Below are 57,671 nucleotides of genomic sequence, written 5' to 3' on the forward strand. Positions count from 1 at the left end.
GTGGACCGAACCGACGGCACCGAACAGGCTCGTGCCGCCGATCACCGACGAGGCGATCGCTTGCAGTTCCCAGCCTTCTGCCTGCGTGGCGTTGCCGATGCCGATGCGCGAGGCAAGCAGCAGGCCGACAAAGGCGGCGCAGGTCGATGACAGGATGTAGGCGAGATAGGTCGTCCGGTTGACGTTGACGCCGGAAAGGCGCGCCGCCTCGGCGTTCGAGCCGACGGCAAACAGATAGCGGCCGAAACGGCTCAAGTGCAGGAAGATATAGGCCGGCACGGCGACGACGATCACCATCCAGAACAGGCTCGGCACACCGAGGAAATCGGCCCGCGAGAAATTGGTGAAAGCCTCGTTGCTGATCGATATCGTCGAACCGTTGGTGATGAGCAGACCGATGCCGCGCAGTGAGGTCAGCGTCGCCAGCGTGATGATGAAGGCCGGCAGGCCCATGCGGACGATACCGAAGGCGTGAAAGGCGCCGATCAGGACGCCGATCGCCAAGGTCGCGATGAGGGCGAGCCATAGCGGAACGCCGGCGGCGAGCAGCCATGCCACGATGACGCTGGTGAAGCCGACCACCGCGCCAACCGAGAGATCGATGCCCGCGGTGATGATCACGAAGGTCTGGCCGACGGCGAGGATCGCCGTCATCGCGCCCTGGCGCAAGAGGTTGCTGATGTTGTTCGGCGTCCAGAAGCTGTTGGTCGCGAAGCCGAGGAGCAGCCAGAGGAAGAGCAGGAGCCCGAGCAGCGTCAGGCCGAACAGGATGCTGATCCCTTTCCTCGGCGTCGGCCCCGTGCTGCTTTCAACCGTTTCCACACTCATGTCGTTCCTCCCTGCAGTCCCTTATGCCTTGTTTCTTGCGGTCACGCGCCGATCGCCTGCGCCAGCACCTCTTCATGGCTGGCCGTGCGGTAGCCGTGGCTTCCCACAAGCCGCCCCTGCCGGAAGACGTGCAGCCGGTCCGACAGTTCGTAGACCTCCGGCAAGTAGGACGAAATCAGGATGATGCCCGCCCCCTTCTCCAGGAGCCGCGCGAAAAGCCGGTAGATTTCGGCCTTGGTGCCGACATCGACGCCGACGGTCGGTTCATCGAAGATGAACAGTTTCGCCCCGTGGCTCAGCCACTTTCCGATGACGATCTTCTGCTGGTTGCCGCCGGACATGGCGGACGCAAGCACCCGGCGCGACGGCGTCTTGATCTTCAGATCGCGGATCTGGCGGTCGGCGTTCGCCGCCTCCTCGGCACGGTTGATCGTCAGTCCGCGCGTCAGCTTGCGGAAAACCGGCAAGTTGATGTTAAGGCCGATCGGCAGGTTGAGGCAGAGCCCCTGATCGCGGCGGCTCTCCGGCGCAAGCGCGATCCCGAGCTCCATCGCCTTTCGCTCGCTGTCGATCTCGACCTTGCTCCCCTGCCAGAAGACCTCCCCGGCGCTCAGCCGATGGCGGCCGTAAAGGCCGAGTGCAAATTCGCTGCGGCCGGCGCCGATCAGGCCATAGAGGCCGACGATCTCGCCGGCCCGGACCGTCAGCGACACGTCGGCAAAGCCCGGACCGCTCAGCCCGCGCGTTTCAACGAGCGTCTCGCCGGCGGTAAAGTGCTCCTTGTGATAGATCTGTTCGATCGTGCGATTGATCATCAGCGCGATCAGCTCGGCCTCGTTCGTCTCGTCGATCGCGCGGGTGCCGACGTGGGTGCCGTCGCGCAGGACGGAGACCCGGTCGGCAAGCTCGAACACCTCCTCCAGGCGGTGGCTGATATAGACGATCGTGACGCCTTCGCCCTGCAGCCGGCGAATGAGGCGGAACAGTTGCTCGGATTCCTGGCGCGTGAGATAGGCCGTGGGCTCGTCGAAGATCAGGAACTGGGTGCCGCGCATCGCCGCCCGCGCCGTGGCGACCAGCTGCTGCTGGCCGATCGTCAGGCTTCCGAGCACCGCGCTTGCGGGCAGGTTGAAACCGAGATCGTCGAGCACGCCTTGCGCCGCATCGGTCATTGCGCGCTTGCGCATCAGGCCGCGCTTGTTCATCTCATCACCGAGGAACATGTTGGCCGCGACGGAAAGATGCGGGCAGAGCACGACTTCCTGATGGACGGCGTTGATGCCGCGCGAAATCGCCTCGTTGGGGGTCGCGAGCTGAACCGGCTCGCCGCACCAGAGGATATCGCCCGCGGTTCGGGTGATCACCCCCGTCAGCAATTTGATCAGCGTAGATTTGCCGGCGCCGTTTTCGCCGACGATTGCATGCACCTCGCCCGAGAGGAATGTCATGGTCGCGGGCTTCAGCGCTTCCACGGCGCCGTAGTTCTTCCGCAGACTGTGCAACTCGAGGATCGGCTCACCCTTGGGAACGGGGTGGCCGACGGGCGTTCTGAGCTCGTGTCTATGGCCGACCTCTTGAAGTCCAATCATGAGAATGCCCTCCTCAGGCAGCACCTTCGCGTCAAGGTCCGCGCTCCGCAGCAACGCCCATCCGCGCATAACCCCGAAAATCGCTTCCCGGGGTTATGCGCCAACCCGGACGGCGACGGCGCCCCTCGAACCCGCCGTCGCCTGCCCCGGGTCTAGTTTACCTTCGGGTTCAGGAGCGCATCGATTTTCGGCTCGGCCATGTTCGCCTTGGTGACGAGGTTCGCGCCGGTATCGACATTCGCTTCGACCTTCTCGCCCTTCGAGACCGCAAGCGCCGTCTTCACGCCATCATAACCCATGCGGTAGGGGTCCTGCACGACGAGCCCGGCCAAAACGCCTTCCTTGAGGAAGCCGACGGTCTTTTCGTCGCTGTCGAAGCCGATCACCTTGATCTTGTCGCCGAGCTTGTTTTCGGCAATCGCCTGGCCGACGCCCTGCGCCATGATCAGGTTGGAGGCGAAGACGCCGACGAGGTTCGGGTTGGCGGTGATGAGGTCAGTCATCATGTTGAGACCGGTGGTCGCCTGACCATCGGCATATTTGTCGGCAACGACCTTGAAGCCCGGATACTTGGTCTTGATCTGGTCAAGGAAGCCGTCACGGCGCTGGTCGAGCGAGCCGACGCCCGGCAGGCTGGTGATGATGGCGATTTCGCCTTCCTCCTTACCGGTCGCCTCCTTGATTGCGGCAGCAAGGCCATCAGCGGCAATGCGACCGCCCTGGACGTTGTCGGTCGTCAGGAACGAGGTGAAGGCCTTTGAGTCAGCGGCCGAGTCGATGCCGATGATCGGAACAGCTTTTGCGGCCTCGTCGATCGGCTTGCCGAGGGCTTTGAACTCCGTCGGCGAGATCACGACTGCAGCCGGCGAGCCGGCAACGGCATTTTCGAGAATGCTGATCTGGCCGTTGATGTCCGATTCAGACTGGGCGCCAAGCTCCGGCACATTCACGCCGAGGTCCTTACCGGCCGCGCGCGCACCCGCGAGAACGATCTGCCAATAGAAGGACGTGGTATCCTTGACGATGATCGGGATCGTGACGTCCTGCGCGAATGACGCGACGGGCGCCATCGTTGCAAGGAAAGCGGCACCGGCAAGTGCCGTAAAGGCACGGCGGGATAGAATGTGCTTTGTGATGCTCATTGGGTTTCTCCTCTCAAATACACCTGTTCCGTTATTGGATGCGATCCGCAAGGTGCCTACGGATCGATCTTTTATCTATAAAAAACAGATTGTACGCTAGCGCAGTGAATTTGAAATGGCAAGCCGTAACGCCGGGTTCCATTCATTGCGTTCCTCCCAGACGCAACAACATGTTTTCATAGGCATTCTTAGACGGGCCACCGGCGTGCCGCTGTCCCTTCTTGGCCGCCGCGCCGACATCCAGCCAACGCGGCGTCACACATCAGGCCCTCACCGCCTCGAGCCCGAGTTCGGGCGCGACGAGGGTGTAGGGTTCGAAAGCAGCAAAGTCTTCCGTAGCGATCTTCCGTCGGGTGAGTTCCATATTGCGCTCGAGGCTCGAAGGCTTCGCCGTACCGAGCAGGACCGAGGCAACCTGGCGGTTGGCAAGCGGGAACTGGAGCGCGGGAGCGGCAAGCGGCATCCCGCGGTCGCGCGCGATCTTTTCCATCGCCGCAACCCGCGTCCGCACGTCTTCGCTCGCCGGCATGTAGTCGAAATGGGCTCCCTCCACCGGGCCGGTGGCGAGAATGCCGGAATTGAACACGCCGCCAACGACGAGCGATGTCCCCTTCTTCTCGCAAAGGGGAAGTAACTCGGCGACCGCCGAGCGGTCGAGAAGCGTGTAGCGCCCGGCCAAGAGGATGCAGTCGATATCGGCCCGCCGCATGACCTCGAGGCAGACCGGCACTTCATTGATGCCGAGGCCGTAGGCCGAAATGACACCGGCCGTTTTCAGCTCCTCCAGCGCCTTCAGGCCGGAATCCATCAGTTGCCGCAAGAGCACGGCATTCTTCGCGGCACCGTGGGTGTAGACGCCGATGTCGTGGACATAAAGGATGTCGATGCGATTGAGGCCGAGCCGTGCGTAGCTGAATTCGACCGACCGCATGATCGCGTCATAGCTGTAGTCGAAGGTGACGTCGAAATTCAGCGGTTTGACATAGGAATAGTCGGGAACCGCGCCTTCCGGCACCGGGCGGAGCAGGCGGCCAACCTTTGTCGAGAGCACGAAGCTGTCGCGCGGCTTGTCCTGCAGGAAATCGCCGACGCGCCGCTCGGCCAGTCCCAACCCGTAATAGGGCGCCACGTCGAAATAGCGGATGCCTGCGGCCCAGGCAGCATCCAGCGTCCCCATTGCGGCTTCGCGCGTGCATTCGCGATAGAGGCCGCCAAGCGCGGCCGCGCCGAAGCTGTACTCGGTCACCGCAAGGTCGGTCCGACCGATCTTTCTGGTCTGCATTCCTTGTTTCCTCCTCCAAGGATGCGCGTTTCTAAACTCAGAGGGGTTTGCCCCTCACCTTGGCCCTCTCCCCGCTTGCGGGGAGAGGGGACTTTAGCGGCTGCGGCATCGTCCCTTCTCCCTGCATGCGGGAAGAAGGTGCCGGCAGGCGGATGAGGGTCTGTCCCTCTAAAGCGTAGCCCCCAGATGCCAGGGAACGAATTCATTGTCGCCGTACCCGAACAGTTCGCTCTTGGTCTTGCGACCGGAAGCGGTATCGATGATCAGGTCGAAGATTTCACGGCCAAGCCCTGCGATGGTCGCCTCTCCCGAAGCGATCACACCGCAATCGATGTCCATGTCTTCCTCCATGGCGCGATAAAGCGGCGTGTTGCTGGTGAGCTTGATCGATGGCGCGGGGCGACAGCCGAAGCAGCTGCCGCGCCCGGTGGTAAACGCGATGACGTTGGCGCCACCGGCGACCTGGCCGGTTGCCGAAACCGGGTCGTAGCCCGGCGTATCCATGAACACGAGCCCATGCTCGGTTACGCGTTCGGCGTAATTGTAGACAGCCGTCAACGGTGACCGTCCGCCCTTCGCGACTGCACCGAGCGACTTTTCGAGGATCGTCGTAAGGCCGCCGCGCTTGTTGCCCGGCGACGGATTGTTGTCGAGCGAGGCGCCGTGCAGCGCAACGTAGTTTTCCCACCAGGAAATCAGGCCATCGAGCTTTGCCGCGACGTCTTCGTTGACCGCGCGGCTGCGCAACAGATGTTCGGCCCCGTATATCTCCGAGGTTTCCGAGAGGATCGCGGTGCCGCCGGCACCGGCGAGAATGTCGACCGCGGCACCGAGTGCGGGATTCGCCGTGACCCCCGAAAGCCCGTCGGAGCCGCCGCATTGCAGACCGACGATGATCTCGCTGACCGGTATTGGCACGCGCCGCGCCGTTGCGACTTCCTGGGCGATTTCATCGAGCACGCCCAGCGCGCGCTCGACCGAGCGGCGGGACCCGCCCGCCTCTTGGATGTTGAAGTGGCGTTTTTCCGCGCCGGAGCCGCTCTGGCCGTAAAGCGTCAACTGGTTGACTTCGCAACCGAGCCCGACCATCAGCACGCCGCCGAAATTGACGTGGCGGGCATAGCCGGCAAGCGTCCGGTGCAGGTTCTTCATCCCATCGCCGGTGGACGACATGCCGCAGCCCTGGTCGTGCACGATCGGTACGAAGCCATCGATGCCCTCATATCGTGGCAGAATTCGCCGGTTGGCCTCGTCGGCGATGGCGCGACAGACCGTGGTGGAACAGTTCACGCTGGCGACGATGCCGATATAGTTGCGGGTGGCCGCCCGTCCGTCGGCCCGGCGATAGCCAAGGAAGGTCCGCGCCTTGTCGGCGGCGCTCGCGGATTCGGGCGCAACTGCGGCGCCGATCGCAAGACGGTCCTGGTCGAAGGCGAGATTGTGCGAATGCACGTGGTCCCCGGCGCCGATGTCGCTGGTCGCGCGGCCGATCGCCTGGGCGTATTTGATCACCGGCTCTCCGCTTCCAATCGCCTGCACCGCGACCTTGTGGCCGGGCTCGATCCGTACTTTGGCCGTGGCGCCGCCCGGAAGCGGCTGCCCTGCCTCGATCGGAAAGGTTGCTACGGCGACATTGTCCTCCGGCGAGAGAAGGATTGAAGACGGGGCGGACAAAGCGGCACTCCTGATTTCGTTTCATGTGCGAATGGTCGCACAAGCAATTTGTCTTTTATCCACAATAGACAGAAACACGTCAACAGGTATTATGATCGAAAAAGGCGTCGACGGTCGAAGCGGGCGCGCGGAAATTGGAGCGACCAGTGTCGAAATACCCCGCGACGGCCAAGACAAATCAGCGCTGCCGCGCTACAGCGTGATTCCTTCGGACGGTTACCGATGAAGGGATAACAGGGCAAATTCAAAGTGCTACAGCGCCTGCCTGGCAATAGGCACTGCGCGATGGAGCAGCAACGAATTCCGGGCCGACGCCCGCAGCAACAGAGGACCAGCCGGACCTTCCATGGCGAAGCAGAACACCGTTTTCAAGGATGCCTTCAATCGCTGCCTGAAGCTCTTGGCGGAGACCTCCACGCTGCCGTCCGAGCCCGAACTCGGACAGGTGCTCGGGGTGAGCCGCACGACCGTTCGCGCCATTCTCACCCGCTGCGAGGAGCTCAAGCTGATCATCTGGGACAAGCGCCGGAAAATCGTGCTGCGCCGCCCCGAACCATCGGATTATTTTCCGACGGAAGAGACCAGCTCACTTGCAGAAATCATCGAGCGCAGTTTCATGCGCCGGATTCTGGCCGGCGGTGCCGAGCCCGGCATGCAGATCAACGAGCTTGAACTCGCGCGCGAGATCGGTACCGGCACGACGAGCGTACGCGAATTCCTGATCCGCTTCAGCCGCTTCGGCCTGATCGAGAAGCGACCGAACAGCCATTGGGTGCTGAAAGGTTTTACCCGAGAATTCGCGCTTGAGCTGACGGAAGTGCGCGAAATGTTCGAGCTCCGCTCCGCGGCGAGTTTCGTCGGCCTGCCGAAGGACCATCCCGCCTGGGACGAGCTGAAAAAGATCGAGGCCGTGCACCGCGAGATCCTTGCCGACATCGACAACCGCTACAAGGAATTTTCCGAGCTTGACGAGCGCTTCCACCTGCTGGTGCATAAATCGTCAAGCAACCGCTTCATCATCGATTTCTACGACATCATCGCGATCGTCTTCCACTATCACTATCAGTGGAACAAGGCCAACTCCCGGGAACGCAATGCGCGCGCGCTTGAAGAGCATCTCGCCTATATCGCCGCACTCCGGTCGCGCGATCCAAAGCAGGTGGACCAGGCTTGCCGGCGGCATCTGAAATCGGCGCGGGAGACCTTGCTGCAGTCGATTCCGTAGCCGGCTATGAACTCTCCCGATTAGACCGCTCAGTAGCCGGATTCCGGCCTTGAGGTCTGCTTCTCACCTGTAAATTCCTGCCGCAAGCGTTGCGTCGCGCTGACGAGGAGCGTGACATCGGTGCCGATGGCCATGAAATCGGCGCCGAGATCGCGATAGTCGCGCGCCTGGGCGAGGTCGAGAGTCATGATCCCGCGCGCCTTCCCGGCACGGCCGATGCGCGCAAAGGCATCGACGATCACCGCACGCACCTCCGGATGGCCCGGCTTGCCGAGGTGGCCCATGTCGGCGGCCAGGTCCGACGGGCCTATGAACAGGCCGTCGACGCCATCGAGCGCAGCGATGTCATCGATCGCATCCAATCCCTTCCGGCTCTCGATCTGCAAGAGGAGGCAAATCTCGTCGTTGGCGGTCGTGAGATAGTCGCCGATCCGCCCGAAATTCGAGGCGCGGCCAAGCGTGGCGCCGACGCCGCGGACACCGTGCGGCGGGTAGCGAACGGCGCGCACCAATTGCTGCGCCTCTTCGACGCTATCGACCATCGGGATAAGCAGCGTCTGAACGCCGGTGTCGAGCGTCTGTTTGATAAGCGCCGTATCGCCGACAGGGAGACGAACGATCGGATGGCTGCCGCGCCCGGAGATCGCGCGGAACTGCGCCGAAAGAAGCGGCAGATCGTTCGGCGCGTGCTCACCGTCGATCAAAAGCCAGTCGTAACCGCTGTCGGCCACGACTTCGGCGGCGTAGGGGCTCGCCAGCGCCACCCACAGGCCAAGCTGGAACCGGTTTTCGCGGATCGCCGCTTTAAAGGGGTTTTTCGGGGCGGGCATCAATCGCTCTCCTCTCACTTCCGGATCTGTTCGCCGCAATCTGCCCCTCATACGGCTGCTCCCACCTTCTCCCCGCACGCGGGGAGAAGGGACAAGCGGCAGCGCCTTCGCCTCAAGACCCCTCTCCCCGCGCGCGGGGAGAGGGCCGGGGTGAGGGGCAGTTCGCATTCCTCTCATTAATGTCGAGTCGGTAAGTTATTACCCGCAAAAGAAAAAACCGGCCAGAACTTTCCGGCCGGTTCGATTGACAAGTGAGATCGCCGTCACCTCAGGCGATGCCGCCGAGGCAGACGTATTTGATCTCCATGAACTCCTCGATGCCATATTTCGAGCCCTCGCGGCCGAGGCCGGAAAGCTTGACGCCGCCGAAGGGGGCCTCCGCCGTGGAGATCAGGCCGGTATTGACGCCGACCATGCCGTATTCGAGTGCTTCCGCGACCCGGAAGACCCGGGCGAGGTCCTTGGCGTAGAAATAGGAGGCGAGACCGAACTCGGTATCGTTGGCCTGGGCGATCACATCGGCTTCGTCCTTGAAGCGGAAGAGCGGCGCCACCGGCCCAAAAGTCTCTTCGCGTGCGACCGACATGGACTGCGTGACATCGGCGAGCACCGTCGCCTCGTAGAACGTGCCGCCGAGCGCGTGGCGTCGGCCGCCGTGGACGACGCGGGCGCCCTTGGCAAGTGCATCGGCGACATGCTCCTCGACCTTGGCGAGCGCCGGCTGGTCGATCAGCGGGCCGAGAATGACGCCTTCCTCCATGCCGTTGCCGGTCTTCAGCTTGGCGACTGCGACGGCAAGCTTCTCGGAGAAGGCCTCGTAGACGCCATCCTGGACATAGATGCGGTTGGCGCAGACACAGGTCTGGCCGTTGTTGCGGAACTTGGCAATCAACGCCCCCTCGACGGCGGCATCAAGATCGGCGTCATCGAAAACGATGAAGGGCGCGTTGCCGCCAAGCTCAAGGCCGAGCTTCTTGATCGTGGTCGCGCTCTGGCGATAGAGCTCGGCGCCGACTTCCGTCGATCCGGTGAAGGTCAGCTTGCGCACGGTCGGGTTCGAGGTCATCTCGGCGCCGATCTCGCGGGCCGAGCCGGTGATGACGGAGAAGAGGCCCTTCGGCATGCCGGCGCGTTCCGCAAGCACCGCGATGGCAATCGCCGAGAACGGCGTCTGCCCGGCTGGCTTCAGCACCATGGCGCAACCGGCGGCAAAGGCGGGACCGGCCTTGCGGGTGATCATCGCGTTCGGGAAGTTCCAGGGCGTGATCGCGGCGACGACGCCGACCGGCTGCTTCATTACCAGGATGCGCTTGTCCTTCTGGTGTCCGGGCACGAGGTCGCCATAGACGCGGCGCGCCTCTTCCGCGAACCACTCGATGAAGCTTGCACCATAGACGATTTCGCCGGTTGCTTCCGCGAGCGGCTTGCCTTGCTCGATGGTCAGGATCTGGCCGAGGTCGTCCTTGTTCTCGATCATCAGTTCGAACCAGCGGCGCAGAACGCCCGCGCGCTCCTTGGCGGTCTTCGCCGCCCATTCCTTCTGCACCCGCGCCGCGGTCTCGATCGCGGCCCGTGTCTCGGCGGCACCGAGCTTCGGCACCCGGCCGATGATCTCGCCCGTCGCCGGGTTGTTCACCTCGATCGCGTTTTTCGGGTCGGCTTCGATCCAGTTTTCGCCCACGAGAGCGGCCTGGCGAAACAGCGACGGATCCTTCAAATTCATGGCGCGTCCTTCCTCGGATAAAATCTACAGAACTTATACAACTTTTTTCGCGAGCTCGACAATGGTCCTGAACGCCGTTTCTGCGTCCTCCTCGGCCATGCTGAATTGCCCCGCCTGGAACCGGATGGCGATGCGTCGGTCGACACGTGTCTGCGTCAGGTAGATGCGGCCGTCGTCGTTGATCGCCTTCACCAGAGCGAGGTTATGGGCGTCGGCATCGGAGCCGCCGGCATGTCGAAACGAAAAGAGAGACAGAACCGGTTCAGTAACGATTTCGAAGCCCGGTTCGTTCCGCAGCCGCTCGGCAAGTTCGCGCGACCAGCGGACATGATTGCGGATCATCTCCCTCAAGCCCGAAAGGCCGTGGAAGCGCAGCAGGAACCACAGCTTGAGAGCCCGAAAGCGCCGCCCGAGCGGCACGGACCATTCGGAGTAATTGATGATCCCGTCCTGCCCGTGCGTCTTCAGATATTCCGGCTGGATTGCCAGCGTGCGGACGAGATCGTCGGGGTTGCGAACGAAATGGGCAGAACAGTCGAACTGGGCGCCGAGCCATTTGTGCGGATTGAAGACGACTGAGTCGGCGCCCTCGACGCCCCGCCAGAGCTCACGGAATTCCTCGCAGATCATGGCAGCACCTGCCCAGGCGGCGTCGACATGGACGTATAGCCCATGCTCGCGGGCGACGCGGACGACTTCGGCAATGTCATCACAGGCGCCAGTGCTGGTGCCTCCGGTGCAGGCGACAATGCCTGCCGGGAGATGGCCCGCCTTGCGATCCGCCTTGATTGCACTGGCAAGAGCGGTGCAGTCCATCGCTCGACGCTCGCCGATGGTCGGTATCCGGACAAGATTCTCTTCCCCTATGCCGCTCACCCAGATCGCGCGGTCAATCGAGGTATGGACCTGGTTGGAGGAATAGATGCGGACACGGGGATTGCCGGCCAATCCTGCGCGATTGCCGTTCCAGTCGAGCGCCTTTTCGCGCATCACCAGCACCGCCGCGAGCGTGGCGGAGGACGCGGAATCCTGGATGACGCCGGAAAAGTCCGCCGGCAGGCCGATCGCCTGCCGCAGCCAGTCGAGCATCTTCGTCTCCAGTTCGGTCGCCGCCGGCGAGGTCTGCCAGAGCATGCATTGCGCCGCAACGGCGGTGACCAGATATTCGGCGATGACGGAGACGGGCGCGGCGTTGGCAGGGAAATAGGCAAAGAAACGGGGGTGCTGCCAATGGGTCATTGCCCGGCATGATGATTGTCTGGAAATCCTCGAAGATCCGCTCCATCGCTTCACCGGCTTCCGGAGGAGATAGAGCGATTTGGCCCGCTATCTCACCGGCAGCCGTCTGCGCCCGGACGGGCCGGTCCCGAAGTGACTGCCGGTAATCCACACCCCAATCCGCGGCCTTGGCCGACCAATGCCTGAACGTTGCTTCGTCCATCGCTCCCTCCCATACTCATGTTGCGGTTCCATCGATGCTGGAACTTTTGTAGCGTCGCCGAATCCGCTCTCCTGGCCGAGACGCTACAGCGCCGCGCGTCAAATCGGACGCGCAAAGGTCGCTGTAGCACTTTGATTTGCTGCATGATTTTGTCCTTAAATCGATTCCGATTTAAGGAATCATGCAGTAGGACCTCCCAAGAGGATTCACGCGCAAATAAGGATGTTCGTTCGTGACAGAAATCAACCATAGAAGAGCCGACCACCCGATCCACTCGATCTTCCTGGAGCGCTGGTCGCCGCGCGCCTTTACCGGCGACGAAATCAGCGAAAAGGATCTGCTCGCCCTTTTCGAGGCCGCGCGCTGGGCGCCTTCGGCGAGCAACAACCAGCCCTGGCGCTTCGTCTATGCCCGCCGCGGCACCGAACACTTTGCGTCGCTCCTGGAGATTCTCGATGAAGGCAACCAGCGCTGGGCGAAAAAAGCCTCGGCGATCGTGATCATTCTATCGAAAACCCACAGGCTCACGTCGACCGGCGAGATGCGACCGGCCTACACCCATGCCTTCGATACCGGTGCCGCGTGGTTCGCGCTTGCGCTGCAGACGCGCCTTGCCGGTTTTTACGCGCATGCGATGGCGGGGATCGACCGGGACAAGGCCATGCGCGTACTCGGTGTACCGGAGCACTATCGGGTCGAAGCCGCGGTCGCGATCGGCAAACTTGCCGATCCGTCGACGCTGCCGGAGGATCTGCGCGAGCGGGAAAAGCCGAGCCAGCGCAAGCCGCTTGGCGATTTCGTTTTCGAAGGCCGGTTCAAGGCCGACTGATCGGGCAAAAGAAAACCGGCGCCTTTCGGCGCCGGCGATTTTCTGCCAGACGACCACATCAGATGTCGAGATTGGCGACGCTCAGCGCGTTTTCCTGGATGAAATCGCGCCGCGGTTCCACCTCGTCGCCCATCAGTCGCGAGAACAGACCGTCCGCGTCGGTCGCATCGGAAACCTTGACCTGCAGCAGCGAACGGACGTTCGGATCGAGTGTCGTTTCCCAGAGTTGCTCGGCGTTCATCTCGCCGAGACCCTTGTAGCGCTGCATCGAGAGGCCCTTGCGGCCGGCCGCGAAGATCGCGTCGAGCAGAGCGCGCGGTCCGCTGATGTCCTGGGTGCCGTCACGGCGGCGCAGCACCGGCGGCTCGGCATAGACTTCCTTCAGTTTTGCCGTCAGCTGATCGATATGGCGGGCATCGGAGGAGCCGATCAGCGCCATGTCGAGTATCGACACTTCCTTGACGCCGCGAACCATGCGCTCTAGCTTCAGGCCGCCTTCCGCGGTCACCGTTCCGGTCCAGCCGCGCTCGGTCTCCTCGGCGATGACGTCGAGGCGGCGCGCCACTTCCGCCGCCACGTCCTGATATTCATCGCGCCGGCCATTCAGTTCGACGTTGAGCGCGCCGGCGATGGCGGCCTGCTCGACGATCGCCCGGTTGTAGCGGGAATGCAGCCCGTCCATCAGCGAGCGCAGGCGCAGCGCATCATTGATGACTTCACGCAGGTCCTGCCCGGCTCTCACCTCGCCGGACGCGAGCGCCAGCGACGCTTCCTCGAGGCCCATGCTGATCAGGTAATCCTCGAGCGCCTTCTCGTCCTTCAGGTATTGCGTCGACTTGCCGCGCGTCACCTTGTAGAGCGGCGGCTGGGCGATATAGAGGTGGCCGCGCTCGATCAGCTCCGGCATCTGCCGGAAAAAGAATGTCAGCAGCAGCGTGCGGATGTGGGCGCCGTCGACGTCAGCATCCGTCATGATGATAATCTTGTGATAGCGCAGCTTGTCGGCATTGAATTCGTCCTTGCCGATCGAGGTGCCGAGCGCCGTGATCAGCGTGCCGATTTCCTGGCTCGACAGCATCTTGTCGAAGCGCGCACGCTCGACGTTCAAGATCTTGCCGCGCAGCGGCAGGATTGCCTGGCTTTCCCGTGAACGGCCCTGCTTGGCCGAACCGCCTGCCGAGTCGCCCTCGACCAGGAACAGTTCCGACTTGGCCGGATCGCGTTCGGAACAGTCGGCGAGCTTGCCGGGCAGCGACGAAATGTCGAGCGCTCCCTTACGACGGGTAAGCTCGCGTGCCTTGCGCGCCGCCTCGCGGGCCGCCGCCGCCTCGACGACCTTGCCGACGAGGACCTTGGCTTCGCTTGGATGCTCCTCAAACCAGGAATTCAATGCTTCGTTGACCAGGCTCTCGACCACAGGCCGGACTTCGGACGAAACGAGCTTGTCCTTGGTTTGCGAAGAAAACTTCGGATCGGGCACCTTGACGGACAGGACGGCGGTCAGTCCCTCGCGGCAATCCTCGCCCTGGAGCGTAACCTTTTCCTTCTTGGTTATCCCGGACGATTCCGCATAGGAGGTCACCTGGCGCGTCAGCGCGCCGCGGAAGCCGGCCATATGGGTGCCGCCGTCACGCTGCGGAATGTTGTTGGTGAAGCAAAGCACGTTTTCGTGGTAGCTGTCGTTCCACCACATCGCCACTTCAACCGTGATGCCGTCCTTTTCGCCACGGATCGAGACGGGACTGTGCACAAGCGGCTTCTTGGCGCGATCGAGATAGGCGACGAACGCCTCCAGCCCGCCTTCATACATCATCTCGTCGCGGCGGATGTCCGAATGACGCTTATCGGTGAGCACGATGCGGACGCCGGAATTCAGGAAGGCGAGCTCGCGCAGGCGGTGCTCGAGCGTCGTGTATTCGAATTCGACGTTCGAGAAGGTTTGCTCGCTGGGCAGGAAGGTGACCTCCGTGCCGGTATCGGTGCCGGCGTCACCCGTCACTTGGAGCGGGCCGTCGGCAACTCCGTGCGTGAAGCTCATCTCGTGGATCTTGCCGCTGCGGCGGATCTTGAGCTTCAAGGATGTGGAGAGCGCGTTGACGACCGAAACGCCTACGCCATGCAGGCCGCCCGAGACCTTGTAGGAATTCTGGTCGAACTTTCCGCCGGCGTGAAGCTGGGTCATGATGACCTCGGCGGCGGACACGCCTTCCTCCTTGTGAATGTCGGTCGGGATGCCGCGGCCGTTGTCGGTCACCGTCACCGAACCATCGGGATTGAGGGTTACCGTGACGATATCCGCATGGCCGGCCAGCGCCTCGTCGATCGCATTGTCGACGACCTCATAGACCATGTGGTGCAGACCGGAACCATCGTCGGTGTCGCCGATATACATGCCCGGCCGCTTGCGGACGGCATCGAGCCCTTTCAACACCTTGATGGAATCGGCACCATATTCGGCGATGGCGCCGGCTTCGGTCTCAGGAAAATCGGTCATTCGGCTTCAGGTCTTTCCAGGTTGCGGACGTCGTGATTCGGTGCGAATCACAGCGCGGAGGCCTTACGGACTATAGGAAATTTGTCCACGGCTTCCAAATCCCGGACCGCGCTCGGCGGTCGGGAACAGGCTTTCATCCCCTGTCATTATCAGGAATTGTGGCTTTTTCCAAAATATCTTCCAAAGCCCGGATCGTCTCCTCCGACAAACCGCGTATCTGCCCTCTCAGCCGGTTGGCAAATGCGGTGTGACCGGGCGGCAGGCCGGACGTATCGAGCACCACCTTCGGGTCGGAAATATCGGCGATCCGGAAGAGCTCGTCCGCCTCGTCCCAGATCACATTGAAATAGCCGGCGACGCGCTGCAAAAAATCGAAGCTCGGCTGCCCGCGCTTGCCATGCTCCAGCGCCGACAGGTAGGCGGCCGAAACACCGATCGCCGCCGCCATCTGCTTTTGTGACACACCCTTTCTGCGCCGCAGCTCGCGCATCGCTTCGCCGAACGGCGTCATGACGCACTTCCCTTGGCGCGCGCCAGGCGGACATAGAGCGCGCCCTCGCCACCGTGGTTGCGCGCCGCCGGCTCATAGGACGAGATCAGCGGACGAAACTCCGGGAGCGAAAACCAGAGCGGCACCGCCCGTTTCAACGCCCCATCGCTTCCGAGCGACGTGCCCTTGCCGGTGATGACCAGGACGTGACGAAGGCCGCGCTCGTGCGCCTTCAGGAGAAACTGCAGGAGCAGGCCATGGGCTTCGCTCTGGATCATGCCGTGCAGGTCGATCCGCGCTTCGAGCGCCACGCGGCCTTTCGCGAGCTTGCGCTTCACCGGCCTTTCAAGCGGATGGTGACGTCGCTCGGCCTTGCCTTTGCTGAGCGTGAAGCCCGGCTCAGCCTTTTCTTGCGGTGTTGCCGCGACCTTCGGCGAATCCGGCGCTGCGGGCGCAACCTCTTCGCTCTCGCCAAGCAGGTCCGCGAGACTTTCGATACGGCCAGGTATTGGCCGGGTCGAGCGTGCGACCTTCCCCCAAAGAATGCGATCCTCCGGCGAAAGCTTCTTTTCGCTAGCCATGGTGGTATCTGGACGCGGCCGCCCGAGGGACGAAGATGTAGAAGTCCGCGGCATTGCGGACGGATCCCGCCAGATTGCCCGCGTCGTCACCGGAACCGGTGAAGATGTCTCCGCGCGCGGGACCGACGATTGCCGAACCAGTGTCGAGCGCCAGCATCAGGCGCGCAAACGGCCGTCCGCCGTCGAGATGGGTAAGGGTGTCGCTCGCAACATAGAAGGGGACGCCGAAGGTATGGATCAGCCGATCGACGGCGAGCGATCGCCCGGGCTCCAGTGGTACCTTGGCCGCAGCAACCGGCCCCAGGCCGTCATCGTCTACCGAGGCCTCGCGGAAAAAGATGAAAGACCGATTATGCCACAGGATCTCGTCCACCTTTTCGGGATGCGCTGCAAGCCAGGCGCGGATGCTCGCCATCGACACGGTCGCTGCATCGATCTCGCCGCGATCGATCAGCAGCTTACCGATTGCGGAAAAGCGGTGCCCGGTCTTTGCCGCATAGGTGATGCGCCGCCTCGATCCGTCCGGATAGAGGAGCCCGGCCGCACCCTGGACATGAACGAAAAAGACGTCGACCTTCGACCGGGCATAGGCAATCTCAAGCCCGCGTCCCGCGAGGAAGCCCCGCTCGATCGCCTCCCGGTCCGGATATTCCTCGATCTCATCACCACGAAGGCGCCCGAAGGCGAAATACGGATCCATGCCTTGTGGCCGGCTCGCATCGTCGATGTCGATCAGATCGGCCGGCCGACGGTAGAAGGGGAAGCGAAAAATCTCGTCCGGTTCGGCACGAACCTCGATCTCCGGCTCATAAAAAGCGGTAACGAACCCCCTACCGCCCTCGCCGGTCCGAATCCTGAACGGAAGAAACTGCTCTTCGAAAAAGGAGCGCGCCGCTGCCGCGTCGGAAACGTGCGAGCGGGCGGCCTCGAAAGCGGGCAAGAGATCGGCCACGGAAATGCCGAGCGATCCTGTCTTGTAGGGTTTCGCCGTGGTGACGTGGTGATGGCAGCGGAGAAGGGCGGCAATAACGGCTGTCGGATCATCCGCCTGCCAGCCGGGCAGTTCGGAAAAGGCGACCGGCTCCAAATGAAAGGCCATGCTCGCCTCAGTTTTCCGATTCCGTAGCGATCAGTTTCCAGTTCGGATCGCGCGACCGGATATCACGCGAGAAGGTCCAGAGGTCGTTGACTTCGGCAACAGAGTCGGCGTCGCCGTCGATCAGTTTGCCCTGCTTGTCATAGGTAGCCGAGATGAGCTGGCTGATGATCCGGACGGTGATGTTTTCCTCGTTGTCCTTGATCTCCGCGTGGGTGATGTCGGCCTTCTCGATGCCGACGAAGGTCGACTTGACGACCTCGCCCTTCCCCTCCCGGTCGGAAATGGCGGAATCGAAGCCCTCATAGACTTCGCGCGACAGCAGTCCCTTCAGCGTCTTGCGGTCGCCGTCGGCGAAGGCCATCACGATCATCTCGTAGGCCATCTTGGCGCCGCTGACGAAATCCTCCGGATTGAAGCTGCGGTCGGCGTCGCTCAAGGCCCTGAGTTGGCCGTTCAAAGGCGTGCCGGCCTTGGCAACGGCATCGATGGCTGCGTAACGAGACTCGTCTTCGACGGTGCTTTCGCGGCGCGGGAGTTGCACGACCTTGCCATTGTCGGCGCTCTCCGGGCCCTTGCTCATCTCACGCGGCGAATAGGGATCGAAAGGCGGTCGTTCATTGCCGGTACGGCGCCCCAGAACACTGCGCAACTGCAGAAAGATGACCACGGCGGCGATCAGGAAAAAAAACGTGATGAAGTCGAAAGAGCCCATTTCCACCCGGAACCGCTGTTAGATTTTCTCTTACTATCCCATATAGTCCGCAAGGATAACCCATTCAAATGGCGATGTCGCACCCTTAAACCGGAGGCCAACCAATTGCACGAAACTTCTGGCGAGTGCCGTCGATGCGTTCCCTGATCATTCCGCTCGTCATCCTCGGGCTGCCGCTCGCGGAAATTGCCGGCTTCGTCATCGTTGGTCGCGAAGCCGGACTCCTGATGACGCTGCTCCTCGTGTTCCTGAGCGGTGCGGTCGGTATTGCGCTGCTGCGCGTCCAGGGATTCGAGGTGTTTCGCCGCGTGCAGGAATCCGCTCGGGCGGGACGTGACCCGGGCCGCGAGGTTCTCGAAGGCGCGCTGGTCTTCGTCGCAGCAATCCTCCTGATCGTGCCGGGCTTCTTCAGCGACATCATCGGCCTCGTCTTGTTCCTGCCACCGATAAGGCGTGCCGTCGCCACATTCCTGCAGACAAGAATGACTATAGTGACGGCAGGAACTGGTTTCTACCGCTGGGGTCCCGGCGGACGCGAAGAACGCACGGGTCCCCGCGTCATCGACCTGAACGAGGACGAATTCTCCCGCGAGAAGAAGGATGACGACGGGTCCTCGCCGCCGAACCGGATCTCCCGGTAGAAATCGAAAACGATGGCAAGCGGGAAAGCGCCTCGCGCTTTTTAGCCAGTCGACGCGGCATCAGGTCTATTCTGTCTGCGGTCGGCTACGGGAAAGCGCGAAAATCGCTTGCCCAGCTCCCCAAAGAGGCCCGGTTGGCAAGGGTTGTAAGCCCGAGTCCGAAATGATAGATGGCCTCACTGATTTGAAGTCCGAGGAAACTCTTATGACGACTGATACCGCAACAAATGGCAACGGCGGCGCGCAGCAAAGCCCCGCGCTCAACATCCTGGCCCAGTATGTCAAGGATCTTTCCTTCGAGAATCCCGGTGCGCCGCGTTCTCTGCAGGCTCGCGAGCGTGCGCCGTCGATCAACATCAATGTCAACGTCAACGCCAATCCGCTCGCCGAGAACGATTTCGACGTCGTTCTGTCCTTGAACGCGGAGGCGAAGGACGGCGACAAGGTCCTGTTCAACGTCGAACTGGCCTATGGCGGCGTGTTCCGCGTTTCGGGTTTCCCGCAGGAACACATGCTGCCGCTGCTCTTCATCGAGTGCCCGCGGCTGCTCTTCCCGTTTGCGCGCCAGATCGTCGCCGACGCGACCCGCAACGGCGGCTTCCCGCCGCTGATGATCGACCCGATCGACTTCGCTCAGATGTTCGCGCAGCGCATGGCTGAAGAAAAGGTCCGCGCCCAGGTCGCCAACAGCAACGATACGGCCAACTGATCGGCCATCGAACTTTTGGACGACGCAATTCCGGACGGAAAACCGCAACACACTTTTCCTGGAATTGCTTTGCCTCTTGAGGAAAAGGCCCGGTTTTCGCCGGGCTTTTCATTTCAGCACTGGTATTTCGACCAGATTGCCTTTGTGCCCATCTTGGCAACAAGGGCCGCATGTGCCGCGATCTCGACCTCCGTCAGCCGGGCGGGCAAGGCTCTCGGTCGCTCAAGCACGATGATCGGCCCGTCCTCGGCTTCGATCGCCCGGCCACCGGCCACGCTGGTCACAAGCCCCAGCGCCGCCTGCCGGCCGCCGATCATCTCGATGTAGACTTCCGCGAGCAGCTCCGAGTCGAGCAGCGCGCCGTGTTTTGCGCGATGGGAATTGTCGATGCCATACCGGCGGCAGAGGGCATCGAGCGAATTCGGCCCCATCGGATGTTTGCGCCTGGCGAGCGCCAGCGTGTCCGTGACCAGTTCGCCGGCCACCGCTGGAAGGCCCAACCGGGCAAATTCCGCATTGATGAAACTGATGTCGAAGGTGGCGTTGTGCGCCACCCAGCGGGCGCCGCCGAAGAAATCCAGGATCTGGTCGGCGACATCGGCAAAGCTCGGCTTGTCCCTCAGGAACTCGTCGGTGATGCCGTGAACGGCCAAGGCATCCGGATGAACCTTGCGGTCGCCCGGATTGATGTAGAGATGCAGCGTGCGTCCCGTCGGAAACTGGTTCTCGAGCTCGACGCCGCCGATTTCGATTACGCGGTCGTCGCGGCTGTCGAGGCCGGTTGTTTCCGTATCGAAGATGATTTCACGCATGCGGCGTTCCCTTGGGACGACGTTTCGGAGCGAATCGATCCGAAGCTGATGTCCATTCTTAACGGCATTTCTTCTGCAGTTGAAGCGGTGGCGCAGGGGTTTGCACCGGATCGGAAGGTGCATTGAATTGGCGATTGCCCCCTCATCCGCCTGGAGGCGCCTTCTCCCCGCTCCCCCGAGCGAAGGGACAAGCCATCACCCATCTGTCCCCCTCTCCCCGCCTATGCGTACTGGAGACATGGGTAACATGTGTTCGGGGACATGGGTGACGGTTTGCTATCCACTACAGCGCCGCGCGTCCAATCGGACGCGCAAAGGTCGCTGTAGCACTTTGAATTGCTGCATGATTTTGTCCTTAAATCGATTCCGATTTAAGGAATCATACAGTAGCCCTTCCGTAGCTGCTCTACGATTGCCCTGATCTGCTCTCGGGTGACGTCGAAACTGTCGCTGGTGTCGATGATGTGGTCTGCCCGCGCGCGCTTTTCGCTGTCGGGAACCTGGCGCGCGAGGATCATCGCGAATTTTTCCGCTGTCATTCCCGGCCGCTTCATCACCCGTTCCCGCTGTATCTCGGGCGCACAGGTGACGACGACGACCTGGTCGACGCGTCCTTCCGCCTTCGTCTCGAAAAGCAACGGTATGTCGAGGACCACGAAGGGGGCACCGGCGCCGCGGTGCACGGCAATAAATTCCCTCTCCTTCGCACGAACGAGCGGATGGACGATCTGCTCCAGTTCGCCAAGCCGCTCCGGCGCTGCGAGAAGCTGGCGCGAAAGCTCTGCCCGGTCGATGACGCCGTCCTTTACCACGCCGGGAAAAGCCGCCTCGACCGGCGCCACTGCCTCGCCGCGATAAAGCTCGTGAACGGCTTCGTCGGCATCGTTCACCGGCACGCCGAACTCGCGGAACATTTGGGCCGCGGTCGACTTGCCCATTCCAATCGATCCCGTGAGGCCGACAATGATCATTTGTGGCTGTCCATATCGCGAATGATGAGCTGCCTAAGCGTGTCGTCGACGACCGGCCGACGGCCGAACCATCTTTCGAATCCAGGCACCGCCTGATGCAACAGCATGCCAAGTCCATCGACGATCGCAAAGCCCTGCGCTTCGGCCTGGCGCAGCAGCGGCGTTTTCAGCGGCACATAGACAATGTCCGTGACGACGGCATCCTTCGCCATCATCGAGAAATCGATCTCGGGCGCCGGTTCGCCATCCATGCCAAGCGAGGTCGTGTTGATGAAAAGCCCGGCACCGGTCATCACTTCGGACAGGCCCCCTAGCGGGTGAGCGTGAACCGCGGCGCCAAAACGGTCCGCCAGTTCCTGCGCCCTGGCCGGCGTCCGGTTGACCACGTGGATTGCCTTGATGCCGCGATCGCGAACCGCCTGGATGACGGCGCGGCTGGCGCCGCCGGCGCCGAGAACGACGGCGGTCGAAATCCGGTCCCATCCTTGCGCGCGCTCGTCGAGGTTGGCGACGAAGCCTTGCCCATCGGTATTCGTCGCGCAAATCTCTCCGTCTTCAACCCAGAGAGTATTGGCGGCGCCGAGTTCGGCGCTCAGTTCGTCCGGGTGATCGGAAAGACGGAATGCGGCTTCCTTGTGCGGAATGGTGACATTGCCGCCGCAGAAACCGGAAGCGCCGCTCCTCAATTGGCGCAAGAAATCCGGAAAATTTTCCGGCGGGACCTCATAGGCCCGGTAGCTGCCGGCGATCCCCAGCTGTTTCAGCCAGTAACCGTGGATCAGCGGTGAGCGCGAATGCTTGACCGGATATCCGGTAACGAAGGCATGGTTAACAAATGTTTCACGTGAATCACGCATCGATCGAGCCCAGGTCACGGAGTTTGGAAAGCAGCGGCAGCAGCGGCAAACCGAGAATCGTAAAATAGTCGCCTTCGATCTTTTCGAAGAGCTGGATGCCCTCGCCTTCGAGCTGATAGGCGCCGACGCTCGCAAGCGCTTTCTCGCCGACCCTTGAAAGGTGTCTTTCGACAAAGCCCCGACTGAGCGGGCGCACGGTCATGTGGGCCGAGGAAACATGGCGCCAGACGACCTCACCGCCACGGACAAGAACGATGGCGCTGTTCAGACTGTGCGTCTGGCCGGACAGCGAGAGGAGGTGGTCGGCGGCCTCCGACATATCCTTGGGCTTGTGATAGACGCGCGAGCCGAGCGACATCGTCTGGTCCGAACCGATGACGAGCGCTCCGCTGAAATGCCGGGCGACATCCTTTGCCTTCGCCTCTGCCAAGGCCAGCGCCACGTTCACCGGCGAAGCGCCCGCTTTTTCTAGCGGTTCCTCCAGTGCCCGTTCATCGATCTCTGCGGCCCTCGCCTGAAACGCAAGCCCCGCGTTTTCCAACAGGGCGCGGCGAAATGGACTGGCGGAGGCCAACACAAGGGTCGTCGTCATCGTTCTATCCCGGATCCTTCGCTTCGCTCTATCTGAGCCGCGGACGCAGGGCAACGATCGCCGCGGCGGTTTCCTCGATCGAGCGGCGCGTAACGTCGATCATTGGCCAATTGTTGCGCGCACAGAGCGAGCGGGCATATTTCAGCTCTTCGGCGATCGAGGCCCGGTCGGTATAGTCTGCGCCGTGGAAGGTCTGGGTTGTCCCGAGCAGCCGGTGCTGGCGCACCTGGGCGATCCTGTCCGCTGTCGCGATGAGCCCGACGACCAGCGGCTTTGTCGCGCTGAGAAGACCGTCCGGCAGCGGCACGCCAGGCACGATCGGGATGTTTGCCGTCTTGATGCCGCGATTGGCTAGATAGATGCTCGTCGGAGTCTTCGATGTCCGACTTATGCCGACGAGCACGACGTCGGCCTCATCGAAATCCGCGGGCATCTGGCCGTCGTCATGGTCCATGCTGAAGTTCAGGGCCTCGATCCGGGCGAAGTATTCCGCGTCCATGACGTGCTGCGCGCCCGACCGGCGGCGGGAGGGTGAGCCGAGATAGGATTGAAACAGGTCTATGATCGGATCGAGGACCGAGACACAGGGGACACCGATCTCGCGGCAGCGCTGATCGATGACATCGGCGAGCTCGCGGTCGACGATCGTATAGAGGACGATGCCCGGAGCGCCGTCGATCGCTTCCAGCACCTGCATGAGCTGCTTACGGTTTCGGATCAGCGGATAGACGTGCTCCAGCGCATGCGACGACTGGAATTGCGCCGCGGCAGCACGTCCCGCCGCAATCAGCGTCTCGCCCGTCGAATCGGAGACGAGGTGCAGGTGGAAATAGTTTTTTCGGTTCTCCACGCAATTCTCCGGGGGCTGTTGATAGGCCGGGACAGAAACAGGTAACGGCGCGGCGGCTCTCCAGGCAAGTGGAAAAGCGCCGACTTATTCACATCCCTGACCCGTCCGGAGAAAGTCGGGCGCTGCATGTGGATAAGACTCATGGTGACGACAAAATGTCACGCGTTTCTACAGCTTGTCCACAAGAAGCGGAAAACCGGAATTGAACGTAACGCGCGGATTTTCCAGTGTTTTTTATCCATCCCCCATTCTGCGCTGCAAGGTCGGGTTGTTTCTCCAGGTGTCTTGCGGCGGCGGCACGGCCTTTGGATGAATTGCGGATTGATTTTAATCCTTGATAGCCACCGACTCTAAGAAATAGAAACCTTTTAAATATCAGTTTTCTTATAGTTTAGGAGAAGCCGCGGGTGAGCGAGACACGTCGCAAAGTTCTCGAGGTGCTGGACGGGAAATGTCTGACGCCACCACCGATCTGGCTCATGCGCCAGGCCGGACGCTACCTCCCGGAATACCGTGAGACGCGGTTGAAGGCTGGAAGCTTCCTTGATCTCTGCTACACACCCGATCTTGCTGTGGAAGTGACCTTGCAGCCGATCCGTCGCTATGCCTTCGATGCGGCGATCCTCTTTTCCGACATCCTGGTCATCCCGGACGCTCTGCACAGGAATGTTCGCTTCGAGGAAGGCCATGGGCCAAAGATGGATCCGATCGATGCGGATGGCATCGCGCGGCTCAGCGCCGTCGGCGTCTCCGGGCACCTGCGGCCCGTCATCGAGACGGTTTCGCGGCTGCGGCGGGAGTTGCCGACGGAGACGACGCTGCTTGGTTTCTGCGGCGCCCCATGGACAGTCGCGACTTACATGATTGCGGGTCACGGAACGCCGGATCAGGCCCCTGCCCGCCTCTTTGCCTATCGCCATCCAAAGGAGTTCGACGATCTGCTTGCTTTCCTCGCTGATATCTCCGCCGACTATCTGGTGGAGCAGATCGACGCGGGTGCCGATGCGGTGCAGATTTTCGACTCCTGGGCAGGTGTGCTCGGCGAGGAGGAATTTGCCCGCTTTGCCGCCGAACCGGTGCGCCGGATGATCGCCTCTGTTCGTGCACGGCGGCCGTCAGCGAAGGTGATTGCCTTCGCGAAGGGCGCGGGGCTCTTGCTCAAGGACTACCGGCATTCAACGGGTGCCGATGCGATCGGGCTCGATTGGTCGGTGCCGTTGTCCTTTGCGGCCGAGCTGCAGAAGGATGGCCCGGTGCAGGGCAACCTGGATCCGATGCGGGTCGTGGCCGGCGGCGCGGCGTTGGAGAGCGGTATCGATCGGATCCTCGACGTGCTTGGCAACGGACCCCTGATTTTCAATCTCGGACACGGGATTACACCGCAGGCGGACCCGGCGAACGTGACGGCATTGGTGTCGCGAGTGCGCGGGAGGCGATGATGGCGGAGCGCCAGACCGATAGCGGGCCGGGGAACAGGGCGCGTCTCCGCGCATGGATCGCCATTTCGGCGTTCTTCCTGCTGCTGGCTGGCCTCTTCGTCTGGCAGCCGGACGATCTCTATCTCTGGATCAAGGCGCTGCACGTCATTGCCGTGATCTCCTGGATGGCGGCACTTCTCTATATGCCGCGTCTCTTCATCTATCACACGGATGCGGCGCCGGGGTCGGCGCAGTCGGAAACGTTCAAGATGATGGAGCAGCGCCTGCTGAAGGTCATCATGAACCCGGCGATGATGATCTCCTGGGCGCTCGGCCTCTACCTTGCATGGAGCATCTACCGCTTTCAGGGTGGCTGGCTGCACGCCAAGCTCTTTTTCGTCGTGCTGTTGACCGTCGTGCACGTACATTTCAGCCGTGCGGTGAAAGCCTTCCAGCGTGACGAGAATCGCCGTGACGCGCGCTACTGGCGGCTGATGAACGAGGCGCCGACGCTGCTGATGATCCTCATCGTCATCATGGCGGTGGTGAAACCGTTTTGAATTCAATCGATTTTTAGCTGCAATAGTTGTCGCTAATTTGCCCGAGGCCCTTGCGGCGTTTCACGTGAATCGCTATTTTCAAACATCTCCTTCTTCCTGTGGCCTGACCAAGTTTAGAGCCTGCCTCTTCCTTCTCGCAGCTCCCTTACAAAAATCACGCCAACTTCCATTCCCATACGAGACGTGGACCCTTCATGGCTGAAATGAAGCTTCAAGAACTTAAGAACAAGACGCCGACCGATCTTCTGGCCTTTGCCGAAGAGCTCGAGGTTGAGAACGCCAGCACGATGCGCAAGCAGGAGCTGATGTTCGCAATCCTCAAGATGCTCGCGACGCAAGAGATCGAGATCATCGGTGAAGGCGTTGTTGAGGTGCTGCAGGACGGATTCGGCTTCCTGCGCTCCGCCAATGCCAACTATCTGCCGGGCCCTGACGACATCTACATTTCGCCCTCGCAGATCCGCCGCTTCTCGTTGAAAACCGGTGATACCGTAGAGGGGCCGATCCGCGGTCCGAAGGAAGGCGAGCGCTATTTCGCGCTGCTGAAGGTCAACACCATCAATTTCGATGATCCGGAAAAGATCCGGCACAAGGTGCACTTCGACAACCTGACGCCGCTCTACCCGAACGAGCGCTTCAAGATGGAGCTCGAGGTTCCGACGTCGAAGGACCTTTCGGCCCGCGTCATCGATCTGGTGGCGCCGCTCGGCAAGGGCCAGCGCGGGCTGATCGTGGCGCCGCCGCGCACCGGTAAGACGGTGCTTCTTCAGAACATCGCCCATTCGATCACCGCAAACCATCCGGAATGCTATCTGATCGTTCTGTTGATCGACGAACGTCCGGAAGAAGTGACCGATATGCAGCGCTCGGTGAAGGGCGAAGTCGTGTCCTCCACATTCGACGAGCCGGCGACACGCCACGTCCAGGTGGCGGAAATGGTCATCGAGAAGGCGAAGCGCCTCGTCGAGCATGGCAGGGACGTTGTCATCCTGCTCGATTCGATCACCCGTCTCGGCCGCGCCTACAACACCGTGGTGCCGTCATCCGGCAAGGTTCTGACCGGTGGTGTCGATGCCAACGCGCTTCAGCGCCCGAAGCGTTTCTTCGGCGCGGCGCGCAACATCGAGGAAGGCGGCTCGCTGACCATCATCGCGACGGCGCTGATCGATACCGGCAGCCGCATGGATGAAGTGATCTTCGAAGAGTTCAAGGGCACCGGCAACTCCGAAATCGTGCTCGACCGCAAGGTCGCCGACAAGCGCATCTTCCCAGCCATGGACATCCTGAAGTCCGGCACACGCAAGGAGGATCTCCTGGTGCCGCGGCAGGATCTGCAGAAGATCTTCGTTCTGCGCCGCATCCTCGCTCCTATGGGCACGACGGATGCGATCGAGTTCCTGATCGACAAGCTGAAGCAGACGAAGACCAACGGCGACTTCTTCGAATCGATGAACACCTGATAGCCTTTCAGGCTTTTCAAAAGATGGCCGGGACGGTTCGCGTCCCGGTTTTTTTTGCATTTGTGCCACTGGATGACTCGTCGATTTGGGGAGGAAGTCATGCGTGCCTCCAAGGCCGACTGCGGCCTCGATGCTTCCGATAGCGGCACGACACGGCGGTTCAATTTATTAGCCGGATTCTCCGCGGCCTACGCGGAGGGCTTCGAAGTGCGCGTCAGTTCCACGATGATTCACGTGAAACACCGCATTGCCCGCGTGCATGATCGAGAGCGCTTGAGCGACATGCTTGATTTCCGTCGCCGGTCGGTGCATAAGTCGCCGCGCTCTGCACCCTGCGCAGAAATGGCGAGGTTTGCTCGGCGGAAGATGATGGCCGTTCGAAGATGCAACCCGGCCCTAGCCCTAAAAGACAGCAATGAACCCGAGCTCGCGGCAAGCGCATTGTGCTCGGGGACGCGCGGTAGCCCGATGCCATTTACGGATACGATATATGCACTTTCGAGCGGCGCCCTGCCCGCCGGCGTTGCCGTTATCCGCATCAGCGGGCCGGCCACGACGGAGGCTATTACGCGGCTTTGCGGACCGCTGCCGCGAGCCCGCAGCGCGACGTTGAGAACGATTCGGACTCGAAACGGTGAGCCGCTCGATAGCGGGCTGGTGCTCTACTTCCCGGGGCCGGCATCGTTCACGGGCGAGGACTGCTGTGAGCTGCAGGTGCATGGCGGGCGAGCCGTTGTCCATGCGATATTGGAAGAGCTTGCAGGGGTCGATGGTCTACGTCACGCCGAGGCGGGTGAGTTTTCGAGACGCGCGTTTCAAAACGGTAAGATGGATCTTGTGGAGGTCGAGGGCCTTGCGGACCTGATCGTGGCCGAGACCGAGATGCAGCGCCGTTTGGCGCTCGAGCATTCCGGCGGCGGGCAGTCCGCGCTTTACGAAGGTTGGGCGCGGCGCCTGACGCATGCGCGCGCCATGATCGAGGCCGAACTCGATTTTGCCGACGAGGATGATGTGCCGGGATCGGTGAGCGCTTCGGTCTGGAAGGACATGGCGAAGCTCCGCGGCGAAATCGAAGAGCATATCGGCCAGGCGGGGCTGGCGGAGATCATCCGCGATGGCCTGAAAATTGTCATTGCCGGCGAGCCGAATGCGGGCAAGTCGAGTCTCCTGAATGCGTTGGCAAAGCGCGATGTCGCGATCGTGACGGAGATAGCCGGCACCACTCGCGATATCATCTCGGTCGATCTTTCGTTAGCCGGATTCTCCGTGAAGCTATTTGACACGGCGGGGTTGCGGGAAACCGACGAAGTCGTCGAACGCGAGGGCATTCGCCGTGCACGCGAAACCATCGGACGAGCCGATCTCGTGCTGCTGCTATCGGATAATCCGGCACGTTTCTTCACGGGTGAAGCTATTCCGGAAAACGTCCCCATCATAAAGGTTGCGACGAAGATTGACCGGGACGATGTTTCGTGGCTGCCGAGCGACGCGGATATATTTCTATCGACGAAGACTGGAGCCGGTGTTGCCGACCTGTTGGAGGCGCTCGGATCTTACCTTCCGGACTTGGCAGGCAAGACGTCCTTGTCGATGCCATCGCGGAAACGCCACGTCGACTGCCTCCGTCAGGCAAGCGCTGCGCTGGAGCGTAGCCTGTCGGCGGAGGCGTTGGGGTTGGATATCCAGGCGGAGCAATTGCGCGTCGCGGGCGACGCGCTCGGCCGCATCACGGGGCGCGTCGATGTCGAGAACTTGCTCGATGTGATATTTTCAGAGTTCTGTATCGGCAAATAAGCGGCCGATGCAACGATAGCGAGTCATCCGCAGCGTTTCACGTGAAACCACTTGACTCACCCATGTGAAATTCAGAATCAGGCTGGTGTAACTGGAGCATTGGAATGTCGAGTTATGATGTCATCGTGATTGGCGGCGGACATGCCGGCTGCGAGGCGGCCTCGGCCTCGGCGCGGCTTGGTGCCCGCACGGCCCTCATCACGCATAGGCGCGACACAATCGGGGTGATGTCCTGCAATCCGGCCATCGGCGGCCTGGGCAAGGGACATCTCGTTCGGGAGATCGACGCTCTGGACGGCCTGATGGGGCGCGTCGCCGATGCCGCCGGCATCCAGTTTCGCCTGCTTAACCGCCGTAAGGGACCGGCTGTGCGCGGTCCCCGTACGCAGGCGGATCGCAAGCTCTATCGCGAGGCGATGCAGAATGCGATCGGCGCGGTGGATAATCTGTCGGTTATCGAGGGTGACGCCTTCGACTTGCTAACTGAAAGCGGCGCGGTCTGCGGGGTTGTCATGAAGGACGGCCGTAGCTTTCGGGCGGCTGCGGTTGTGCTCACGACCGGGACCTTCCTGAAAGGTCTGATTCATATTGGTGATCGCAAGATCCCGGCTGGCCGGGTCGGAGAGGAACCGTCGGTCGGCCTTTCGGAGACCTTGGCGCGCTTCGGGCTTAATCTCGGACGATTGAAGACGGGTACACCGGCTCGGCTCGATGGCCGGACGATCGATTGGGACCGTGTCGGTCGCCAGGGCCCGGATGAGGATCCGGTGCCCTTCTCGTTCTTGACCGACGAAATCGTGAACCGGCAGATCGACTGCGGCGTGACGCGCACGACGGAAGCTACGCACAAGCTCATCGCCGACAACATCCATCGCTCCGCAATGTATTCCGGTCAGATCGAAGGCGTTGGCCCTCGCTACTGCCCGTCGATCGAGGACAAGATCGTTCGCTTCGGTGAGCGCGACGGCCACCAGATTTTCCTGGAGCCGGAAGGGCTGGATGACGATACAGTCTACCCCAATGGCATTTCGACCTCCCTGCCCGAGGAGGTCCAGGATGCCTTTATCCGGACCATCCCGGGGTTGGAGGAGGTGACCATCCTGCAGCCCGGTTACGCAATCGAATATGATCACGTCGATCCGCGGGAACTGGAATTGTCCCTGGCGGTGAGGAAGGCGCCCGGTCTGTTCCTTGCCGGCCAGATCAACGGCACGACGGGCTATGAAGAGGCAGGCGCTCAGGGTTTGGTCGCCGGATTGAATGCCGCGCTCGCCGCGTTGGGCCGCACACCGTTCCATTTCAGCCGCACCGATTCCTATATCGGGGTGATGATCGATGATCTGACGTCACGCGGCATCACCGAACCGTATCGGATGTTTACCTCGCGCGCCGAATATCGGCTGTCGCTTCGGGCCGATAATGCCGACATGCGGCTGACGCCGCTCGGCATCGAGCTCGGCTTCGTGGGCGGGACGCGACAGCAGCGCTTCAAAGACTGGAAAGACAGCTATGAGCGCGGGCGTGCGCTGTTGCAGTCCCTTTCTGTTACGCCGACAGAGGGCAAGCGGTTCGGCCTGAAACTCAATCAGGATGGCCAGCGGCGATCGGCCTTTGAGATCTTGTCCTACCCCGAGCAATCGATCGCCGGGCTAAAACCCCTCTGGCCGGAACTCGAGGCGGTTGACGGGCGCGTGGTCGAGGCGCTGGAAATCGACGCTGCCTATGCGGTCTACATGGAAAGGCAGGCGGCGGATATTGCCGGCGTTCGCCGCGAAGAGAGCACCAGCATCCCCGAGGACTTCGACTACGGCCTGCTGCCGGGATTGTCGAACGAATTGAAGCAGAAGCTGATGCAACAAAGACCGCGCAATCTGGCGCAGGCCATGAAGGTCGACGGGATGACACCGGCCGCAGTGTCGCTGATCCTCACTTGGCTGAAGCGCCAGAATCGCGAAGAGTTGCGTGTGGCGAGGCAAGCCATACAATGAAAACGAGTCTGATCGGAAGCTTGAACGGATTGCGTGTTTCACGTGAAACGGTCGAGAAGCTCGAGCACTTTGGTGCCCTGTTCCAAAAATGGGCGAAGTCGATAAACCTGGTAGCACCGTCGACACTTGATGACTTGTGGCGGCGGCATATCGTCGACAGCCTGCAGATCTTCCAATTGGCGCCGACGCCGAAGATCTGGGTCGATCTCGGCAGTGGGGGTGGATTCCCCGGCGTGATAACGGCGATTTGCCTGTCGGAGCTTGGGGACGGCTGGGTACACTTGGTTGAAAGCAACAACAAGAAATGCGCCTTTCTGCGCGTGGCGCTGAATGAAACCGGCGCCAGAGGCTCCGTGCACCCGATTCGAATCGAAAACGCGAGTGCAACCATCCCCCGTTGCGATGCCATTTCGGCGCGTGCACTCGCCGATTTGAGCCAATTGCTGGATTATTGCGCGCCTTGGATGACCGGCGATGGCGCCAATGCGGTCGCATATTTTCATAAAGGGCGGGATTACCAGCAGGAAATCGACAAAGCCGTTAGCCGGTTTCAATTCGATCTGGTAAAACATGCGAGTGTCGTCGAGCGAGATTCGGTCGTGCTCGAGATTGCAAATCTTTCACGTCGGACGAAGTGATAGGCGAGCGAAAACATGTTTGGCCTCAGAAATCGGATTATCACCATTGCTAATCAGAAGGGCGGGGTCGGAAAAACGACGACCGCAATCAATCTCGCGACCGCTCTCGCCGCAATTGGCGAGAAAGTTCTGATTGTCGATCTCGATCCGCAGGGGAATGCCAGCACGGGTCTCGGGATTCAGCGTCGTGACCGGCATCTTTCCTCCTATGAACTGATGATCGGAAGCCATTCGATCGGCGATATCGCGCAAAGCACGGCGGTCCCGAATCTCTCGATCGTGCCTTCGACCATGGATCTGCTCGGTATCGAGATGGAAATCGCCCGGGAATCCGACCGGGTCTTTCGCCTCCGAAAGGCGCTCGCAGCTCACGAGGCCCTCGCCTATTCCTATGTTCTGGTCGATTGCCCGCCGTCCTTCAATCTGCTGACGATGAATGCGATGGCCGCCGCGCATTCCGTGCTCGTGCCACTACAGTGCGAATTCTTTGCGCTGGAAGGCCTCAGCCAGTTGCTCGAAACCGTCGACCAAGTGCGGCGGACGGTCAATCCGAGCCTGGACATCCAGGGGATCGTCCTGACAATGTTCGATTCCCGCAACAATCTGGCGCAGCAGGTCGTGAGCGATGTTCGCACCCATCTCGGGGACAAGGTCTATCACACCCTGATTCCGCGGAATGTCCGGGTTTCGGAGGCACCCTCCTATGGCAAGCCGGCGATTCTCTACGATTTGAAATGCGCCGGCAGCCAGGCGTATCTGCAATTGGCGTCCGAAGTGATCCAGCGCGAACGGCAACGCAAGGCTGCATAATCGTTTCGGAATCGTAATAAGATTGGATGACAGATGAACGACGACAGCTCCAAAAGGCGTCTGGGCCGCGGTCTTGCGGCGTTGATCGGCGAAATGGATCAGCCGTTGCAGGGCGGCGCCGCGCCCCAGACGCCCTTCAATCCGGATCGGCGCGTGCCGATCGAGTTTGTTTCGCGCAATCCCCGCAACCCGCGCCGCCAGTTTGACGAAGCGGAACTGCAGGATCTCGCGAGTTCGATCCGCCAGCATGGCATCGTGCAACCGGTCGTCGTGCGCACCGTCGGTCACGATCGTTACGAGATCATTGCCGGCGAGCGACGTTGGCGGGCAGCCCAACTTGCCGGTTTTACCGAAATCCCCGTGATCGTGCGGGACGTGGACGACCGCACCGCGCTGGAGATCGCGATCGTCGAGAACGTCCAGCGATCCGACCTCAACCCGCTCGAAGAGGCGCTGGGGTATGAGCAGCTGATTGCCGAACACGGCTATACGCAAAATGACCTCGGCGACATCATCGGCAAGAGCCGCAGCCATGTGGCCAACAGCCTGCGACTGCTGAAGCTGCCTGAGCCGGTACGCGACATGCTGTCGGACGGCAGCCTGTCGGCCGGCCATGCTCGGGCACTGATCCCGACCTCGGATCCGGTGGCCCTGGCGCGCAATATCGTCGCGAAGGGGCTTTCGGTGCGGGAGGCGGAGCGCATAGCCCAGAACGACATCCGGGCGCAGAACGACCCCAATTTCGCCAAGGCGCCGCGCCGCGAGGAAAAGGATGCCGATACGCTGGCTCTCGAGCGCACGCTTTCGGACAGCCTCGGATTGGAAGTGACTGTCAGCCACAAGGCCTCCGGCGGGCACCTGCGCATCGCTTACAAGACCCTGGACCAGCTCGAAGAGATCTGCCGGCTGCTTGAGCGGCGGTAACGTGCGAACCACACCGCGCGTCCAATCGGACGCGTGTGTCACGGTAGCACGTTGAATTGCTGCGTGGTTTTGTCCTTAAACGATTCCGCTTTAGGAATCATGAAGCAGCAGCATAACCCTTTGATGGATCAATGTTTTTCCGGCGTCGCGCTAGCACCAGGAAGGCGCGGCGCCGCCTGTTACTGGGCAACGCTGGGCCTGTGGACGCGGACGGACGCGAAGTGGCATTTCCGCAAGGCTGACAAAGCGCGCCGTGCGCCCCGCCGCGTCGCGACCAACCGATCAGGCGTTCAATAAAGTTTGAATCGGCAGCGCTATTTTACAGCGCCGTGCGTCCTTTACAGCGCCGTGCGTCCTTTACAGCGCCGCGCGTCCAATCGGACGCGCTAAGCTCGCTGTAACAATTTGAATGGCTGCATGATTTTGTCCTTAAATCGATTCCGATTTAAGGAAGCATGCAGCAGGACGCACAAAACACGCTGTAACTCTTTGATTCCACGCATCGTGCTTTCCGAAAATCGAGTCCGATTTTCGGGCCGATGCGCTAGCGCCGCGCAGATTGAACGGTTATCGCCAGGAGGTTTTGCAGCACGAGACTATCTTCCAGGCTCGGCCGTGTGCGGCTTTGGTAGATCGTCGCCTGCAGCCGGCTCATTTCCCGTCGGATTGCCGGTCCGGTCCAGTGCCGGAGTGCTGCTTCGACAATCGGTTTGCGCCGAAAATGCAGGCCTCGCCCGAGGCTCGCGATCACCTGGCTCGATGATTGGCGACTGGCGTCCATTTCAGCGCGCATGGCGTCCAATTGCTGAAACTGTCGCAAGCAAGCCTGCAGCACGAGAAACGGCGGCGTCTTCGATGTCGTGATCTTCCTCATGGCATGGAGCAGCGCGTCCACGTCGCCCTTCAGCACCGCATCGACCGCATCGTCGACGGAAATCGCGCTGGCATCGCCGACGATATCGAGCACATCGCCCTCGTCGACCATCTCCTTGCCGCGGCAGTAGAGCGCCAGTTTTCTAACCTCATTGCGCGAGGCAAGGCGATCGCCGCCAAGCGATTCGAGCAGGCGCTCGCGCGCGGCCGGGCTCAGTCGAAGCCCCGCTTCGGCGAGTTCCTGATCGATCAGCGCGTGCAGGCTGCGGGTATCGTCGCTGTAGCAGGCGATGGAGGCGATGGAACGGGCCGATTCGCCTGCCTTTCGAAGGGCAGCTCCCTTCTTGAGGTCGCCAGCCTCTATGATGAGATAGCTGCCCGTCGGCGGCTCGCCGGCGAGGATCTGCAGCGCTTCGGAAAGTGCCTTCTCGGTGGAGGCGCCGCGGATCCAGACGAGCTTCTCGCCGCCAAAAAGGCCAATGGCATTGACCTCGTCAAGCAATCGTCCGGGATCCTGCTGAATGTCGCTGGCGTCGAGCTTGACGACGGCAAATGGGTCATCGAGCGGGATGCCGAATTTTGAAGCAAGCAGTGCGGCGCGTTCGGAAACGAGACCGCGATCGGGGCCGTAGAGCAGGAAAAGCCGGTAACTTCCAGCCGCCTTCTGCAGGAAGCCGTCGAACTCATGCGACTTGATCTCGCTCATCCGAACCCCGGATCAGCGGCCGAGGGCCGCTGCGATGTCGGCGCCGATGATCTCCGCCAGTTCCTTTGCCGCGCGGTTCTCACCGTCGCGAATGGCGCGAACCTTGGCGAATTCCTGTTGGGGGAAGTCGACCAGTGCGACGGCCGATCTGTTGCCCGCCCTCACCGTTTCGCCGGTGGCGGTCCTGGTCAGGTTGTAGTCCGCCTTCACGACGATGCGGCCGGCTCCCGCGTCGTCGTCATCATCGTCATTGTCCGTCGTGTCGAACAACACACCCACCGTCCGGTGCGACACGTTGAGTGCGAGATGGTACTGCGGGTTGACCGGCTCGCCCGCCCCGCGCGCGGTGAGGAAGACGAGGGCGTTGCGCACCTCCTGCTCGACACGATTATCGGCCTCCGAAATCTCGATCGAGGCGAGTGCCACCGATGTCGAGCCGGTGGGGCCGTCGGAGTAAAGCGGCCTCACCTGGCAACCCGCCAAAGCGGTCAGCAGCAGGCTGCCCGCCACTATCGGAAACGACCGGAGGCGAAAGGCAGCTTTATCAGACAACGACATTGACGATCCTCTGCGGCACGACGATGATCTTTTTCGGGTTGCTGCCGCCGAGCGCCGCCTTGACGGCGTCGAGAGCGAGCACGGCGCTTTCGATCGCACTCTGATCTGCGTCGCGCGCAATTGTCAAATCGGCGCGCTTCTTGCCGTTGATCTGGACCGGCAGGGTGATCTCGTTTTCGACGACAAGGACCGGATCGAAGCTCGGCCAGCCGCGCTCGGCGATCAGGCCATCGCCGCCGATTTCCCGCCAGCATTCTTCCGCGAGGTGCGGCATCATCGGTGCAATCAGATTGATCAGGATCGCAACGGCGTCCTTGACCGCCGCGGTGACGACCGGATCGCTCTTGCCGTCGGCCACCTGGGTCAGCGGAGCGGCCAGAACGTTGACGAGTTCGTAGATCCGCGCGACCGCCTTGTTGAAGGCGAGCTTGTCGTAGTCGGCTTCGACGGCGCGCAGCGTCCGGTGCGCGGCCTGGGAGATGGCCAGGCCATCGCCTTCCTTCGCCGGCGAAGCGTTGCTCGCGCGCAGGGCTTCCGCTGCCTCGGCGATGAGCCTCCAGACGCGCTGGACGAAACGATGAGCACCCTCGACGCCCGCTTCGGACCAGATCACGTCGCGGTCCGGCGGCGAATCGGAGAGAACGAAGAAGCGGGCGGTGTCGGCGCCGTAGGAGCCGATGATGTCGTCCGGATCGACGACATTTTTCTTCGACTTCGACATCTTCTCGATCGAGCCGATGGCGATCTCCTCGCCGGTCTCGATCAGAAGTGCGCGCCGCTCACCGTCGATTTCCTCGACGCGAACCTCGGCCGGCGTGATCCATTCGCGCTGCGCACCCTCGCCGCGGCTGTAGGTTTCGTGCACCACCATGCCCTGGGTGAACAGGCCCTTGAATGGCTCGTCCAGCGCCACATGGCCGGTCGCCTTCATTGCGCGGGTGAAGAAGCGGGAATAGAGCAGGTGCAGGATCGCGTGCTCGATGCCGCCGATATATTGGTCGACTGGAAGCCAGTGGTTGGCGACCTTCGGGTCGGTCGGATTGTCCTCCCAGGGCGCGGTAAAGCGCGCGAAGTACCAGGAGGAATCGACGAACGTGTCCATCGTGTCGGTTTCGCGCCGGGCGTCCTTGCCGCACTGCGGACACGCTACATGCCGCCAGGTCGGATGCCGGTCGAGCGGATTGCCGGGCTTGTCGAAGGTCACGTCCGGCGGCAGCGTCACGGGCAGGTCCGCCTTTGGCACCGGCACCACGCCGCAGTCGCCGCAATGGATAACCGGGATCGGGCAGCCCCAATAACGCTGGCGCGAGATGCCCCAGTCGCGGAGGCGGAAGTTGACCTTCCGCTCCGCGCGCGGCGTGGCGCCCAGCATTTCCTTCTCGAGCCGCGAGGCGACCGTCTCGAAGGCTTCCTCGGTCGAAAGACCGTCGAGGAAGCGCGAATTGATCATCACCCCGTCGCCGACATAGGCTTCGTTCTCGATCGTGAAGCTTGCCGCGTCGGCTTCCTTCGGCATCACTACGGGGACGACCGGCAGGCCGTATTTGCGGGCGAAGTCCAGGTCGCGCTGGTCGCCGGAAGGGCAGCCGAAGATGGCGCCGGTGCCATAATCCATCAGCACGAAATTGGCGACGTAGACCGGCAGCTCCCAGGTCGAATCGAGCGGGTGTTTGGCGCGAATGCCGGTGTCGATGCCCTTCTTCTCGGCCGTTTCGAGCGCTGCGAGCGAGGTGCCGGCGCGCCGGCATTCCTCGCAGAAGGCTTCGATTTCAGCATTCTTGGCCGCGGCTTCCTTGGCGAGCGGATGGTCCGCCGAAATCGCCAGGAACGAGGCGCCGAAGAGCGTGTCGGGGCGTGTCGTATAGACGGTCAGTTCCGTCGTGCCGTCCGGAACGGTCGAAGCATCGAGCTCCCATCGCACCAGCAGGCCCTCGGAGCGGCCGATCCAGTTCTTCTGCATCAGCCGGACCTTTTCCGGCCACTGGTCGAGCCTGTCGAGCGCGTCGAGCAGGTCCTGGCTGAAATCGGTGATCCGGAAGAACCACTGGGTCAGCTCGCGCTGCTCCACCAAAGCGCCGGAACGCCAGCCGCGGCCGTCGATCACCTGCTCGTTGGCGAGCACGGTGTTGTCGACCGGGTCCCAATTGACCTTCGATTGCTTGCGGTAGACGAGACCCTTCTCGAGGAAATCGAGGAAGAGATGCTGTTGACGCTGGTAATAGGCCGGGTCGCAGGTGGCGAACTCCCGGTTCCAGTCGAGCGACAGGCCCATCACCTTCAGTTGCGCCTTCATCGAGGCGATGTTCTGATAGGTCCAGCTCGCCGGATGCACGCCGCGTTCCATGGCGGCGTTTTCCGCCGGCATGCCGAACGCATCCCAGCCCATCGGATGCAGCACGTTGAAGCCGCGGGCGCGCTTGTAGCGGGCAACGACGTCGCCCATGGTGTAGTTGCGCACGTGCCCCATGTGGATGCGGCCCGAGGGATAGGGGAACATCTCGAGCACGTAGTATTTTTCGCGCGGATCGTCGTTGCTGGTCTCGAAGACCTTGCCCGCTTCCCATTCCTGCTGCCAGCGCGGTTCGGCATCGCGCGGATTATATCGTTCGGTGGCCATGTCTTTTTCGATGTTCCGGAAATTCTGGGGGGCGCCCAGGCACCCTCATGATAGCTGGCGTGACCTTCATCACGAAACCGCCTGAGCGTCAAGTTTTGAAGGGGTTGGCAGAGCACTTTGGCCATGTTTAGGCCTTGGCAAGCATCGCAAGTTTCACTAAGCCGCAGAGCAGGTTTATCGTGATCTTCGGACGTGGGAGCACAAGGATGGAAGTGCAGGAGCGGTTGAACGATGTCGTGAGCCGGATTCGCGCCAGCGAACAAGCGGCAAAACGCGCCGAAAATGCCGTCACCCTTGTTGCCGTTTCGAAAACCTTCGATGCTGACGCGATCCGTCCGGCCATTGCTGCCGGCCAGCGTGTGTTCGGCGAAAATCGCGTCCAGGAGGCAGAGCTCAAATGGCCAGCGCTCCGTCTTGAGACGCCGGATGTCGAACTGCATCTGATCGGGCCGCTGCAGTCGAACAAGGCGGCCGACGCCGTCGCCCTCTTCGATGTCATCGAGACGATCGATCGCGAGAAGATTGCCCGGGCGGTCTCCGCCGAGATGAAGCGGCAGGGCCGCATCCTTCGCCTCTATGTCCAGGTCAACACCGGTCTGGAACCGCAGAAGGCCGGCGTCGCGCCGGAAGATACTGCCGCTTTCGTCGAACTCTGCCGCGGCGAGCTGGCAATGAGGATCGAGGGCCTGATGTGCATTCCTCCGGTCGACGAGAACCCCGGCCCGCATTTCGCGCTGCTTCAAAAGCTTGCCGGCGAATGCGGTCTCGACAAGCTCTCGATGGGCATGTCCGGCGATTTCGAAACGGCAATCGCCTTCGGCGCCACCAGCGTCCGGGTAGGCTCGGCGATCTTCGGGGCGCGCTGAGGCTGCCTGCCGGCGGCCCATCCTATCTGCCTGGGATACACTCTACGTAGGTAGATCCTTCATCCAATCGGCATACTTGCGCTTACAGCCGGGCCTGCGACTATCTTGCATGACACGAACGGATCTGGCGGCGACCGGAGGCCGCGGGAGGTCAACGTACGCTCGCGGCGCCCCTATGCGGAGTAGACCGGTTGAAAGGCAGCTTTTCTTGCAAGATTCCGAATTTACAGCGCGCCGGGCAGACCGTCTCCGCGGCCGCTGTTCTGTTCCTAGCAGGCGGTTCCATTTCTACCAGTAGCCAGACGGCGGACACACTTCCGGCGCCCGACCGCACGAATTGCGCTGCGGCGCCATCGCTCTGTGGCTTGCCCGATGCGACAAATACGGGCCCTTCGCCAGGTACTATGCTCAGACGTGTTCCGGAGGATCTCACTTCCGGTGCAGGTTGGGTCTGGGAGCCTGATTTCGGAAGGCTGCGTGCTGTCGACGCTGGCGCCACGATCGCCGCGGTGGAAGTTCACGGACCCGTTGTCATCGATGCCCCGGACGTCACGCTGCGCGACAGCAAGGTTCTCGCCTGCAAGGCGGATGCGATTGTCGCGATCCGGGCCGGACGCCCTGAGGACGGATACCGCGCCGATCGAGCGCGCGTGGAAAACAATCTTCTCGGATGCAGCGGTCTTCCTGAGGAACGAGCCGACCGGGGTATCAGCGACGTCTATGGCAGTGCCAAGGGGCTCGTCATTCGACGAAACAACATCTGGAACGTGTCGAATGGCATCACCGTCGAGAACGACGCATTGGTGCAGGGCAATTTCATTCACGATCTTGGCCATCGTCCCGGCGACCACCACTCCGGGCTCTCGACGCATGGAGGTGCATCGAACGTGGTGTTCGATATGAATACCGTACTTCTTTCGCAGGAGGCCGTATCGGCACCGATCGTCGTCTATTCCGATTTCGCGTCCGCCAGGAACGTTTCGGTCTCGCGCAATCTGCTCTCCGGCGGGTCCTATTGTTTCTATGGCGGAGATACTGGCGCATTCGCACCCGCCGAAGGGCACATTCGTTTTGTCAGCAATCGTCTGTCCCTTGTGTACGGAAGGGAGGGGCATTGCGGCATTTATGGCGAAATGACCGCCTTCTCGCCGGATCACCCGGGTGAATTCGGGAATAACGTCTGGGACCACGATCTGCGTTCCCCTTTTCCTTGACCGAAAGGCCTGGCACGCATGCCGATGAAGAAGCGACGGAAGGATGATGTGTGGTTGCCCTCAGACTTCAAAGGGCAGTTTCGAGTCACGCGCGACGATCGCCCCCCCTTGCCGATCGCGGTCCGGCACGAACTGACCAGTATTCGCGTCGATGCGTTCGAGGAACTGGAGGTGGTCGCGGTCCTCGATCGGACGGATTGCTGCGTCGGTTTCCTTCTCGGGATGGCAATCGATCCCGAAACGCAACAGATCGTCACGGGAACGCATAAGCTCGATGCCGAATTCGATCGGGCCCGCGATCTCGATCTACTGATCGAGGATCATATCTATCGCCTGGCGGGCAGCTTCTTATTCGTTCTCGATGCCTGTGACGTCCGCCGTATCTATCTCGATGCCAATGGCAGCAAATCCCTTGTCTACGAGCCGCGGTCGGGCGTTGCTGCCGCCACCACCCCTTTGCTTCTCACGGCAGCCGAATATGACGAGCGGTTTGACCTCGATCTTTATCGCGGACTTCTCCTCGATCAACATGGGTGGTTTCCCGCAGGAATGACCGCCCATCGCGGCGTTCGTCGCCTAATGTGCAACCACTATCTCGATCTCGATACGATGGCGCCGATACGGCACTGGCCGCGTGGCGAGATCGAGGAAGTCGCGGATGTCGATGCGGCCATCGCCACGATTATCGACGAGACGCGGCGCATCATCCAGCCTCTGCAGGCGTCAGGGCGCGCAAGCATGGCGTTGACGTCTGGCAACGAAACGCGGCTGATGCTCGCTTGCTGCAGAGCATTTCACGGGGAAATTGATTTCGTCACCGTCGATGCTCCCGGCGCCAAGCTGGATGTCACACGCGCCAGCGAGCTGGCCAAACGGTTCAAGCTGAGACATCGGCTGCTGCCGTACAGGCAAGCTGACGATCGGGGGGCGCGTGCCTGGCAGATGCGCGTCGGCCACTGTGTCACAGGCTCGAACATGACGATGCATCCGAGCGTGGAATCCCTCAACGGGCGGATCTTCCTCGGCGGCCTGGGGGGCGAGATCGGCCGTGGGTTCCTGTGGCTGGATTCGCAAGAGGACACAGGTATCGACGAGACGGGAATCGTCTCGCGCCTGAAACTGCCGCAGCATCCGCGGCTGCTTGCAGAGGTTCGGGAGTGGCTCGAGCCCTTGCAGCATCACCGTAGCCTTTTCCTGCTCGACCTTGCCTATATGGAACTGCGCATGAGCTGCTGGGCCTTTTGCCAGTCCTACGCGATGCCCTCGCAGGCCGAGGTAAATCCGCTGATATGCCGGAAGATCTATGCGGCGATGCTATCGCTTCCGCCTTCGGTCCGGCGCAATAACGGCATGATCTTTCGCGCCATTCAGCAGACCTGGCCGGAATTACTGGCGCTGCCGATCAATAGGTACGGCGATTGGCGCGACCGTGCGAGGATTGCCGGTGAGGCAATCTCCGATCCCCGCCGCGCGATACGAAAGATCAGGCAAGTCGGTGCCGTTCGACTGGGCGCACTGTTCAGCGGGCGCGGCTCGCGTTGACGAGCCTCCGCAGCCGTTCGACGGGACGATCTCATCAACGGGTGAAAAGATAGCGGAACGGGTGCGCCGGTTGGGACGCGCGGCGCTGTAGGAAACCGTCTTACCCTTTCGTCGGGGTTCTCGTTTGCCCTCGTTAGCCTATTTTCTCTGATCGAGGAGCCGGGCTTTGTCCGGGAAAGGTCAGTGGGAGGAGAACGGATATGGCGAGCCGCTATTCCGAAGTGTATGCCGCGTGGAAGGCCGATCCGCAAGGGTTTTGGGCCGATGCAGCCGTATCGATCGACTGGTTCCAGCCACCCGAGCGCATTTTCGAGCCTGAACTCGGAACCTATGGGCACTGGTTTCCCGATGGCGTGACGAACACCTGCTACAACTGTCTCGACCGACACGTGGAAGGCGGCCGGGCGGCGCAGCCCGCCTTCATCTATGACAGCCCCGTCACGGGCCGGACCGAAAAGATCTCCTATGCCGATTTGCTCGCCGACGTGAAGGCGATGGCGGCAGTCTACCGCAATCTCGGGATCGGCAAGGGCGACCGGATCATCATCTATATGCCGATGATCCCTCAGGCGGCAGTGGCAATGCTCGCCGCCGCGCGCATCGGCGCGGTGCATTCGGTCGTCTTTGGCGGTTTTGCCGCAAACGAGCTGGCCGTGCGCATCGACGATTGCCAGGCGAAGCTGGTCGTCTCCGCGAGCTGCGGTCTCGAACCTGGACGCACGGTCGCCTACAAGCCGCTTCTCGATGCGGCCATCGAGATCGCCGCCAACAAGCCGGCCTATTGCCTGATCTTTCAGCGCGAGATGCTGGCCGCCGACATGGTTCCGGGTCGGGACATCGACTTTGCCGAGGCGCTCGCAGCGGCGAAGGAGGCCGGCGAAGAGGTGCCCTGCACCCCGGTCGCGTCGACCGATCCGCTTTACGTGCTCTATACCTCCGGCACCACCGGCCAGCCTAAGGGAGTCGTACGCGACAATGGCGGCCACATGGTCGCGTTGAAATGGTCGATGGAGCATTTCTTCGGCGTGCGGCCCGGCGAGGTCTTCTGGGCTGCGTCCGACATCGGTTGGGTGGTCGGGCATTCTTACATCGTCTACGGACCGCTTCTCAACGGCAACACCTCCGTCCTCTTCGAAGGCAAGCCGGTCGGCACGCCAGATCCCGGCACCTATTGGCGTATCATCGCCGAGCACGGCGTCGCGGTCATGTTCACGGCGCCGACGGCCTTGCGCGCGATCCGCAAGGAGGATCCAGAAGCCGCTCATGTGTTCCGCTACGACCTCTCGCGTTTCCGGGCGCTTTATCTTGCGGGCGAGCGGGCGGATCCAGACACGATCCAATGGGCCGAGCGGGCGCTTGGCGTTCCGGTCATCGATCACTGGTGGCAGACGGAAACCGGCTGGCCGGTTGCCGGCAATCCGTTGGGCCTAGGGCTGCTGCCGGTGAAATACGGCTCCCCGGCCGTTCCCCTGCCCGGCTACGACGTTCAGGTGCTCGATGATGCCGGGCACCCCGTGGGGCCGGGCACGCTGGGCAATGTCGTGGTCAAGCTACCGCTCCCACCCGGCTGCCTGCCGACGCTGTGGAACGCCGACGACCGCTTCCACGCGGCCTATCTCGACGAATATCCCGGCTTCTACAAGACGGCGGACGCCGGCTATGTCGATGACGAAGGCTACATTTTCATCATGGCGCGCACCGACGACATCATCAACGTTGCCGGCCATCGGCTGTCGACCGGAGCGATGGAGGAGGTCTGCGCCAGCCACCCGGACGTGGCGGAATGCGCGGTGATCGGCATCGCCGATTCGCTCAAGGGTCAGGTTCCGGCCGGCTTCCTGGTGATCAATTCCAATGTTTCCCGTGAAACGTCGGAAATCGAAAGGGAAGTCGTCTCGCTCGTGCGCGAGCGGATCGGACCCGTTGCCGCGTTCAGGACGGCGATCTGCGTCAAGCGTTTGCCGAAGACGCGTTCCGGCAAGATCCTGCGGGCGACGATCCAGAAGATTGCCGACCGCCAGCCCTGGAAGATGCCGGCGACGATCGATGATCCGGCGATCCTCGACGAGATCACCGAAGCGCTGCACGCGAAAGGCATCGGCATATAAAGTTTTGGATTCAAAGCTTTATCGCAGGGGTTGCGCATTTGCCCCTCATCTGGCTGCCGCCACCTTCTCCCCGCAAGCGGGGCGAAGGGAAATGACGCGGGGCAGATCGCGCGGCCGCACCTTCAATTAATGCGACTGCCAACAAAAAACCCGGACAGCAGGTCCGGGTTTCTGCATCGTATCGCCGAAGTGGCGATCAATAATCGTCGTCTTCGTCGTCCTTGCGATCCGACTTCAGCGACTTCAGCTTGGCGAAGACGGCGTCGGCGTCGATTTCCTTCTCTTCCTCGCGGTCGAAGTTGTAGCCGAGCTTTTCGGTCTCCTGTGCTGCCTCCAGTGTCGCACCCGCCTCGGCTGCTGTCGGCAGCGGACGGCCCTTGGAGGCGCGTTCGACTTCGAGATCGAGGTCGATCTGTGAGCAGAGGCCGAGCGTCACCGGATCCATAGGCGTCAGATTGGCCGAGTTCCAATGGGTGCGCTCGCGAATCTGCTCGATCGTCGTCTTCGTCGTGCCAACAAGCCGCGAAATCTGCGCGTCCTTCAGCTCGGGATGGTTGCGCACAAGCCAGAGGATGGCGTTCGGACGGTCCTGGCGCTTGGAGACCGGCGTGTAGCGCGGGCCCTTGCGCTTGGAGTCCGGAACGCGAACCTTCGGTTCGGAGAGCTTGAGCTTGTGGTTCGGGTTTGCCTCGCCGCGCGCGATCTCGTCGCGAGAAAGCTGACCGGTGGCGATCGGATCGAGGCCCTTGATGCCCTGCGCCGATTCACCGTCGGCGATCGCTTTCACTTCGAGTGGGTGCAGCTTGCAGAACTGCGCGATCTGGTCGAATGACAGCGCTGTGTTGTCAACAAGCCAGACGGCGGTTGCCTTGGGCATAAGCAGTTGCTGAGCCATGGATATAGTCCTTTTGTCCGTCCGCGCCGGTGTCGCGGGCCGTGGAGTCTACCACTGATTTCCGGGAATTGAGCGCCTCTATACCGTCACTGTCGCGAAATTGCAATTCTTTCAGTGGCGATGTCCTTTTGTCTAATTGCGGGCGGGTTTTGACCTGCTATGAATTGTGACGGAACCATGGGCGGCTAGGAGTGTCGTCCCGGAGGGGGAAAAGTGTGTGCGGTTTTCCGCCGGCCCCCGCTGTCATTAAGAAACGATCACAAACGTGATCTGGCGAGGAATGCTCAGGGAGGAAACACATGTCCGTAAAGACCTATCCGGTTCCGAAATCCGCCAAGAGCCGGACGCTGCTCGACAACGCTGACTATCTGAAGTGGTACGAGGAGAGCGTTGCCGATCCGGACAAGTTCTGGGGCAAGCATGGCAGGCGGATCGATTGGTTCAAGCCCTACACCAAGGTCAAGAACACGTCCTTCAAGGGCAAAGTCTCGATCAAGTGGTACGAGGACGGCATTACCAACGTCTCCTACAACTGCATCGACCGCCATCTGAAGACCCATGGCGAGAAGACCGCGATCATCTGGGAGGGGGACAATCCCTACATCGACAAGAAGATCACCTATAACCAGCTTTACGATCAGGTCTGCCGTCTCGCCAACGTGCTGAAGAAGCATGGTGTCAAGAAGGGCGATCGCGTCACCATCTACATGCCGATGATTCCGGAAGCGGCCTATGCGATGCTCGCCTGTGCCCGTATCGGCGCCATCCATTCGGTCGTCTTCGGCGGCTTCTCACCGGACGCGCTCGCCGGCCGCATCGTCGACTGCGAATCCACTTTCGTCATCACCTGCGATGAAGGCGTGCGTGGCGGCAAACCGGTTCCGCTCAAGGAAAACACCGACACGGCGATCGATATTGCGGCCAAGCAGCACGTGATCGTCAACAAGGTACTGGTCGTGCGCCGCACCGGCGGGAAGACGGGCTGGGCACCAGGGCGCGACCTCTGGTACCACCAGGAAATCGCGACCGTGAAGCCGGACTGCCCGCCGGTGAAGATGAAGGCCGAGGATCCGCTGTTCATCCTCTACACCTCGGGCTCGACCGGCAAACCCAAGGGCGTGCTGCACACGACCGGCGGCTATCTCGTCTATGCGTCGATGACGCATGAATATGTCTTCGACTACCGCGACGGCGATATCTACTGGTGCACGGCCGATGTCGGCTGGGTCACCGGCCATTCCTACATTGTCTACGGCCCGCTCGCCAATGCGGCGACGACGCTGATGTTCGAAGGCGTGCCCAACTTCCCGGATGCCGGCCGCTTCTGGGAGGTCATCGACAAGCACAAGGTCAACGTCTTCTACACGGCGCCGACGGCGATCCGCTCGCTGATGGGTGCCGGCGACGAGTTCGTCAAGCGCTCCTCGCGTTCGTCCGTGCGCCTGCTTGGCACCGTCGGCGAACCGATCAATCCGGAAGCCTGGGAATGGTACTACAATGTCGTCGGCGAACAGCGCTCGCCGATCGTCGATACCTGGTGGCAGACGGAAACGGGCGGCATCCTGATCACCCCGCTGCCGGGCGCGACCGATCTCAAGCCCGGTTCGGCGACCCGGCCCTTCTTCGGCGTCCAGCCGCAACTCGTCGACAACGAGGGCAATGTGCTCGAGGGTCCGGCCGACGGCAATCTCTGCATCACCGACAGCTGGCCCGGCCAGATGCGGACGGTCTATGGCGACCATGCCCGCTTCATTCAGACCTATTTCTCCACCTACAAGGGCAAGTATTTCACCGGCGACGGCTGCCGGCGCGACGAGGACGGCTACTACTGGATCACCGGCCGCGTCGATGACGTGCTCAATGTTTCCGGCCACCGCCTCGGCACGGCCGAGGTCGAGTCGGCGCTCGTCTCGCACCATCTCGTCTCGGAAGCGGCGGTCGTCGGCTATCCGCACCCGATCAAGGGACAGGGCATTTACTGCTATGTCTCATTGATGGCCGGCGAGACCGGCAACGACGATCTTCGCCAGGCCCTCGTCAAGCATGTCCGCTCGGAAATCGGACCGATCGCCACGCCGGACAAGATCCAGTTCGCACCCGGGCTGCCGAAGACTCGATCCGGCAAGATCATGCGGCGCATTCTCCGCAAGATCGCCGAGGACGACTTTGGTTCTCTGGGCGACACTTCGACGCTTGCCGATCCCGCGGTGGTCGACGACCTGATTGCCAACCGCCAGAATCGGGCGTGATTTGAGTATAAGGGGTACGGCTGCCCCTCATCCGGCCTGCCGGCCACCTTCTCCCGCTCACGGGGCGAAGGAGACTCGAGGCACCGCCCGGCGCCAAAATCCCTCTCCCCGCATGCGGGGAGAGGGCTAGGGCGAGGAGCCGCCTCGGATAATTTGAGCAGTGACGATCCGAAACGTCGGGCACCGCTTCATTAGCCGGAGTCGTATAGATATTTGACGTGCCGAGAGGCGACTCCAGCAAGCTACGATCTCCGCAGCGTCATCGAATCGCCGATGAAATGATGATTCACTCTATCGAGACATGGCGCCTCAGAAATCGATCGCCCGACCCTTGATCTCCCAATCGCCGAAGCGCGCCGGATCAAGGCCCCCGCGGCCGCCAAGCTCGGTCGGCATGACTTGTGGTTCCGCAGCGCGTCTTCTCTCCTCCGCCTCCTTCAGCGCACGAAGGGCGGCAGGCGGCAGCGGGCGCTTGGGGCGGTCGGGCGAATTGTCGTTGTCGTTCTGCATGGGATCCCGGATTTCCGTGATATTGAAGAGCGTCGGGTTTATACCCATCATATAAGCGGTTCCGTGCGAACGGAAACCCTGATTCACGTGAAACGTTCGTGAGAAACGGGCGGAACAGCCTGGATTCCATCGCCGAACGGATGACGAGACAAATATGCCTGGAGCTCATCCATGAACCTCATGCGCACCGCAATGCTGCTTGCCGTCATGACCGTCCTCTTCATGGCCGTCGGCTACGCCATCGGCGGCCGAGGCGGCATGATGATCGCCCTTGTCATTGCCGCAGGCATGAACTTCTTCTCCTACTGGAATTCCGACCGCATGGTCTTGAGCATGTACCGGGCCCAGGAGGTCGATGAACGCACCGCGCCCGAATACTACGGGATCGTCCGCGGCCTGGCGCAGAATGCCGGTTTGCCGATGCCGCGTGTCTATGTCATCGACAGTCCGCAGCCGAACGCCTTTGCCACCGGCCGCAACCCTGAGAACGCCGCGGTCGCCGCCTCCACCGGCCTCTTGCAGTCGCTTTCCTACGAGGAAGTCGCCGGCGTCATGGCGCATGAGCTTGCGCATATCCAATATCGCGACACCTTGACGATGACGCTGACGGCGACGCTTGCCGGCGCGATTTCGATGCTCGGCAACTTTGCCTTTTTCTTCGGCGGTAACCGCGACAACAACAATCCGCTCGGCTTCATCGGCGTCCTTGTCGCGATGATCGTCGCGCCGCTCGCGGCGATGCTGGTGCAGATGGCGATCAGCCGTACCCGCGAATATTCCGCTGACCGGCGCGGCGCAGAAATCTGCGGCAATCCGCTCTGGCTGTCCTCGGCACTGCAGAAAATCGCCGGTGCCGCTCACGTGATCCACAATGACGACGCCGAGCGCAACCCGGCGACCGCGCATATGTTCATCATCAATCCGCTTTCCGGCGAACGGATGGACAATCTCTTTTCGACCCATCCGAATACCGAAAATCGCGTGGCGGCGCTGGAGGAGATGGCACGTGGGATGTCGACGGGCTCGACGCCGGCGGTCCGCACTGATAATCCCGTGCGCAAATCGCGCTCTGTCCCGAAAACTGGCTGGGGTCGCGGTGGTTCCGAACCGCCCAAAGGTCCCTGGTCCTGATGCCCGAGAAAAACGATTCACGCCCGAAACGAACCCGAGCTCAGAAGGCAGCGCCGAGCCGCACCGGTGCCGCGATGGCGGAGAAGCCGGGGTTGAAGAGCCGCCAGGCGGCGGCGAAGATCCTGGCGGCCGTCGTCGACCGCAAGACCTCTCTCGACGGCATGCTCGACCAGGAGCACGGCAATCCGGTCTATCGCGAACTCAATGACGCCGATCGGGCGCTGGTGCGCGCCATCCTCAATTCGGCGCTCCGGCATCTGCCACGCATTCGGGCGGCAATCGATTCTCTGCTGCAGACGCCGCTGCCGGAAGGGGCGCGTGCGCTCGATCACGTACTGACGGTTGCCGCGGCGCAGATTCTCTATCTCGACATTCCGGATCATTCCGCCGTCGACCTTGCCGTGGAGCAGGCGCAGGGCGATCCGCGCAATCGCCGTTTCGCGAGTCTCGTCAATGCCGTTCTTCGCCGGCTCTCGCGCGAAAAGGACGCCATTCTCGACAAGATGAAAACCATTCCGGCAATGCCGGACTGGTTTTACGAAAGGCTCGTGGTACATTACGGCCGGGACGAGGCCGAGCGCATATCGGCGGCGCAAGAGATTTCGGCCGCAATCGATCTGTCGGTGAAGTCAGACCCCGACGCCTGGGCCGAGCGTCTCGCGGGCACGGTTCTTCCGACCGGTTCGGTCCGGCTTGGAACCTTCTCGGGCACCATTCCGGCTTTGCCGGGATTTTCGGAAGGGGAGTGGTGGGTCCAGGACGCGGCTGCCTCGATTCCGGCGCGCCTCTTCGGCGATCTGGCCGGCAAGAGCGTCGTCGACCTCTGCGCGGCTCCGGGCGGCAAGACGGCACAGCTGATCCTCGCCGGAGCAAACGTGACGGCGCTCGATCAGTCGTCAAGCCGCTTGCGGCGCCTGAAGACCAACCTCGCGCGGCTTGGGCTTGAGGCCCGGACGAAGGAAGTCAACATGGCTGACTTCCAACCGGAGGAACTCTTCGATGCGGCGCTGCTCGACGCTCCCTGCTCCTCTACTGGAACGACGCGCCGTCATCCGGATGTGCTCTGGACGAAGGGGCCGGAGGACGTCGAGAAGCTTGCCGGGCTGCAGGAGCGGTTGCTGCGCCACGCGCTGACCGTGGTGAAGCCCGGCGGGCTGGTGGTCTTTTCCAATTGCTCGCTCGATCCGCGCGAAGGCGAGGAGGTTGTCGCGCGCGTCGTCGGCGACGGCGAGGATTGTGAACGCGTGCCCATTGCTGCTGCCGATTGGCCGGGTCTCGGCGAGGCGATCACAGAACTCGGCGAGTTTCGCACGACGCCCGCCATGCTGCCGCTTGCAGCACCATTCGCCGGCGGGCTCGACGGTTTCTATGCCGCGGTGCTTCGCCGCAAGCGTGCCTAAAGATCAACCGATGTCGACGCAATGGCCGCCGTCAACAGGCTGTTTTGCCGCGACAATTGACGCTATCGGGCCGTCGGCCTATCAATATTTACAGGATTGATAAAAGTTTAATGGTCTTTCCGGCACCATCTGCTGGAAAGGGATTCTGGCGCGAGCCGGGCATGCGCTGCAGCGCCGCGCGTCTTTCTGGGCGCCAAGGTCGCTGTAGCACTTGGAATTGCTGCATGTCCCCTGAATCGGAGTAGATTTTAGGACGTGCAGCAGCCTCAGGCGCTTCGAAAGGGTCCGTTGCAGGCATAAGGAAACCGACGGGCGCTGATGGTGTTTTCCGGTAAGCAAAGGCTTCTTTACCTGTATCTGCGGGAGGGCTGGCGCCGATTTTCGCGCCGCATCGCGCTCGGCCGCTCGACGGCGATGCGCTTTGCCGGATCAACGCCCGATCGGCTGATCGTTGCGCCGACCGACTTGAGGGCGATCGATCCCTTCGTTGCCGAAGAGATCCTTGCGGGCCGCTTTCCGCTCGCCGGCCGCGTGCTCGATACTGAAGGTGAATCCCCCTTCGAGATCGATTTGCCGTCGCACGAGTTTGCGGTCCGGCTCCATTCCTTCGGCTGGCTCAGGCATCTGCGCGCGATCCGCGACGATGCCGGCTATGTCAGGCTCCGACAGATCGTCGACGACTGGATCGGCAGCCACGGCCGCACCATCGGCGGCATCTCCTGGGAAGCCGACGTAATCGCCCAGCGCATCATCGCCTGGCTGTCGCATTCGCCGGTGGTGCTCAGAAACGCCGAACACGGGTTCTACCGCCGCTTCCTTAAAAGCCTGGCTTTCCAGGTTCGCTACCTTCGGCACATTGCGGATACGGTCTGCGACGGCGAGGCGCGCCTGCGCGTGCGCATGGCGCTCGCCATGGCATCCGTGTCGATGCCGGCGTCCGCTTCCGCCATCCGTAAGGCCTCCCGCAATCTCGATTTGGAACTCGATCGCCAGATCCTGCCGGACGGAGCGCATTCTTCGCGCAGCCCCAGAGCGGGGCTCGAGCTTCTGCTAGATCTGCTGCCGCTCAGGCAAACCTATGTCAATCTTGGCCACGATGTGCCCTCGCGGCTTATTCCCTGCATCGACCGGATGTATCCGGCCTTGCGTTTCTTCCGCCACCAGGGCGGCGAACTCGCGCTTTTCAATGGCGCGACCTCCGTTCTGGCGCACGAACTCGCCTCGGTGCTGCGATATGACGAAACGGCCGGCGAGCCGTTTCACTCGCTGCCCCATGCAAATTATGAGCGGCTGTCGCTCGGCGAAACCGTCGTCATCATGGATACCGGGCGCCCGCTTTCGATCGACCTTTCGCGCAGTGCCCATGCGGGCTGCCTCTCCTTCGAGATGTCATCGGGCAGGAACCGCTTCGTCATCAACTCCGGCGCACCGAAGTTTGCCGGCGAGCGATTCCGCCAGATGGCCCGGGCGACCGCCGCGCATTCCACGGTGACGGTCAACGATACGTCCTCGTGCCGCTTTTCCCATTCGCGTTTCCTCGGGCCGATCATGACGTCCGGGCTCTCGGCGGTGCTGGTCGAGCGAAAGGACGAGCCGGGCCGCATCCAGTCCATCTGGGCCAGTCACGACGGCTATCTCGCCTCTTTCGGCCTGCTTCATGAACGCGATATCAGCGTCTTGAACGGAGGCCGGCTGCTTCGTGGCCGCGATCGCCTTTCGCGAGGGGATGGCGGCGATCCGGATGCCGCCAGCGCCGCCATTGCAGTCGCCCGCTTTCATATCCACCCCGCGATCGCGATGCGGCGGGCGAGCGACAGCGAGGTCTATCTCGCCGCGCCCGATGGTGAAGCCTGGCTCTTCGCCTGCCGGGATGGGGAACTGGCGATCGAGGAGGATATCTTCTTCGCCGACCCCTCGGGTGTGCGCGCCTCCTCGCAGATAACCGTCACCTTTGCCGTCGCTGCACAGCCCGAAATCCAGTGGACCCTTACCCGCGAGAGCTAGGTCCTGAGCCTAGGGCGTCGCCTATTTTCCGCTGTTGGCCGTGGCGAAGGTTTCTTCACGGGGCAAGCTATGCTAACGGGCAGCCATCCCAATCGCCGGCACCTTTCCTCCCCAAGCGTCCGGCGCCGCCAAAGGAGCATGGTTGATGGCTGTCGCCTCCAAGAAAATCCCCGCCCCGGACGAAGTCCGGATCCGCACCGCCCTCCTCTCGGTTTCCGACAAGACCGGCATCGTCGAGCTCGCGCGTGCTCTTCATGACAAGGGCGTACGCCTTGTTTCCACCGGCGGCACGCACAAGGCACTGTCGGACGCCGGGCTTCCGGTCAGCGACGTTTCTGAACTGACCGGCTTTCCGGAGGTCATGGATGGCCGCGTCAAGACGCTTCACCCCGATGTTCATGGCGGCCTGCTCGCCATTCGCGATGATGCCGAGCACGTCGCGGCGATGGGCAAGCACGGCATCACCGCCATCGATCTCGCCGTCATCAATCTCTATCCGTTCGAGGAGGTTCGCGCCAAGGGCGGCGATTATCCGACGACGGTCGAGAACATCGACATCGGCGGTCCGGCGATGATCCGGGCTTCGGCGAAGAACCATGCCTATGTGACGATCGTCACCGATCCTGCCGACTATGCGCCGCTGCTCGAAGAAATCGCCGGCGGCACGACGCGCTATGCCTTCCGCCAGAAAATGGCCGCAAAGGCTTATGCCCGCACGGCCGCCTACGATGCCGCGATCTCCAACTGGTTCGCCGACGTTCTCGATACGCCGATGCCGCGGCATCGCGTGATTGGCGGCGTGCTCAAGGAGGAGATGCGCTACGGCGAAAACCCGCATCAGAAGGCAGGCTTCTACGTGACCGGCGAAAACCGGCCGGGGGTCGCGACCGCCACGCTGCTGCAGGGCAAGCAGCTTTCCTACAACAACATCAACGACACCGACGCCGCCTTCGAGCTCGTGGCCGAGTTCCTGCCGGAGAAGGCGCCGGCCTGCGCCATCATCAAGCACGCCAACCCCTGCGGCGTCGCGACGGCGCCGTCGCTTGCGGAAGCCTACCGCCGGGCGCTTGCCTGCGATTCCACCTCCGCCTTCGGCGGTATCATCGCGCTCAACCAGGAGCTCGATGCCGAGACGGCGGACGAGATCGTCAAGCTCTTCACGGAAGTCATCATTGCACCGTCGGTCAGCGACGAGGCGAAGGCGATCATCGCGCGCAAGCCGAACCTTCGGCTGCTCGCGACCGGCGGCTTGCCGGATCCGCGCGTGCCGGGTCTTTCCGCAAAGACGGTCGCAGGCGGCCTGCTCGTCCAGACGCGCGACAACGGCATGGTCGAGGATCTCGAACTCAAGGTCGTGACCAAGCGCGCACCGACCGCGCAGGAGCTCGAAGACATGAAATTCGCCTTCAAGGTGGCGAAGCACGTCAAGTCGAACGCCATCGTCTATGCCAAGGACGGCCAGACGGCCGGCATCGGTGCCGGTCAGATGAGCCGCGTCGATTCGGCCCGGATTGCCGCCATCAAGGCGGAGGAAGCCGCCAAGGCGCTGGGACTCGCCGAACCGCTGACCCGCGGCTCGGCTGTCGCATCGGAGGCCTTCCTGCCCTTCGCCGACGGCCTCCTGTCGGCAATCGCCGCCGGCGCCACGGCCGTCATCCAGCCGGGCGGCTCGATGCGTGACGAAGAGGTGATCGCCGCGGCAAACGAGCACAACGTTGCCATGGTCTTCACCGGCATGCGCCATTTCCGGCATTGAGTGGCTCAAGCGTCACTACGCAAGCGGGCGCAGCGCTGTAACAGTTGAGCACCCCCGCTCGCCTCTCGTCATCCTCGGGACAAGCCCGAGAATGACGGCCGAGTGGTGCGCGGACACTATTCACGCCGTTCACCCTTCGAGGTGGCAACGCCCCCGCGCCTGCCGCGCAACGGGCCTTTTTTATGCCGGGCGATGCGCCGGATAGGGTGTGCGCAGAAGGATGAAGAGACCCATGGCGAGGAAAGCGACCAGCGCCATCATGCCGATGCGCGCGGAATCGGTCATCACCGTGATCGTTGCGACGGAGGCGGGAGCGAGAAACGAAGTCGCGCGCCCGGAAAGGGCATAGAGGCCGAAATAGCGGCCGGCTTCCTCGACCGCGACGCTTCGGGCGAGGTAGGAACGGGACGAGGCCTGAACTGGCCCGAAGGCGATGCCGACCAGGAGGCCGTAGAGAATATATGCCTTCTCCGCCGCCGTGCCGAAGAGGCCGCCGGAGTCTTCTGTCGGAAGCGTCAGCAGCCCGAACAGCGTAAAGCCTGGCCCGGTCGAGACGATGCCGAGCGTGGCGATGGTGAGACAGACGAGGCTGGCAACGACAATCGTTTTCGAGCCGAGCCGTGCGTCAAGCCGACTCGCATAGAGGCAGCCTGCAATCGCAACAACGTTGAGAATCATTCCATAGAGGCCGAGTTCTATCGTCTGCCAGCCGAACATTCCGGCTGCGAAGGTGCCGCCAAGCGCGAGCAAGCCGTTAACACCGTCCTGGAAGATCATCCGCGCGATCAGAAAACGCAGGATACCTGCTCTCTCCTTTAGTTCCCGGAGTGTGCCCTCAAGTTCCTTGAGTCCACTGGCCGTCGCGTTCCACAGCGACATCGTCGCCTTCTCCGCATCCGGGGTGAACAGGAACATCGGCAGAATGAATATCAAGTACCAGACGGCCGAGATCGGTCCGGTGATGCGGGCGTCTTCCCCCTTGGACGGATCGAGGCCGAAGATCGGGTCGAGGCCCAGTGCCGTCTTGCCCGTCGCGGGATTTCCGGCAATGAGCGCTACGACGGCAATCAAGACGATCATGCCGCCGAGATAGCCGAGCCCCCAGGCAATGTTCGAGACGCGGCCCACTTCTTTTTCGCTCACCAGCCGCGTCATCATCGAATCATTGAAGACGATCGAAAATTCGGCAGCGACGGTCGCCAGAGCGAGAAAGATCGCGGGATAGAGGATGGGCGAGCCCGGGGCGGCGAACCACAGCATTGCGAGCGAGGCGATCTTGATGACGGCGAAAAAGCCGATCCAGGGCTTGCGTGGTCCGGTCGCGTCGGCGATCGCGCCAAGCACCGGCGAAAGAACCGCGATGATGATGCCGGAGACGGTAAGCGTATAGCCCCAGATCGCCTGCCCTTGCACATGGTCGGCCGTGAGCCGGGATACGAAATAGGGCGCGAAGATGAAGGTGGTGATGACGGTGAAGAAAGGCTGCGCGGCCCAGTCGAACAGCATCCAGCCGATGATGCCGAGGCGTGACGCCCCGGGCTGCTCTCTCGCTTCGGCCGTAACGTCCAATTTCCCCTCCCGGAATTTATCGGCCCTCGTCGACTGTTTGGCGAGGGCCGATAACGCGTTGAAATCGCGATTAAACCCGAAGCGGAATCAGTCCTCCGGGCGGATTGCCCGGACGGACTGTGTCATTTCGCCTTGGCGCGTGCAAGGTCGTTGAGCAGGCCGGCGGCGACAGTAATCTTGGCGAGTGTCGTCTCGCCCTTTTCGGTGAGCAGCTTCAACTGGTCGCCGACGCGAGAGACACGTTGGCGATCGCTTTCGTGCCAGGCGAGCACGGGATTGCGTTCGCCCTTCTGCTCGACGAGAGCCGCGATCGTGATGTCGCGCCTTGCGACGCCAATATCGGTGACGGCGCGCGAAAGCGCCATCGCTTCGAACTGCTCCGTGGCCGGAACCCGGTCGGCGGCGGCGAGCAGCCGGTTGATTCCGAGGTTCTCCGTCACCGTGAAATAGCTCTGCGCGGTACGGCTCAGCGTTTCCTTGGTTTCGGTGGCGATTTGCATGATCTCCGGCACCAGGGTCATCAGCGACAGTTCGGCAATTTCCTCCGCGAGCTTTGCCGGTACGCCGCTTTCGATGAAGGCCGCGGCCTTCAATCGCGCTTCTTCGGAAATCGCGGCGCGCATCGTGCCGCGCAGCTTCTGCAGGCCGTCACGCAGGCGCGAAACCGCATCCGAAACCGGGCCGCTTGCGGCGCGCGTGCGCAATGCCCTCTCGGTGACGAGGGTGAAGATGTGGCCCACTTCCTGGTAAAGCGCGTTCTGGACCGCGCCGCTGATCTTGTTGTCGAGCGCGTCGATCTCTGCGTAAATCCGCTGCAGGTCGAAGCCGTCGAGCGCCAGCACGGCCGCCTTGACGACATCGCTGGAAAGGAAGCCGGTCGCGTCCGTCAAAGTCGAAACGAAGGCGGGACCGCCGCGGTTGATCGTTTCGTTGCCGAGGACAGTCGCGATGATCTCACGGCGCAGCCGGTGCCCGCGGATGTCGCCGGCATAGGTCTTACGCATCTTTGCCGGGAAATAGCGCTCGAGCGTCGCAGTGAAATAGGGATCGTCCGGCAGATCGCCGACGATCAGCTCATCGAACAGCACCAGCTTCGCATAGGAGAGCAAAACGCCGATCTCGGGCCGTGTCAGCGGCTTGCCCGCCTGGTAACGCTCGCTCATGGCGAGCTCCGTCGGCAGCGTCTCGACCTTGCGGTTGAGATGGCCGTCGGCCTCGAGCCGCGCCATCAGCCGTGCAAGCGACGTGCGGTTCGCGAGCCCTTGCATTTCCGTGAGCGAGATCGCCAGCGATTGCTGGTAGTTGTTGCGCAGCACGAGATGCGCCACCTCGTCGGTCATCGACGCCAGAAGCGTGTTGCGCTTCGCCCTCGTCAGACGATCGTCCCGCATGGCCGAGGCAAGCGCGATCTTGATGTTGACCTCGACGTCGGAGGAGTTGACGCCGGCCGAGTTGTCGATCGCATCGGAATTGCAGCGCCCGCCAGCGAGCGAGAAGCCGATGCGCCCCTTCTGGGTGACGCCGAGATTGGCGCCCTCGCCGATGACGCGGGCACGCACTTCTTCCGCCGTGACGCGGATCGCGTCGTTGGTGCGGTCGCCGACCTCGGCGTCCGTTTCATTGCTGCCGCGCACATAGGTGCCGATGCCGCCGAACCAGAGCAGGTCGACCTGGCTCTTCAGGATGGCGTTCATGATCTCGAAGGGGGTTGCCTTCGGCTTGTCGATGCCGATTATCGCCATCGCTTCCGGCGTCAGCGTCACGGACTTCTCGGCGCGCGAGATGATCATCGCGCCCTGCGACAGCGCCTTGCGGTCATAGTCCTGCCAGCTCGAGCGCGGCAAGGCGAACATGCGCTTGCGCTCGGCGAAGGAAAGGTCGGTATCCGGATTCGGATCGATGAAGATGTCGCGATGGTCGAAGGCGGCGATCAGCCGGATCTTCTCCGAAAGCAGCATGCCGTTGCCGAAAACGTCGCCGGACATGTCGCCGACGCCGGCGACGGTAAAGGGCGTCGTCTGGATGTCGATGTCCATTTCGCGGAAATGACGCTTGACGGCTTCCCAGGCGCCGCGGGCGGTAATTCCCATCTTCTTATGGTCGTAGCCCGCCGAGCCGCCGGACGCGAAGGCATCGTCGAGCCAGAAGCCGGCTTCCTGGGCGAGCCCGTTGGCCGTGTCCGAGAACGTTGCGGTGCCCTTGTCTGCCGCGACGACGAAGTAGGGATCGTCGCCATCGAGCCTCAGCGTATCGGCCGGCGGCACGACGTCCTGGCCGACGATGTTGTCCGTTACTGACAGCAGCGTGCGGATATAGGTCTTGTAAGCCTCGGTACCGGCCTTGAAAATTTCATCGCGCGTGCCGCCGACCGGCAGCTGCTTCGGATAGAAGCCGCCCTTGGCGCCAACCGGGACGATGACAGCATTCTTGACCTGCTGCGCCTTGACGAGACCAAGCACCTCGGTGCGGTAGTCCTGCGCCCGGTCGGACCAGCGAAGGCCGCCGCGCGCCACCTTGCCGAAGCGCAGGTGCACGCCTTCGACCTCGGTGCCATAGACGAAGATCTCGCGGAAAGGTCGAGGTTCGGGCAGGCCGTCGAGCTGCTTCGGATCGAGCTTGAAAGCAAGGACAGCGCGTGGATTTCCGTCCGCGTCCCTCTGGAAATAGTTCGTCCGGAGCGTCGACTGGACAACGTTGACGTAGCGGCGCA

45 protein-coding genes and 1 pseudogene (2 of these 46 cut by a window edge) are annotated in these 57,671 nt (G+C 62.1%); 21 read left to right on the forward strand and 25 right to left on the reverse strand.

Annotation, left to right across the window (positions count from 1 at the left end; all coding sequences use genetic code 11):
- The 5 genes from GHK62_RS18445 to GHK62_RS18465 all read right to left on the reverse strand — a co-directional run.
- Positions 1-828, reverse strand: partial view of an ABC transporter permease gene (locus GHK62_RS18445; protein ID WP_153440585.1) — the 5' portion only. Its footprint begins 150 nt before the window's first position; the window shows 828 of its 978 coding nt (coding positions 1-828); its start codon is at positions 826-828; its stop codon lies beyond the left edge, outside the window.
- A gap of 41 nt (positions 829-869) precedes the next feature.
- A complete protein-coding gene (locus GHK62_RS18450) occupies positions 870-2,417 on the reverse strand; it encodes a sugar ABC transporter ATP-binding protein (protein ID WP_153440586.1) in 1,548 nt (515 codons plus the stop codon).
- Between the two features lie 152 nt (positions 2,418-2,569).
- A complete protein-coding gene (locus tag GHK62_RS18455) occupies positions 2,570-3,559 on the reverse strand; it encodes an ABC transporter substrate-binding protein (RefSeq protein ID WP_153440587.1) in 990 nt (329 codons plus the stop codon).
- Between the two features lie 262 nt (positions 3,560-3,821).
- The gene (locus GHK62_RS18460; protein ID WP_153440588.1) at positions 3,822-4,841 is read right to left on the reverse strand and encodes an aldo/keto reductase; all 1,020 of its coding nucleotides are present in this window, start codon (positions 4,839-4,841) and stop codon (positions 3,822-3,824) included.
- A gap of 168 nt (positions 4,842-5,009) precedes the next feature.
- Complete coding sequence (locus GHK62_RS18465; RefSeq protein WP_153440589.1) at positions 5,010-6,515, reverse strand: UxaA family hydrolase; 1,506 nt, start codon at positions 6,513-6,515, stop codon at positions 5,010-5,012.
- Between the two features lie 346 nt (positions 6,516-6,861).
- Between GHK62_RS18465 and GHK62_RS18470 the strand changes: the two genes are divergently transcribed.
- Positions 6,862-7,740, forward strand: a complete 879-nt coding sequence (locus tag GHK62_RS18470) for a GntR family transcriptional regulator (protein WP_153440590.1) — start codon at positions 6,862-6,864, stop codon at positions 7,738-7,740.
- A 29-nt stretch (positions 7,741-7,769) separates the two neighbouring features.
- Here the strand turns inward: GHK62_RS18470 and GHK62_RS18475 are convergent, their stop codons facing one another.
- The 3 genes and pseudogenes from GHK62_RS18475 to GHK62_RS18485 all read right to left on the reverse strand — a co-directional run bounded on the left by GHK62_RS18475 (position 7,770) and on the right by GHK62_RS18485 (position 11,734).
- Positions 7,770-8,570 carry an aldolase/citrate lyase family protein gene (locus GHK62_RS18475; protein WP_153440591.1) on the reverse strand — a complete coding sequence of 267 codons (801 nt, stop codon included), beginning with the start codon at positions 8,568-8,570 and terminating at the stop codon, positions 7,770-7,772.
- Between the two features lie 268 nt (positions 8,571-8,838).
- Positions 8,839-10,293: an NADP-dependent succinate-semialdehyde dehydrogenase gene (gabD, locus tag GHK62_RS18480; RefSeq protein ID WP_153440592.1), complete on the reverse strand. Its 1,455-nt coding sequence runs from the start codon at positions 10,291-10,293 to the stop codon at positions 8,839-8,841.
- Positions 10,294-10,326: 33 nt separating this feature from the next.
- A pseudogene (locus tag GHK62_RS18485) lies at positions 10,327-11,734 on the reverse strand (pyridoxal phosphate-dependent decarboxylase family protein).
- Positions 11,735-11,966: 232 nt separating this feature from the next.
- On the opposite strand from GHK62_RS18485, the gene GHK62_RS18495 reads away from it, so the two are divergent.
- Complete coding sequence (locus GHK62_RS18495) at positions 11,967-12,563, forward strand: nitroreductase family protein (protein ID WP_184108624.1); 597 nt, start codon at positions 11,967-11,969, stop codon at positions 12,561-12,563.
- A gap of 58 nt (positions 12,564-12,621) precedes the next feature.
- Here GHK62_RS18495 and gyrB read toward each other — a convergent pair whose 3' ends face one another.
- From gyrB to GHK62_RS18520, 5 genes are all read right to left on the reverse strand, one after another.
- A complete protein-coding gene (gene gyrB, locus GHK62_RS18500; protein ID WP_153440594.1) occupies positions 12,622-15,057 on the reverse strand; it encodes a DNA topoisomerase (ATP-hydrolyzing) subunit B in 2,436 nt (811 codons plus the stop codon).
- A gap of 133 nt (positions 15,058-15,190) precedes the next feature.
- Positions 15,191-15,568, reverse strand: a complete 378-nt coding sequence (locus tag GHK62_RS18505) for a helix-turn-helix domain-containing protein (protein ID WP_153440595.1) — start codon at positions 15,566-15,568, stop codon at positions 15,191-15,193.
- Complete coding sequence (locus tag GHK62_RS18510) at positions 15,565-16,128, reverse strand: Smr/MutS family protein (RefSeq protein ID WP_153440596.1); 564 nt, start codon at positions 16,126-16,128, stop codon at positions 15,565-15,567. The genes GHK62_RS18505 and GHK62_RS18510 overlap by 4 nt, the downstream gene beginning before the upstream one ends.
- Positions 16,121-17,227 carry a murein transglycosylase A gene (mltA, locus tag GHK62_RS18515; RefSeq protein ID WP_153440597.1) on the reverse strand — a complete coding sequence of 369 codons (1,107 nt, stop codon included), beginning with the start codon at positions 17,225-17,227 and terminating at the stop codon, positions 16,121-16,123. Before mltA ends, GHK62_RS18510 begins: the two co-directional genes overlap by 8 nt.
- Positions 17,228-17,234: 7 nt before the next feature.
- On the reverse strand, positions 17,235-17,939 hold the full coding sequence (locus GHK62_RS18520) for a Tim44/TimA family putative adaptor protein (protein ID WP_153440598.1): 705 nt from the start codon (positions 17,937-17,939) through the stop codon (positions 17,235-17,237).
- A gap of 134 nt (positions 17,940-18,073) precedes the next feature.
- On the opposite strand from GHK62_RS18520, the gene GHK62_RS18525 reads away from it, so the two are divergent.
- Both GHK62_RS18525 and secB read left to right on the forward strand, forming a co-directional pair.
- Positions 18,074-18,580, forward strand: a complete 507-nt coding sequence (locus GHK62_RS18525; RefSeq protein ID WP_153440599.1) for an FxsA family protein — start codon at positions 18,074-18,076, stop codon at positions 18,578-18,580.
- Positions 18,581-18,785: 205 nt separating this feature from the next.
- Positions 18,786-19,289 carry a protein-export chaperone SecB gene (secB, locus tag GHK62_RS18530; RefSeq protein ID WP_153440600.1) on the forward strand — a complete coding sequence of 168 codons (504 nt, stop codon included), beginning with the start codon at positions 18,786-18,788 and terminating at the stop codon, positions 19,287-19,289.
- A gap of 113 nt (positions 19,290-19,402) precedes the next feature.
- Here the strand turns inward: secB and dnaQ are convergent, their stop codons facing one another.
- The 5 genes from dnaQ to GHK62_RS18555 form a co-directional block, all read right to left on the reverse strand.
- A complete protein-coding gene (dnaQ, locus tag GHK62_RS18535; protein ID WP_153440601.1) occupies positions 19,403-20,101 on the reverse strand; it encodes a DNA polymerase III subunit epsilon in 699 nt (232 codons plus the stop codon).
- 371 nt (positions 20,102-20,472) lie between these two features.
- Complete coding sequence (coaE, locus tag GHK62_RS18540; protein WP_153440602.1) at positions 20,473-21,072, reverse strand: dephospho-CoA kinase; 600 nt, start codon at positions 21,070-21,072, stop codon at positions 20,473-20,475.
- The gene (locus tag GHK62_RS18545) at positions 21,069-21,929 is read right to left on the reverse strand and encodes a shikimate dehydrogenase (protein WP_153440603.1); all 861 of its coding nucleotides are present in this window, start codon (positions 21,927-21,929) and stop codon (positions 21,069-21,071) included. The genes coaE and GHK62_RS18545 overlap by 4 nt, the downstream gene beginning before the upstream one ends.
- Positions 21,922-22,521, reverse strand: coding sequence for a Maf-like protein (locus GHK62_RS18550; RefSeq protein WP_153440604.1), 600 nt, complete (start codon positions 22,519-22,521; stop codon positions 21,922-21,924). Before GHK62_RS18550 ends, GHK62_RS18545 begins: the two co-directional genes overlap by 8 nt.
- Before the next feature lie 28 nt (positions 22,522-22,549).
- Positions 22,550-23,371 (reverse strand): pyruvate, water dikinase regulatory protein, encoded by an 822-nt coding sequence (locus tag GHK62_RS18555; protein WP_184108626.1) that lies wholly within the window; start codon positions 23,369-23,371, stop codon positions 22,550-22,552.
- A gap of 407 nt (positions 23,372-23,778) precedes the next feature.
- On the opposite strand from GHK62_RS18555, the gene hemE reads away from it, so the two are divergent.
- The 8 genes from hemE (at position 23,779) to GHK62_RS18595 (ending at position 32,963) form a co-directional block, all read left to right on the forward strand.
- The gene (hemE, locus tag GHK62_RS18560) at positions 23,779-24,810 is read left to right on the forward strand and encodes a uroporphyrinogen decarboxylase (RefSeq protein WP_184108627.1); all 1,032 of its coding nucleotides are present in this window, start codon (positions 23,779-23,781) and stop codon (positions 24,808-24,810) included.
- Positions 24,807-25,349, forward strand: a complete 543-nt coding sequence (gene hemJ / locus GHK62_RS18565; protein ID WP_153440605.1) for a protoporphyrinogen oxidase HemJ — start codon at positions 24,807-24,809, stop codon at positions 25,347-25,349. The genes hemE and hemJ overlap by 4 nt, the downstream gene beginning before the upstream one ends.
- Before the next feature lie 194 nt (positions 25,350-25,543).
- Positions 25,544-26,809 (forward strand): transcription termination factor Rho, encoded by a 1,266-nt coding sequence (rho, locus tag GHK62_RS18570; protein WP_153440606.1) that lies wholly within the window; start codon positions 25,544-25,546, stop codon positions 26,807-26,809.
- A gap of 468 nt (positions 26,810-27,277) precedes the next feature.
- Complete coding sequence (gene mnmE / locus GHK62_RS18575; RefSeq protein ID WP_153440607.1) at positions 27,278-28,603, forward strand: tRNA uridine-5-carboxymethylaminomethyl(34) synthesis GTPase MnmE; 1,326 nt, start codon at positions 27,278-27,280, stop codon at positions 28,601-28,603.
- Between the two features lie 104 nt (positions 28,604-28,707).
- Positions 28,708-30,591, forward strand: a complete 1,884-nt coding sequence (gene mnmG / locus GHK62_RS18580; protein WP_153440608.1) for a tRNA uridine-5-carboxymethylaminomethyl(34) synthesis enzyme MnmG — start codon at positions 28,708-28,710, stop codon at positions 30,589-30,591.
- Complete coding sequence (gene rsmG / locus GHK62_RS18585) at positions 30,588-31,229, forward strand: 16S rRNA (guanine(527)-N(7))-methyltransferase RsmG (protein ID WP_153440609.1); 642 nt, start codon at positions 30,588-30,590, stop codon at positions 31,227-31,229. Before mnmG ends, rsmG begins: the two co-directional genes overlap by 4 nt.
- Before the next feature lie 15 nt (positions 31,230-31,244).
- Positions 31,245-32,039, forward strand: a complete 795-nt coding sequence (locus GHK62_RS18590; protein ID WP_153440610.1) for a ParA family protein — start codon at positions 31,245-31,247, stop codon at positions 32,037-32,039.
- 33 nt (positions 32,040-32,072) lie between these two features.
- Positions 32,073-32,963 carry a ParB/RepB/Spo0J family partition protein gene (locus GHK62_RS18595; protein WP_153440611.1) on the forward strand — a complete coding sequence of 297 codons (891 nt, stop codon included), beginning with the start codon at positions 32,073-32,075 and terminating at the stop codon, positions 32,961-32,963.
- A 544-nt stretch (positions 32,964-33,507) separates the two neighbouring features.
- Here the strand turns inward: GHK62_RS18595 and holA are convergent.
- From holA to leuS, 3 genes are read right to left on the reverse strand one after another with little or no spacing between them, the layout of a single operon-like run.
- The gene (gene holA / locus GHK62_RS18600) at positions 33,508-34,542 is read right to left on the reverse strand and encodes a DNA polymerase III subunit delta (RefSeq protein ID WP_153440612.1); all 1,035 of its coding nucleotides are present in this window, start codon (positions 34,540-34,542) and stop codon (positions 33,508-33,510) included.
- Positions 34,543-34,554: 12 nt separating this feature from the next.
- The gene (locus GHK62_RS18605) at positions 34,555-35,100 is read right to left on the reverse strand and encodes an LPS assembly lipoprotein LptE (protein ID WP_153440613.1); all 546 of its coding nucleotides are present in this window, start codon (positions 35,098-35,100) and stop codon (positions 34,555-34,557) included.
- Positions 35,087-37,717, reverse strand: coding sequence for a leucine--tRNA ligase (gene leuS / locus GHK62_RS18610; RefSeq protein WP_153440614.1), 2,631 nt, complete (start codon positions 37,715-37,717; stop codon positions 35,087-35,089). The genes GHK62_RS18605 and leuS overlap by 14 nt, the downstream gene beginning before the upstream one ends.
- A gap of 206 nt (positions 37,718-37,923) precedes the next feature.
- Between leuS and GHK62_RS18615 the strand changes: the two genes are divergently transcribed.
- The 4 genes from GHK62_RS18615 to GHK62_RS18630 all read left to right on the forward strand — a co-directional run bounded on the left by GHK62_RS18615 (position 37,924) and on the right by GHK62_RS18630 (position 43,447).
- Complete coding sequence (locus GHK62_RS18615) at positions 37,924-38,583, forward strand: YggS family pyridoxal phosphate-dependent enzyme (protein WP_153440615.1); 660 nt, start codon at positions 37,924-37,926, stop codon at positions 38,581-38,583.
- Between the two features lie 404 nt (positions 38,584-38,987).
- Entirely contained in the window at positions 38,988-39,797 is an 810-nt protein-coding gene (locus GHK62_RS18620) for a right-handed parallel beta-helix repeat-containing protein (protein WP_234886955.1), read from the forward strand.
- 54 nt (positions 39,798-39,851) lie between these two features.
- Complete coding sequence (locus GHK62_RS18625) at positions 39,852-41,339, forward strand: hypothetical protein (RefSeq protein ID WP_234886956.1); 1,488 nt, start codon at positions 39,852-39,854, stop codon at positions 41,337-41,339.
- Between the two features lie 200 nt (positions 41,340-41,539).
- A complete protein-coding gene (locus GHK62_RS18630) occupies positions 41,540-43,447 on the forward strand; it encodes an AMP-binding protein (protein ID WP_153440616.1) in 1,908 nt (635 codons plus the stop codon).
- A gap of 196 nt (positions 43,448-43,643) precedes the next feature.
- On the opposite strand, the gene GHK62_RS18635 is transcribed toward GHK62_RS18630, so the two are convergent.
- The gene (locus GHK62_RS18635) at positions 43,644-44,342 is read right to left on the reverse strand and encodes a DUF1013 domain-containing protein (RefSeq protein ID WP_153440617.1); all 699 of its coding nucleotides are present in this window, start codon (positions 44,340-44,342) and stop codon (positions 43,644-43,646) included.
- Positions 44,343-44,641: 299 nt separating this feature from the next.
- Between GHK62_RS18635 and acs the strand changes: the two genes are divergently transcribed.
- On the forward strand, positions 44,642-46,591 hold the full coding sequence (gene acs / locus GHK62_RS18640; protein WP_153440618.1) for an acetate--CoA ligase: 1,950 nt from the start codon (positions 44,642-44,644) through the stop codon (positions 46,589-46,591).
- Between the two features lie 309 nt (positions 46,592-46,900).
- On the opposite strand, the gene GHK62_RS18645 is transcribed toward acs, so the two are convergent.
- Positions 46,901-47,152, reverse strand: coding sequence for a DUF1674 domain-containing protein (locus GHK62_RS18645; RefSeq protein ID WP_167528291.1), 252 nt, complete (start codon positions 47,150-47,152; stop codon positions 46,901-46,903).
- A gap of 120 nt (positions 47,153-47,272) precedes the next feature.
- On the opposite strand from GHK62_RS18645, the gene htpX reads away from it, so the two are divergent.
- The 4 genes from htpX to purH all read left to right on the forward strand — a co-directional run bounded on the left by htpX (position 47,273) and on the right by purH (position 53,392).
- Positions 47,273-48,232 (forward strand): zinc metalloprotease HtpX, encoded by a 960-nt coding sequence (gene htpX / locus GHK62_RS18650; RefSeq protein ID WP_153440619.1) that lies wholly within the window; start codon positions 47,273-47,275, stop codon positions 48,230-48,232.
- Positions 48,232-49,632 (forward strand): RsmB/NOP family class I SAM-dependent RNA methyltransferase, encoded by a 1,401-nt coding sequence (locus GHK62_RS18655; RefSeq protein WP_153440620.1) that lies wholly within the window; start codon positions 48,232-48,234, stop codon positions 49,630-49,632. Before htpX ends, GHK62_RS18655 begins: the two co-directional genes overlap by 1 nt.
- 318 nt (positions 49,633-49,950) lie before the next feature.
- Positions 49,951-51,636, forward strand: coding sequence for a heparinase II/III family protein (locus GHK62_RS18660; RefSeq protein WP_153440621.1), 1,686 nt, complete (start codon positions 49,951-49,953; stop codon positions 51,634-51,636).
- 145 nt (positions 51,637-51,781) lie between these two features.
- A complete protein-coding gene (gene purH, locus GHK62_RS18665) occupies positions 51,782-53,392 on the forward strand; it encodes a bifunctional phosphoribosylaminoimidazolecarboxamide formyltransferase/IMP cyclohydrolase (protein ID WP_153440622.1) in 1,611 nt (536 codons plus the stop codon).
- Positions 53,393-53,572: 180 nt separating this feature from the next.
- Here the strand turns inward: purH and GHK62_RS18670 are convergent, their stop codons facing one another.
- Both GHK62_RS18670 and GHK62_RS18675 read right to left on the reverse strand, forming a co-directional pair.
- A complete protein-coding gene (locus GHK62_RS18670) occupies positions 53,573-54,961 on the reverse strand; it encodes an MFS transporter (protein WP_153440623.1) in 1,389 nt (462 codons plus the stop codon).
- Between the two features lie 122 nt (positions 54,962-55,083).
- Positions 55,084-57,671 carry the 3' portion of an NAD-glutamate dehydrogenase gene (locus tag GHK62_RS18675; protein ID WP_153440624.1) on the reverse strand. It continues 2,188 nt past the right edge of the window, so the window shows 2,588 of its 4,776 coding nt (coding positions 2,189-4,776); its start codon lies beyond the right edge, outside the window — the gene reads right to left on this strand; its stop codon occupies positions 55,084-55,086.

The organism is Sinorhizobium terangae (assembly GCF_009601505.1).
GTDB classification, from domain to species: domain Bacteria; phylum Pseudomonadota; class Alphaproteobacteria; order Rhizobiales; family Rhizobiaceae; genus Sinorhizobium; species Sinorhizobium terangae.

What these genes read in the sequence shown, in the direction of transcription:
- GHK62_RS18450 (WP_153440586.1), bottom strand. Translation starts at nt 2,417, where the DNA reads ATGATTGGACTTCAAGAGGTCGGCCATAGACACGAGCTCAGAACGCCC.
- GHK62_RS18455 (WP_153440587.1), bottom strand. Translation starts at nt 3,559, where the DNA reads ATGAGCATCACAAAGCACATTCTATCCCGCCGTGCCTTTACGGCACTT.
- GHK62_RS18460 (WP_153440588.1), bottom strand. Translation starts at nt 4,841, where the DNA reads ATGCAGACCAGAAAGATCGGTCGGACCGACCTTGCGGTGACCGAGTAC.
- GHK62_RS18470 (WP_153440590.1), top strand. Translation starts at nt 6,862, where the DNA reads ATGGCGAAGCAGAACACCGTTTTCAAGGATGCCTTCAATCGCTGCCTG.
- GHK62_RS18475 (WP_153440591.1), bottom strand. Translation starts at nt 8,570, where the DNA reads ATGCCCGCCCCGAAAAACCCCTTTAAAGCGGCGATCCGCGAAAACCGG.
- gabD (WP_153440592.1), bottom strand. Translation starts at nt 10,293, where the DNA reads ATGAATTTGAAGGATCCGTCGCTGTTTCGCCAGGCCGCTCTCGTGGGC.
- gyrB (WP_153440594.1), bottom strand. Translation starts at nt 15,057, where the DNA reads ATGACCGATTTTCCTGAGACCGAAGCCGGCGCCATCGCCGAATATGGT.
- GHK62_RS18505 (WP_153440595.1), bottom strand. Translation starts at nt 15,568, where the DNA reads ATGACGCCGTTCGGCGAAGCGATGCGCGAGCTGCGGCGCAGAAAGGGT.
- GHK62_RS18510 (WP_153440596.1), bottom strand. Translation starts at nt 16,128, where the DNA reads ATGGCTAGCGAAAAGAAGCTTTCGCCGGAGGATCGCATTCTTTGGGGG.
- mltA (WP_153440597.1), bottom strand. Translation starts at nt 17,227, where the DNA reads ATGGCCTTTCATTTGGAGCCGGTCGCCTTTTCCGAACTGCCCGGCTGG.
- GHK62_RS18520 (WP_153440598.1), bottom strand. Translation starts at nt 17,939, where the DNA reads ATGGGCTCTTTCGACTTCATCACGTTTTTTTTCCTGATCGCCGCCGTG.
- GHK62_RS18525 (WP_153440599.1), top strand. Translation starts at nt 18,074, where the DNA reads ATGCGTTCCCTGATCATTCCGCTCGTCATCCTCGGGCTGCCGCTCGCG.
- secB (WP_153440600.1), top strand. Translation starts at nt 18,786, where the DNA reads ATGACGACTGATACCGCAACAAATGGCAACGGCGGCGCGCAGCAAAGC.
- dnaQ (WP_153440601.1), bottom strand. Translation starts at nt 20,101, where the DNA reads ATGCGTGAAATCATCTTCGATACGGAAACAACCGGCCTCGACAGCCGC.
- coaE (WP_153440602.1), bottom strand. Translation starts at nt 21,072, where the DNA reads ATGATCATTGTCGGCCTCACGGGATCGATTGGAATGGGCAAGTCGACC.
- GHK62_RS18545 (WP_153440603.1), bottom strand. Translation starts at nt 21,929, where the DNA reads ATGCGTGATTCACGTGAAACATTTGTTAACCATGCCTTCGTTACCGGA.
- GHK62_RS18550 (WP_153440604.1), bottom strand. Translation starts at nt 22,521, where the DNA reads ATGACGACGACCCTTGTGTTGGCCTCCGCCAGTCCATTTCGCCGCGCC.
- hemJ (WP_153440605.1), top strand. Translation starts at nt 24,807, where the DNA reads ATGATGGCGGAGCGCCAGACCGATAGCGGGCCGGGGAACAGGGCGCGT.
- rho (WP_153440606.1), top strand. Translation starts at nt 25,544, where the DNA reads ATGGCTGAAATGAAGCTTCAAGAACTTAAGAACAAGACGCCGACCGAT.
- mnmE (WP_153440607.1), top strand. Translation starts at nt 27,278, where the DNA reads ATGCCATTTACGGATACGATATATGCACTTTCGAGCGGCGCCCTGCCC.
- mnmG (WP_153440608.1), top strand. Translation starts at nt 28,708, where the DNA reads ATGTCGAGTTATGATGTCATCGTGATTGGCGGCGGACATGCCGGCTGC.
- rsmG (WP_153440609.1), top strand. Translation starts at nt 30,588, where the DNA reads ATGAAAACGAGTCTGATCGGAAGCTTGAACGGATTGCGTGTTTCACGT.
- GHK62_RS18590 (WP_153440610.1), top strand. Translation starts at nt 31,245, where the DNA reads ATGTTTGGCCTCAGAAATCGGATTATCACCATTGCTAATCAGAAGGGC.
- GHK62_RS18595 (WP_153440611.1), top strand. Translation starts at nt 32,073, where the DNA reads ATGAACGACGACAGCTCCAAAAGGCGTCTGGGCCGCGGTCTTGCGGCG.
- holA (WP_153440612.1), bottom strand. Translation starts at nt 34,542, where the DNA reads ATGAGCGAGATCAAGTCGCATGAGTTCGACGGCTTCCTGCAGAAGGCG.
- GHK62_RS18605 (WP_153440613.1), bottom strand. Translation starts at nt 35,100, where the DNA reads ATGTCGTTGTCTGATAAAGCTGCCTTTCGCCTCCGGTCGTTTCCGATA.
- leuS (WP_153440614.1), bottom strand. Translation starts at nt 37,717, where the DNA reads ATGGCCACCGAACGATATAATCCGCGCGATGCCGAACCGCGCTGGCAG.
- GHK62_RS18615 (WP_153440615.1), top strand. Translation starts at nt 37,924, where the DNA reads ATGGAAGTGCAGGAGCGGTTGAACGATGTCGTGAGCCGGATTCGCGCC.
- GHK62_RS18620 (WP_234886955.1), top strand. Translation starts at nt 38,988, where the DNA reads ATGCTCAGACGTGTTCCGGAGGATCTCACTTCCGGTGCAGGTTGGGTC.
- GHK62_RS18630 (WP_153440616.1), top strand. Translation starts at nt 41,540, where the DNA reads ATGGCGAGCCGCTATTCCGAAGTGTATGCCGCGTGGAAGGCCGATCCG.
- GHK62_RS18635 (WP_153440617.1), bottom strand. Translation starts at nt 44,342, where the DNA reads ATGGCTCAGCAACTGCTTATGCCCAAGGCAACCGCCGTCTGGCTTGTT.
- acs (WP_153440618.1), top strand. Translation starts at nt 44,642, where the DNA reads ATGTCCGTAAAGACCTATCCGGTTCCGAAATCCGCCAAGAGCCGGACG.
- GHK62_RS18645 (WP_167528291.1), bottom strand. Translation starts at nt 47,152, where the DNA reads ATGATGGGTATAAACCCGACGCTCTTCAATATCACGGAAATCCGGGAT.
- htpX (WP_153440619.1), top strand. Translation starts at nt 47,273, where the DNA reads ATGAACCTCATGCGCACCGCAATGCTGCTTGCCGTCATGACCGTCCTC.
- GHK62_RS18655 (WP_153440620.1), top strand. Translation starts at nt 48,232, where the DNA reads ATGCCCGAGAAAAACGATTCACGCCCGAAACGAACCCGAGCTCAGAAG.
- GHK62_RS18660 (WP_153440621.1), top strand. Translation starts at nt 49,951, where the DNA reads ATGGTGTTTTCCGGTAAGCAAAGGCTTCTTTACCTGTATCTGCGGGAG.
- purH (WP_153440622.1), top strand. Translation starts at nt 51,782, where the DNA reads ATGGCTGTCGCCTCCAAGAAAATCCCCGCCCCGGACGAAGTCCGGATC.